A 57671-nucleotide genomic window follows, 5' to 3' on the forward strand; every position below is an offset into this window, starting at 1 on the left:
ATTAATTAACAATAATAATTCTTTTAATTTTTCTTTAATTACATGATGATAATCTTGTCCATAGGCATATTTAGAGATCTTATATGCTTCATTATTTTGGACTTCTTCTGGAAAATAATTATATGATAATGATATTACGGATTTTGCTCCATCCACTAACAAACGCGGATCTAAACGTTTATCGAAATGATTTTCCATGTATCTCATTTCTCCATGATTGTTACTATGTAACCATTCTTCTAAACGAGGAGCTTCGTCTTCTAAAAAATCGGCTTTAGCAATACCACAAGCTAAAAAACCTAATCGTTTTGCTTGTTCTTTTATAAATTTAGAATACTGCTGTCTTTGATTCAAACTACATATATTTATTAGTGCAAAATTAACAAAAGTTTTATTTTATCATTTTATTCACTTTGGTTTAACAAATAATTACAGACCTTTGTCCGTTAGTATATAAAATCAACCTTTTTAATTATGAAAAAGATTTATAAAATAGCATTAGGAATTATAATAGTATTCTTTATTATTCTTGTAAGTATTCCTTTATTATTTCAGGACAAGATAATTGGTTTGGTAAAACAAACTGTTAATAATAATGTGAATGCTCAAGTTGATTTTAGTGATGCAAACTTGAGTTTAATTAGAAATTTTCCAAACATATCAGTTCAGTTATCAAATACCACTGTTATTAATAATAAACCTTTTGAAGGTGATACCTTATTATATGCAAATGATATTCGTTTAAACTTAAGATTAACTGAACTTTTTAAAAGCAGCACTGATCAACTAAACATAAAATCGTTTTCTATTGATAACGCAATGGTTAATGTTTTAATTGATAAAAATGGTAATGCTAATTACGATATTTCAAAACCTACGGAAGTAAAACAAGAAACAGATGCTGAAACAGCTAGTTCTTCTGACTTTGGACTTTCAATAGATTCTTATAAAATATCTAATTCTACTATTAAATATAAAGATGAAAAGGGAAAAATGCACCTTTCATTAAATGATTTTAATCATTCAGGAAGTGGTGATTTTTCTCAATCAAATTCAGAATTAGATACTAAAACATCTACATTAGTTTCTTTTGGAATGGATGGCACGTCTTATGCAAAAAATCAAAAAATACAATTGGATGCCATTTTAGGAATGGATTTAATCAATCAGAAATTTTCATTCTTAAAAAATGAGGCGAAACTTAATAATTTACCTTTAATTTTCGATGGTTATGTTAAAGTAAACAAGACAAATCAAGAGGTTGATATTAATTTTAAAACACCTTCATCTGACTTTAAAAATTTTTTAGGTTTAATCCCAGAAGTTTACACAAAAAACATTGCTAATGTTACAACTTCTGGTAACTTTAGTGTAAACGGTAAGGTTAATGGAATTATTGATGATAATACAATTCCTAAATTAGATATTACTCTTAAATCAGAAAATGCATCTTTTAAATATCCTGATTTACCAAAAAGTGTAAGAAATATTAATATAGATGCTCAAATAAAAAATACAACAGGAAAGACGCAAAATACTTTTGTAAACATAGCAGGTTTGTCTTTTAAAATTGATGAAGATACTTTTTCTGGTAAAGGGAATGTTTATAACCTAACTACAAATCCATTAATAAATGCTACTTTAAATGGAACTTTAAATTTAGCAAACATAAACAAAGCGTATCCTGTTGATTTAGAAAATGAATTAAGTGGAATTTTAAAAGCTAACTTACATACTAAATTTGATGTAAAAGCTATTGAAAAAAACAACTTAAATAGAATAAAAAACAATGGTCATATTGAAGTTAGCGATTTTGTTTTTTCTTCTAAAGACATTGTAAACTCAATTAATATAAAAAACACCAAAATTGATTTCACTCCTACCACAGTTTCTTTAACAAAATTTGATGCAAACACTGGTAAAAGTGATATAAATGCTACTGGTAAAATTCAGAACTTATTAGGTTTTTTACTTTCAGACAAAAAACTACAAGGCACATTTAAAGTAAATTCAAATTCTTTTTATGTAAGTGATTTTATGCAAGAAAACACTGGTTCTACAGAAAAGAAAGAAGATACTACACAAGAAGAAAAACCAACAGAATCTTTAAAAATCCCTGCTTTTTTAGATTGTAGAATTTTAGCTGATGCAAAAACTGTTTATTACGATAATTTGAAATTGCAAAATGTAAAAGGAACTTTATTATTAAAAGACGAAAAAGCTACGTTACAAAATGTAAATGCTGGCATTTTCAATGGTAAAATTGCTTTGAATGGTGAAGTTAATACAAAACCAAAGCAACCTACTTTTGACGTAAAATTAGGAATTAAATCGTTTGACATTTCTCAATCATTTAATAGTTTAGACTTACTACAATCGTTAAGTCCAATTGCTGGTGCAATGAATGGTAAATTAAATTCAGACATTAACTTATCTGGGAATTTAAACAAAGATTTCACTCCAAATTTAACTTCTATTTCAGGTAAAGCTTTAGCTGAATTATTAACAACAAAGATTAATCCAGAAAAGACAAAAGCTTTAAGTTTATTAAATGATAAATTATCTTTTATCGATTTAACCAAATTAGACTTAACTGATATAAAAACACATTTATCTTTTAAAAATGGACAAGTACAAGTATCTCCTTTTAAATTAAAATATAAAGACATTGGTATTAATATTGGAGGAAGTCACGGTTTTGATCAGAACATGAATTATAATGTAACTTTTGATGTACCTGCTAAATATTTAGGAAGCGAAGTTCAAAGATTATTATCAAAACTTAGTGCAAAAGATCAAAATATTACAGTTCCTGTTACGGCAAATCTTACTGGAAACATGTCAAGTCCATCAATAAAAACAGATTTATCTTCTTCAGTTTCGAAACTAAGTCAAAAATTAGTTCAACAACAAAAAGACAATCTTATAAATAATACTTTAGGTAATTTATTAGGTAACAAAAAGAAGGATTCTACGAACAAGTCAAGTAGTAAAACTGACAAGACTGTTAAGAAAGTAACCGATGTTTTAGGTGGATTATTTGGGAAGAAAAAAAAGAAAAAAGGGGGTAATTAAAAACTCAGGCAACTCTTTATAAACTATTTGAGTCTATAACTTTAGTAATTCTTTGTCAATTATTTAACAGCTTATAAACATAAATCGAAATTTGCATCCTATATGTTTGTTTTAAATTTCAATAAAACCCAACTATGAAAAAAACAATTACGCTACTGTTTTTAATACTTACTACTGTATCTTTTTCTCAAATTAGAGGAAAAGTAACCAGTACTAATAACACTCCTTTATCCTTTGTTAGTGTTTATTTAGAAAACTCTATTACTGGAACAACTACTAACGATAATGGTGATTATGAATTAACAATAAGAAAAAAAGGAGAATACACTATAGTTTATCAAATCTTAGGGTATAAAACAATAAAAAAGAAAGTTACTATAACAACTTTTCCATTTACTTTAAGCGTTCAACTTTCTGAAGAAGAGGTTGCTTTAGATGAAGTTTTAGTTTCTTCTAAAGAAAACCCTGCTAATAAAATTATTAGAAATGCTATTGCTAGCAAAGGAAAGAATACCGATAAGTTTGGACAATACAAAGCTGATTTTTATTCTCGTGGTTTATTCAAAGTAAAAAATCTACCAAAGAAATTCTTAGGTCAAGAAATTGGCGACATGGGAGGAGGGTTAGACTCTACAAGAAGTGGAATTGTATATTTATCTGAAACTATTTCTAAGATTTCTTTTCAAAAAAAACCAAAAAACTTTAAAGAACATATTATTGCTTCAAAAGTATCGGGTAGTGATAACGGCATTAGCTTTAACCAAGCTGAAGAGGTTAATTTTAATTTTTACGAAAACTCTTTTAATTTAGCAGAAGCTCAAATGGTTTCTCCTATTGCAAATGGCGCTTTTGGTTACTATAACTATAAATTAGCTGGAACTTTTTATGATAAGAACGGTAAATTAATTAGTAAAATCCAATTACTTCCTAAAAGAAAAAACGACCGTGTTTTTAGTGGTTATATTTATATTGTTGAAGATGACTGGGCTATTTATGGTGCCGATGTAGTTGTTACTGGAGCACAAGTTAGCATACCTATGATAGATTCTTTAAAAATTAAACAAAACTATAATTATTCTACTAAGAATGAAGCTTGGGTCCCTGTTACACAAACTATAGATTTTAAAGCTGGTATGTTTGGTTTAAATTTTAACGGACGCTTCTCTGCTGCTTATTCTAACTATAACTTTGAACCTAATTTTACTAATAAATATTTTGGAAGTGAAATTTTGTCTTTTGCAGAAAACGCTACAGAAAAAGATACTCTTTATTGGAATAAAATTCGTCCAGTAACTTTAACCAATGAAGAAGTTTCTGATTATAAATTAAAAGATAGTATTAAAACCAAACGTAAGTCAAAAAAATATTTAGACTCAGTAGATACCAAGCAAAACAAGTTTAAAATCTTAGATATTCTTTCTGGTTATTCTTATAACAACACCTATAAAAAATGGGGTGTAAGTTTTTCTTCTCCTATTGAAGATATAAGTTTTAACACAGTTCAAGGATGGAACACCTCTGTTGGTATTAACTATTATAAAACCTTAAATAAAAAAGGGAAGCACTATGGCTTTGGCACTAACTTTAATTATGGTATTTCTGATAAAAAAATAAGACCTACTGGTTATTTTTATTATAAATGGAACAATACAACCAGACCTATTTTAAATATTTCAGGTGGTAATACAACTGTTCAATTTAATGCTAAGAAACCTATATCTAAATTTTGGAACACTATTAGTTCTGTATTGTTTGAAAGAAACTACATGAAAATTTATGAAAAAGACTTTGCTAAAGTTTCTTATTCACAAGAAGTAATTAATGGTTTACATATGTCTTCTTCATTAGAATATGCTAATAGAAAACCATTATTTAATACTACTGATTATGTAATGTTTCCTAAAAGCAATGTAGATTATACATCTAACAACCCACAAGATCCAACAAATTTCACTTCTTCATTTACTCCACATAAAATGTGGTCGTTTACACTTGGAGCAAACATTCAGTTTGGTCAAAAATTTTTATCATATCCTAACGGAAAATACAATGTAAGTAGCGGAAAATATCCTTCTTTATTTATTGGGTATAAAAAGAATTTTGGATCTGAAAATTCTGAATGGAATTCAGATGTTATTTATTCGCAATTAAACCAACGAATATCTTTAGGCAACTGGGGAGAATTTAAATACAAAGCCAAAGGAGGCGTCTTTTTAGAGAAGAAAGATATTCCTTTTATAGATTATGCTCATTTTAACGGAAATCGTCTGTTAATAGCTCCTAAAGACAATTATTTAGATAATTTTTATATGCTACCATATTACCAATTAAGTACAAATGATAAATATGGTGAATTACATGGAGAATATAATTTTAAAGGCGCTTTATTAAGTAAAGTTCCACTTCTAAATAAGCTTAATTTTCATTTAGTAACTGGTGCAAAAGGATTATTCACTGGAGGCAACAAACCGTACTCTGAATATTCAATTGGCTTAGATAATATTGGATTTGGTAAGTGGCGTTTTTTACGCGTAGATTTTGCTCGATCTAACTTTAATGGACGTCATGAAAATAGAGTAGTATTCGGAATTAAATTGTAATTTCGTAATATGAATATTAATGTATTACTTTTTGGTATTGCAACTGATTTAACAGGAAGTTCTTCTTTACAGATAGAACTTCCTGTTAACTGTTCAGTAGCTAATTTTAAAGAACTTCTTATAACAAAGAATGAGTCATTAAAAGAAATGAGCACATATGCTGTAGCTATTAATGAAAGCTATGCTTCTGATGAAACTATTATAAAAGATAATGATGTAATTGCGATTATACCTCCTGTTAGTGGGGGGTAATATTAATACATAAATTATATTCTTGTAAACTTACTATTCGCTTTTAAGATACTTCCCTACAAAGAAAGTTCCGAAAGGTAAAATTGATAATAAACATACAATTCCGAAAGTTTTTCCTTTCCAATTCAACTCATACTTTAACATAATTGCCATAATAATGTATACTACAAATAGTAAACCATGTGGCATTCCCAGCATTTTAACATACTCAGGATTATCTTGTAAATACTTAATTGGTGTGGCTATAAAAAGTAATAAAATGTATGATATCCCTTCTAATAAACTTACAATTTTGAATAAATTAATCATGTTTCTTCTTTTAAAAACTTGTTGTTAATGATACTGAAAAATTACGTCCTGGTGCAGAAACACCAGAAGCAAATTCTTTATAATGAATATCAAATAAATTAGTAATTTGTGTTTGAATTGAAATATTCGAATTCAATTGATATTTTCCAAAAACGCCTACAGTCATCCAAGCTGGAGTCCCATAATATTTATCGACAGCTAAAGTAGCATTTTCATCTACAATTGGAGTTTGTGTATGATTATCTATGCCTTCTTCAATATTATAATCATCAATACTTTTTTTAGCATTAAAAACAAGATTTGCTCCGCCTTCAAAATTAAAGTTTGAATAATTTATTTCAAACCTACCAAATAATGGTGGAATTGAAGATAATGGCAAGTTAGTATCATATGCTCTTCCTTTAGTATAGGTTAAAGAACCAGAAGTATTCCAGTTTTTAAACAATTTTCCTTGATAACTTAAAGTTGCTCCAGTAACATAAGCTTGTCCTTTATTTACATTTGCTACAATATTACCATCTTCTCCATCATAGCTTATTGTTTTATCTCCAGGGATTAATTCAAAAGCTTCTCTATAAATATAGTTATTTAGTAATGTATAATAAATGTTAGCACCTATTCTAAACTTTTTATTATTAAAATATTTTTGCGCTCCAATTTCAGCATTATAAGCATGTTCTGGTCTTAAATTGACATTAGGCACAGTAACATTTCCATTCTTTTCACCTACTTTACCTACATCATCAATATTTGGAGATCTAAAACCTGATGATAGCACCGTATTTAACTGCCATGTTTTTGTTGGTTTATATACATAACCTATAGTTGCAGTTAAAGCTGTATTATTTAAACCAATATCATTATTTGGCAATACTATAAATTCCTCACTATTCCACTTAGCTTGTAATTTCGTATTGGTTAATCTAATTCCAGTATTTAGTGTAGAGTTACTTGTTATGTCCTGTCTATAATCAACATATACTGCCGAACTAAAATAACTACTTCCTCCATCTGGGTATCTAGATTGCACAGGGAAAGTTCCATTAAACCCAATAACTTTATTATTATTTACCCTTAACGTTTTTCCAAATGAATTAGATTGAACATCGTTATAAGCAACTTCAAATCCATAGCCTAAATTTCTTTTTTTAGCTAGAGAAATAGAAAAGTCTCCATTTAAACTAAATACATCTACATCTTCTTCTCTATAGGTTCTATCTAAACTTCCAAATTTTCGTTGGATACGGCTTTCTTTTATATTTTGATATGCTAAGGTTACAACTCCATTATTTAACCATTTTTTCTTCGGATTAATTTCTAATTGTGAAGACGCTAAAAATCTAGTTTGTGGACCATAATACCATTCTGAAAATTTAAGATTTCCATTTTTTAATTCGGTTAATTTATCAAAACGAGGAACATCTGAAGACGTTGAATATTGAATATTAAATTTTAAATCAGTATTTCTAGATAATGGAACATAAAACTTCTGCAACACATCTGTTTGACTAAAGCCTGTGTTTCTTTGAAGATTTGGGTCGTTATTTACTGTTGGATTCTCATTATAGTTTCCATTCATATTGTCTGAATAAAAAAACACTTTACCCCAGTCATCAAATCCATGTGAACGATTTTTCCCCATTTTTAAATCACCAAATGTACTATGTGTTATACTTGTTAAAGAAGCCCATTTTTTAAACTGCAACTCAACAGATAGTGCATTAGTAACTTCGTTATTTACCGAACTGTATCTTAAAAAAGCATCGCCTTTAATTTCATTTTTATCAGAAATTTTTGGCGTTTTTGTATAATAATGAATTACACCTCCTAAAGCGTCGGATCCATAAATTACAGATGATGGACCAAATACTACCTCAGTTTTCTCCAATAAATTAGGACTTACCGTAATTGAATTTTGCAAATGTCCTTTACGATAAATGGCATTGTTCATTCTAACTCCATCTACTACCAATAAAACACGGTTACTTTCCATACCTCTTAATACCGGACTTCCTCCTCCAAACTGTGACTTTTGAACTTTAATTCCTGGTACACTTGCTAATAAATCTGCTGAAGTTTGTGGTGATACTTTTTTAATTTCTCTTGAAGAAATTACAGCAATTTGTTCTGCTATTCTATTGGCTTTTTCTTTGCTTTTAAAAACAGAAACTACCACTTCATCTAATTGTTCAGACTGTTTTGATAAAAACACCTGATAATCATTCTTTTCTAAATTTGATTTTTTTGCTTGAAATTCTGCATAAACGACATGCGACAAAATAAGCACTTCATTATTTTCAAACTCTGTAATATTTACTTTTCCATCAATATTACTAATTGCCGATTTTGTTTTATTTTCATTAAATACTGCTACCCCTTCAATTGGCTTACCTGTTCCGGCATCAATTACAGTAAGGTTTTGAGAAAAAACTGATCCAATTATCAGTAAAAAAAATACAGTTATAATTTGCTTCATATATCAACTAAACACCGTTTCTAAAACGTCTAAAGATTTAGGTTTTTTAAACCCCTCCAAATGTAATTCAAAATATTGAATTATCATTCTCAGTATCACCTGTCTTTCGTTTTTATTGTACGAAATTGAATCTATTGCATCAAAATTTATGCCTAACAGTCTTTTAAAAAGAATTAATTCTTTTCCTGAGATTATTAACTTTTCATAAGTTGAATCTGTAAAACTCCCTTCTAATAAGCTAAATCCTAATTTATTAGACTCAGTTAAGTCTGGGTAAAAACCTAAATACCTCGATAAATTCAGCACAAAAAGCAAGTGAAAATTAGCTATATTATCATGAGTATCTAACCAAATAAGCCCCGTTTCTATATATTTATAGAGTATTTCATTTTTTTCTTCTTCTTGAATAATATTAGACAGCACTTCTGATAAAAACATTACTATAGTTTGTTTAACTACTGATTTGTAGATATTCTCATACGAATGAATTACATGAGCTTCTTTTATAGAGTTTAAAGAATTCTTATTATTATGATTTGCTGTAAGTTCTAATTGCGTTAAGGGCTGAAAATAAGCTGGCTTTAATTTTCCTCGTTTAGAACTTAAAATTCCACGAATCATATAAGACCGTACTCCTTCTTCTAAAGTAAAACATTTTATAATTAAACTTGTATCACCATATTTAAGAGTACTTAAAACAATGGCTTTTGTAGTAATCATTGCCATTAATTAACAATTTTAATAATTGATTTTTAAAACCTTTATCAAAGATATTTAATATTAATAACAAAAATGATACTTTCGTACAAATTTGATTCAACTTCTTATGACTTTTGAAATAGAAAGAAAATTCCTAGTAACTTCCGACAATTACAAACAACAAGCTTATAAAAAGAGCTATATAAAACAGGGCTTTTTAAATTCAAAAAAAGAACGTGTTGTAAGAGTTCGAATTAAAAACGACACAGGGTTTTTAACTATAAAAGGAGCTTCTAATAAAAGTGGCACCACTCGATTTGAATGGGAGAAAGAAATTACTAAAATTGAAGCTGAAAATTTATTAGAACTATGTGAGGAAGGTATTATTGAAAAATATCGATATTTAGTAAAAGTAAACGAACATGTGTTTGAAGTTGATGAATTTTTAGGAGATAATAAAGGGCTACTAATTGCTGAAGTGGAACTTAAAAATGAAAACGAAAGTTTTACTAAACCCGAATGGCTAGGAAATGAAGTTACAGGGATTGTAAAATACTACAATTCTAACCTTAGTAAAAAGCCTTTTTGTAAGTGGTAATAAGTACGTGATTTTAACCTTTAAACTATATTTTAAATGTAAAAAAATATGGTTAAGAAATGACTAAAACTTCCCAAGAGTACAAACACATGAAAAATAGCGTGGTTGTATTTTATTTTTCCAATTGAATAAAATAATGCTCCTACAGTATAAAAAACACCTCCAGCCATTAAATAGAACAAGCCTTCTGATGATAAATTATTCATTAGTGGTTTAATTAAAAAAACTACTTGCCACCCCATTATTAAGTATAATGCTGTTGATAATTTATCAAACTTCCCAGTAAAAAACAGTTTTAGAACAACTCCAGTTAACGCAAATAGCCAAACAAAAATAAACAAGTACCAACCTGTTTCATCTGGTAAAACTATCAAACAAAAAGGAGTGTAACTTCCTGCAATTAAGACATAAATAGCTGCATGATCAAAAATATTTAGTCTTCTTCTTAATTTAGGTGCTTTTGCAGCATGATAAAAAGTAGACGCTGCGTATAATACTATTAGACTTAATCCATAAATAATAAAACTAGATATTTTCCAAAAACCACTATATGCTATGGATTTGGATATTAAAAATGGAAATACAACAAAACTTAATAACAACCCAAAACCATGAGTTAAAACATTTAGTTTCTCTTCTATTTCGCTATAACGGTGATTTAAATTCTCGCTCATTATTAGGTCTATTTGTATCTTTCATATACAACTCATCATCAATTAATTCATTGTACATAACATCAAAAGTTCTTTTCTTAAGATTGTCTTTATTTTCCATTGTAAGTCCTTCTGTATTAATAAACTCACATTGCTTAACTCTAAAAGTACCTGGAGCGCCTTTAAAAAAATCCCACGAAAACAATCGTTTACAATCTAAATATAATTGGGGTACTATTGGTATTTGGTGCTCTATTGCTAAACTAAAAGCCCCATTTTTAAATGGTGCCAACGTTATATTTTCTGTTGGTACCATTCCTTCTGGAAAAATTGCAATACTCGTTCCGTTTTTAAGTCTTCGTTTTGCTTGCTCATACACTCGTTTTCTACTATCGGCATCACTTCTGTCAACCATAATAACCACTTTTTTGTAGAAAAATCCAAAAATTGGGATCTTTACCAATTCTTTTTTTCCCACAAATACAATTGGGTTTTTACTCATAGCACACATTACCCATCCATCTAATAATGATGCATGATTAGCACAAAACATATAACTCTGATTCCTTTTAATTTCTTGCTCTCTATCAATTTTCAATCGAAAACCCATTCCATAAATTAAAATGAACGACCAAGCCCTAATTAATTTCCAAAATGTTGGGTAATACTTTTCACTTGAAGTTAAAATTAGTAAAAAAGGCGACATTATAACCACCGAAACTAAAATCAATACATAAAACCATAAGCGCCAAATTAATCGAAAAGGAAATAGTAAATATTTAATCATAACTGCGAATGTAGTAATTTCTTTTGTTTGATGATTTTTAAGCTTATTTTTGCTCGTATTATTAAATAACTACAAAAACATTTCAAGAAGAAATATGTCAAGAGTTTTAACTGGAGTACAAAGTACAGGAACCCCACATTTAGGGAATTTATTAGGAGCTATTTTACCTGCCATTGAAATGGCTAATGATCCTAAAAATGAATCGTTTTTATTTATTGCTGATATGCATTCTTTAACTCAAATTAAAGATGGTAAGCAATTACGTGAAAACACCTACAGTACTGCAGCTACTTGGCTTGCTTGTGGAATTGATATTTCTAAAACTGTTTTTTACCGTCAAAGCGATATTCCTGAGGTTACCGAATTAACTTGGTATTTAAGTTGTTATTTTCCATACCAACGTTTAACCTTAGCACATAGTTTTAAGGATAAAGCTGATAGGTTATCTGATGTTAATTCTGGATTGTTTTCTTACCCAATGTTAATGGCTGCTGATATTTTATTATACGATGCTGAAGTGGTGCCTGTTGGTAAAGATCAATTACAACATTTAGAAATGACACGTGATGTTGCTAGTAGAGTTAATAATGTAATTGGTGACACATTAATTTTACCTCAAGCAAAAATTGACGAACACACTAAATTGGTTCCAGGAACTGATGGTGAAAAGATGAGTAAATCTAGAAATAATTTTATCGATATCTTTTTACCAGAAAAGAAATTACGTAAACAAATTATGGGTATTCAAACTGATAGTTTAGCACTAGAAGACCCTAAAAATCCTGATACCGATAATGTTTTTGCTTTATACAAATTATTAGCTTCTGATGAGCAAATTGCTGAGATGCGTGCAAATTACGAAGGTGGTAACTACGGATATGGTCATGCTAAACAAGCTCTATACGAACTAATTCTTGAAAAGTTTTCAGATGTTCGTGCTAAGTACAATCATTATATGGAAAATCGTAATGAAATTGATGAAGCTTTAGCCATTGGAGCAGAAAAAGCTCGTGTAATTGCTAAAGATGTTTTAAAAAGAGTTCGAACTAAAGTTGGATATTAAAAACAGTAATTATGAGATATTTTTTTATTTTAAGTAGTCTAGTATTATTTTTTTCTTGTGCAGAGCAAAAAGAAAAAACATTTATAACGGAAGCTTCTTGCGGCCAATGTCAGTTTGGAATAAAAAGCCAAAAGGGATGTGATTTAGCTATTAAGGTTGATGATAAAGCTTATTTTGTTGATGGTGCAAAAATTGATGATTTTGGTGATGCTCACGATGAAAAAATTGGCTTGTGTAACGTTATTAGAAAAGTTGAAGTTGCAGGAAAAGTTGAAAATGATAGATTTATAGCGACTTCTTTTAAAGTAGTTGAATAACTTTATATAAAGATAGTAAAAACAAAAAACCGAAGTAATATGCTTCGGTTTTTTACTTTTATATGATATTTCAAAATCTAAGGTGCTGGATTCGGAATAACCGTGTGCACTGCTTCAATTTCTGCTAAAATCTCTTTACTTAAGTCAATATTAATAGAATTGATATTCTCTTTTAATTGACTCATTTTTGTTGCTCCAATAATATTACTTGTTACAAAAGGCAATTGATTAATATATGCCAACGATAATTCTGAAAGCGTTAATCCATGCTTTATTGCTATTTTCTGATATTCTTCTACTGCTTTTAAAGATCCATCAGACATATAGCGCGCTATAAAACGTGGGAACAATGTTCCTCTAGCTCCTTCAGGTGTTTGTCCGTTTAAATATTTACCAGACAATACTCCTTGCGCTAATGGTGAATATGCTAATAGTCCAATATCTTCTCTCATAGATACCTCAGACATTCCATACTCGTAGCCTCTATGAATTAATGAATATGAATTTTGAATCGTGACCATTCTAGGTAAACCTTTTTGCTCTGCTGTTTGTAAGTATTTCATGGTTCCCCATGGAGTTTCATTTGACAATCCTATCTGCTTTAATTTCCCTTGCTTAATCAAGTCGTTTAAAGTTTCTATTATTTCTAAATGATTCTCTGCTTCTTTAGTTGCTGTTTGGTATGGGTAATCACGAACTCCAAAACAATTTACTCCTCTTGATGGCCAATGTAATTGATATAAGTCGATATAATCGGTTTGTAAGCGTTGTAAACTACCTTCAACTGCCTCTGTGATGTTTTTCTTGGTAAAACCTCCTGAGCGTATGTGTTTTGTATAATCTCCACCTCCAGCTATTTTAGATGCCAAGACTACTTTATCACGATTTCCTGTTTTTTTAAACCAAGACCCTATAATTTTTTCTGTTGCTCCGTAGGTTTCTGGTGTTGCTGGTACTGAATATAATTCTGCAGTATCAAAAAAGTTTACTCCTTGTTCTAAAGCATAATCCATTTGCTCATGTCCATCAGCTTCAGTATTCTGGTTTCCCCAAGTCATTGTTCCTAAACATATTTTAGAAACTTTTATATCAGTATTTGGTAGTTTTGTGTATTTCATAATCTATTTATAACTGTTATACTTTATAACTTCCGCCCTTTTATTTATTTTCTCTGTAATTTTTTTTAAAGCCACCATTTTATTAGCTTTTATTGAATATCCTTTACTTCCAATATCACTACTATATAAAATAATTGTATCGCTTTTTTCACCCCAGCCTAAAGCCCATTTATTGAAATCTCCAGCTCTTGAGTTAATACTATCTAATAAATTAGAATTTTTATCATATAAATAAATCATTACATAAGCATAATTTTCATCCTCTTTATTTGTTCTATTGACTTTTGCCTTAATTTTATATTTTAAAGATGGAGAATTAAAATATTCTCCATCATAATCTGAAAAACAGGATACGAAAAATACTAAAAAACCACTTAATAACAATTTACTCTTCACAAAAAACTAATTTAAAACAGCCTCAATTCCTGGTAAAGTTTGCCCTTCAAGCATTTCTAACATAGCGCCTCCGCCAGTAGAAACATAACTTACTTTCTCTCCAAAACCAAATTGCTTAACTGCAGCTACAGAATCTCCTCCTCCCACTAAAGAGAATGCTCCATTTTCTGTTGCGTTGGCAATCGCATTTCCAAGCGCTATTGTTCCTGTTGCAAATTTTTCCATTTCAAAAACACCTAATGGTCCGTTCCATAAGATAGTTTTAGATTTTGCGATTACTTCTGCAAATTTCTCTGATGTTTTAGGTCCACAATCAAGTCCCATCCAACCATCAGGAATTTTAGATGTATCAACTATTTGAGTATTTGCATCATTTGAAAAAGCGTCAGCAATTACTGCATCTACTGGTAAATGTATTTCAGTATTATTTGCTTTTGCCTTTTCTAAAATTTCTAAAGCTAAAGCTAACTTATCCTCTTCTACTAGTGAGTTACCTATAGTTCCTCCTAAGGCTTTTATAAAAGTAAATGTCATTCCTCCACCAACTATAATATGGTCTACTTTTTCAATAATATTTTCAATCACACCTATTTTAGACGACACTTTTGCACCTCCTAAAATTGCTGTTACTGGTTTTTCCGAATTGTTTAAAACCTTATCTATACTTTCAATTTCGGTTGCTAACAAATTTCCGAAACATTTATTTTCTGGAAAAAATTGTGCTATTACTGCGGTAGAAGCATGTGCTCTATGTGCTGTACCAAAAGCATCGTTTACATAAACATCTCCTAGTTTTGATAACTGTTCTGCAAAAGTTACATTTCCTGCTTTTTCTTCTGAATAAAAACGTAAATTTTCTAATAATAAAATTTCTCCGTTTTTTAAATTGGTAACAGCTTCTGTTACTTTATCTCCAACACAATCATCAATAAATTTAACTTGTACTCCTATTACTTCAATAACCTTATCTACAATATGACGTAACGAAAATTTATCTTCCTTTCCTTTTGGCCTACCTAAATGCGACATTAATACGCAACTACCTCCATCTTCTAAAACCTTTATAATTGTTTGTTTTGCTGCCTGTATTCTTGTATCGTCTGTTACTTGAAAAGTATCATTTAAAGGAACATTAAAGTCTACTCTAATTAATGCTTTCTTATTTTCGAAATTAAAATCGTTAAGTGTTTTCATTACTTAAATTTAGTTGATTGTTATTTTTAAAAATTGTCTCTTCTTTTTTCTTTGACCGTATAAAATTAACTCATTATCTGAAACTTGTTCTATATATCTGCAATTAAAAGGTGCTTCTTCTTCTTTATTTGATAATAATGTTTTATAAATAAAGTTTCCATCAGCATCAAATTTAACAATATATAAATTGGTATTCTTTTTTGTTGCTTTCCATAAAAAACTTTCTCTAAATTTTATTCTTCCTCCAGACAATTCTCCCATTTTTTTATGGGCATTCAAAATTAAATACTCATTATTATCATATTGAGCTGTACCAAAAGACATTAATGGATTTGAAAAATAGCCTGATGTTTGTGCTTTATTAATATTCCTTGCCCATAAAAGGTCACCTTCATCATTCAGTTTTAATGTAATTATATCATCAAAATTATATGATATTCTAGTATACCCTCCATATTGATTATGAACGTATGTTGTTGTTATAAAAAACTCTTCTGCAGTAATAATCATACCTCCTTCTTCTGGATATGAAACATTTTTAAATCTAATGTTTCTTAACTCTTTTTCCTTTGACTTACCATATTTATCCGTTAGGAACTGTTCTGTAAACGGAGAGAATTTTGAATTTTCTATTTTAATATCTTCTGGATTTATTATAAAAGAGCACACTCCTTTAAATCTGTATTCATTTTTATTTGAATAAAATCCGATGCAACTTATTTTATTTTCTGGAGTAAAGTCTAATTCTAAAGTAGCTACAAAATGATCTTCTACCGAAAGTTTTGTTGATATTACATTACTTTTTGTAATTTTAAATAATTCATAATGATAATTCCCACCTTTTTTCTTTTTCTTTTTTTTCTTTGGATATACTTTTCCTAAAACAGATACTTCTCCTTCATCAGATACTTTAACTTCCTGAAGTTTGAATCGTTTATCCTTATAAGGCAATTCAAACTCTTTTTCCCATAGTTTATTAAAGTCTTCATCGAAAACCTTTATACTGTGATGTTCATTTTTTTTATCTGAAGAATCTATATTAAATACATTGTATTTTCCTGATTTTGAAAAAGACATGTTCCCTTCGAAATCTTTATCTATTTTAGACCCTGAAAAAATAGATCCAAAAAAAGATGGATATCTATCGGTAGTAACTTCAAAAATTTTTCTTTTCGTAAATTCAAGCTTCTCTTTTTTTGAAGTATATAAATAAGCTTCGATCTTTTTTTCTTTTCTATTCTTATAATACTCAATAAAACCTAAAGTATTACCATTTAAAAAACCTCCAGAAATCTTATGTCTCTTTTCTATTTTGTGTTCAAAAGAGTTTATTTGTTTAAAATCATTATCAAAAACATCTATATAAAAATACTTTTCATTTTCTGAAGTTCTTATAATATATAGTGTATTTGATTCATCTTTAAAAATAGTTCTTAAGACATTCGATTTTTTTTCTTTTAGCACTTTACTTTTAAATAACGTAACATCTATTGAGCTTTCTTGTGCCTTTATTTTTGAAACAAAAAAGGTTATAAAAAATAAAAAGAGTATTTTTTTCATAGCAATAATATTTTAATAATTTTAAGTTGCCGAAAATACTATATTTTAGCAATACATTTAATCTTATTCTGCTCAATATGGAAAACTCTTCTATAAAAATAGCTTCTGAAAAACTAAATTTACAAGAATGTTACGATTTTGTAACGCATCCTTCTTGTGGTGGTATTGCTGTTTTTGTTGGTACTGTTCGAAACGCTACTAAAAATAAAAATGTTACTCAATTAGATTTTTCTACTTACAAACCTATGGCTATTAAAGAAATGCAGAAGATTGCTGATTTAGCTTTGGATAAATTTCCTATTAAAAAGATTGCAGTTCACCACGCTGAAGGTTTGTTACAAATAGAAGATATTCCGGTTATTATTACAGTTTCTTCTCCTCATAGAAAAGCTGCTTTTGATGCTTGTCAATTTGCAATTGACACCTTAAAGGAAACGGTTCCTATTTGGAAAAAAGAATATTTTGAAGATGGTGAAGTTTGGGTAAACGCACATCCTTAATTCTTTTTTATGATACATTACAAAACAACTACTACAAATGAAGAATTAGAACAAATTCTATATTTACAAGCTAATAACTTACCTCAAAACTTAACTCCTATTGAAAAAAAAGAGCAAGGTTTTGTAACTGTTCATCATACTTTTAGTCTTTTAAAAAAAATGCATAATATACACCCTCATATTATTGCCAAAGACAAGGAGAAAGTTATTGGATATGCATTGTCTATGTCTAAAATATTTAGAAATGAGATCCCTGTTTTAGTTCCTATGTTTAATGAAATTGACAAATTTTTTAAGAAAGAAAAAATATATATTTTAATGGGGCAAGTTTGTATTGATAAAAATTACAGAGGCAAAGGTGTTTTTAGAGGTTTATATAATGAAATGAAAACAGTTTTTTCAAACAGTTATGAATGTATTATTACTGAAATAGATTCAGCCAACACACGTTCTTTAAATGCTCATAAAGCAATTGGATTTAAAGAATTATTAACTTACCAAGCTAACAACCAAGACTGGATTGTTGTTTTTATGGATATTTAATACGGTAAATCTGCCGGCTCAATAAAACTAACATCTTTACTGTACATTTCTTTTAAAACCTCTTTAATTTCGGTCATAAACTCTTCTAGTTTTTCTTGCGTAACTTGATTATCTGGTGTTCTATAATTTGATGAGAAATTCATTTTTAAAAACCCACTTTTTAAGTTTTTAAACGATATTATTCCAGCTTCTATATCTTTTGAAAAATCAAATACTGTATTTTGAGTATATAAAAAAGCATACAACATAACTTGTATTGCTTTATGATATTTTAATTCTCGGATTGTATCAAAATCAATAACTTTCAAGTTTGTTGAATTTACCATCCCTGTTTTATAGTCAATAATTCTGATTACACCATTTAGTTCATCAATTCTATCTACTTGTCCGTGAATTTTTACAGGAAAATCAATTCCTTCTATAGCTATTTCTGCTGCTAAGTTTTGCTCTGTTGCTATAACTTTTAATTGATTGTCTTTATCTTTTAACAGCTGTTTTTCTTGTGCTAAAAAATTTTCAACAAAACGATTCGCTACTTCAAAAACCAATCTGTTCTTTCCTGTTTTTATATCTCCATTTTTAAAATGTTTTGAAAAGTAGAATATAATTAATTCTTTTGTTTTCTTCTGCATTTGTTGCACATCTTCAACTGATAAAAACTTATTGATATAAGGTTTATATAATTCTTCTAAAGTATCGTGTACTACAGTACCCATTGTATTTGCAGCAATAGTTTCTTCAACATTTTCAAACTCGTTAATTTTTAAAATTTTCTGTTTATAAAATGCTATTGGATTGTACAAATAATTTGTTAATGCCGATGGTGATATTCCTTTTTTTGCTAACTCTCTTAATCTTTCTAAAGCTTTATCATCTTTTTTTATCTCTTTTAATTTTATAGGAGATGTTACAACTTTAGGGCTCACAATTTTTTCAGTAATGTCATCTCTCATCATTTCTAATTGTGTTACAAAACGACTTTTTTCTCCACTACCAAACACATCGTGTTCTGTATTGTATAATATAAAAATATTTTTTGCTCTTTGTAATAATCTAAAAAAGTGATATGAAAAAAGCGCATCTTTTTCTTTATATGTTGGTAATCCGAATGCTATTTTTACATCAAAAGGAATAAATGTATTCTGTTGACTACTGGCTGGTAACACTCCTTCATTTACCGACGTTATTATTACATTTTCAAAATCTAACACACGTGTTTCTAAAACCCCCATAAGTTGTAACCCTTGTAATGGCTCCCCTTGAAATGATAAACTTTCTGACTGTATTAACTGTTTAAAAAACTGATGTAATGTTTTTAAATCTTGTACATAATTAAACTCATTATGTAAATTTTGTAATTGTGTAAACGCTGTGTAAAATCGAAACAAGTATTCTTTTTCTAAATCATTTGCTGAATCCTTTAGCTCATTAATTAAATCTAATATTCTTGCTAAAAAATCACTTATAGTAGTTAATGGTTTGAAAACACCACTTATAACTTCTCTTATTTCAATTTTTAATGAAAGAAGAAATTCGTTGATTTTTTCTTCATTTATAAATGTATTGTTTTCTTTTACTACAGTTTCTGATATAACATCTGCTATATTTCTAGCTTTTTCTATTTGTAATAACCTATATATTGTTGGGTCTTTTATTAATCGGATAACATCTTTATGATAAAATAAACCTTCTTGTTTCTTTTGTAATTTTTCTTGATTGATAAATAATTGAAAAACAGCGAAAATTAAACTCGTAGTAGGAATATCTTTTAAGGGATATCCCATAGTTATATTTACAGCATCAACATTTTTAGGTAATGAATTTAAAGTTATAGGAAGTAAGGTTTCATCAGCCAATACTAATGCTGTGTTATTATGACTAGATAATTTTGATAGAATTTCTCCTGTATACTTTATCTGTGTAATATTTTTTGAAGCTCCTATTACTTGAATATTCTTAGGCTCTGAAAAATATTCTTTAACTGTTTGTATTGGGTTTTTCTCATAGTATTTCCAATTGTTTTTATACTTCCTAAGAAAACTACCTGCTTGGTGATTACTTTTATAAAACGTCTTTTCTACATCCCAAAATACTTCTGTACTTTCATTCGTTAGAAACTCTTGAAATATAAATTCTTCAGCACTATTCAAAGCATTAAAACCTATAAAAACATATTTTTTATCTTTATTTCTATGAACATAATCAGCTACTTTTTTTGTTGCTTCTCTATATAAAACTCCTTGATATCCTATTTTATTCTCCGTTAAAAACGAATAAAGAGACCCGTATAACTTCTCTAACTCTTCCATAAAAGAAAAGTGATCTTTCATTAATTCTGTTTCTTTGAATTCTCCTTTTACCGACCATTTTTTTAAACGATGTATATCTCTCAAGTACACAAAAATATCACGAGGATTAATTAAATGTTGATCTATTTCATTAAAATCTTGCAATACCGTAAACGCCCATGAAGAAAACTTATCAAACGTATCTGGATCTTTCTCTATTTCTTTATAAATTGTATAAAAATGAAATAGTAATTGTACACTGTCTGCTTTTTTAATTTCTGAAATTTCTTCAACAAAATCGCCAATATTAATAACTCGCGGTAAAAAACCTGCTAGAATTTTATTCTTAAACTCTTCTTTTACGAATACTCCTGCTCTTTGAGATGGTAGTATAAATACAACATTTTCAAACGTTTTTGTAGTTTGTGAAATGGTATCTAAAGTTTCTGAAATAAAAGATTGCATAGTTTAATTTTGGTGTAAGCAAAGTACAATTTTTATCTTATTTTTGGTATTATAATACTTTCAATTTTCAGGAATGGAACCAATGAATAAACTTAAAATAGCCCTCATACAATCTGACCTTGTATGGGAAAATCCAATTGAAAACAGAAATCGTTTTCAAAAGAAAATAGTGGAGGTCTCTAATGATATTGATTTAGTTATTCTCCCTGAAATGTTTACTACTGGTTTTTCCATGGCTCCTAAAAATATTGCTGAGACTATGGACGGAGCAACCATAAACTGGATGCTAGATTTAGCAAAAAAGAAAAACTGTGCTATTACTGGAAGCATTATTATTACCGAAAATAATAAATACTACAATAGGTTACTTTTTGTACATCCAACTGGAAAAATTGATTTTTATGATAAGAAACACACGTTTACACTCGCTGGTGAACATGAAGTGTATACCGCTGGAAATAAAAAGAATATTATTGATTATAAAGGGTGGAAAATATGTCCTCTAATTTGTTACGATTTGCGTTTTCCTGTATGGGCTAGAAATACTGAAAACTATGATTTATTATTATATGTAGCTAGTTGGCCTAAGCCTCGTATTGAAGCTTGGGATACTCTCTTAAAAGCTCGTGCTATTGAAAACATGAGTTATACCGTTGGTGTAAATAGAGTAGGAGTGGATGCTAATAACTATGAGTATAATGGAAACACTGTTGCTTATGACATGTTAGGAAATTGCTTAGCTAAAAATAATAATACTGAAGAAGTTTCTCTAATTATTGAAATAGATAAAGAAGCGCAAAATAAGATTCGAAATAAATTTCGTTTTTTAGAAGATAAAGATAAGTTCGAATTTCAATAATAAATAAACACCCATAATATAATCCTCAAATCATAAAGGGAATTATAATTATTAATAATATATTTGTTATGCTATATAAAAATGAATTGCTAATCTATAACAACTATATTTTATGAAAAAAACAATTGCTTTATTCAGCACTCTATTGTGTTGTCTTTCTCTTTTTTCTCAAGGAGATGATTATTACGGAGATAATAGTACTAATAATCTATATCAAACCACAGAATTATTAACCAACCCTACAGTACAAGCGCCTAATGTTGCTGCTTTTCAAAAAGTAAATTTTGTTCCTGTAAGTAATTATACAGGTAGGGCAAATGTGTCTATTCCAGTTTTCACTATAAAATCTGGTAATATTTCAATACCCATTTCTTTATCTTATAACTCAAGTGGAGTTAAGGTAAATGACATTCCATCTAGTGTTGGTAGTAATTGGTCTTTAAATGCTGGAGGAGTTATTTCTAAAGTTGTTAAAGGAATAGAAGATTTTAAATCTCCGGGAGGGTGTTTCCCTTTTGATTTTGGTTATTATTTTAGCGACCCTGGTTATTTATATCCTATAGGCAGAAGTTTAATTGGTTATTGTTCTAATGCTTCTTTATGGGGAGAAGGTGATGTTTATCCTGATGAATTTATTGTAAATGCTCCTGGTTTAAACACTACTTATACTCATGGGAAATTAGACACTAATAATGACAATATTTCTGATGTATTAGAACTTACCGGACAACAAAATAAAATCACAGAAATTCAAGGAGAATTTGATGCTGGGAAATATAATGTTAGTTTAAAAAAAACAGGATCTAACGATCATGAATATATAGATGGTGCATTTAATTCAAATAAACTATTATATGGTATAAAAAATATTTCTATTGTATCTACTAACGGACTTCTGTACGATTTTAATCATAAAGATATTTCTCAATATACCTATAGCGAACAAGCTCGTAATACATCAGGAGGTGGAGTTGCTTATAAACCTATTAACATAATTAGTCAAAGAAAGGTAGAATCATATCACTTATCAAAAATAAAAGATTTAAAGTCTAATAAAGAAGTGGTTTTTGAATACGAAACATATAATAGAGGAAGTTATGACCCTATAGACAATGCCTATTTTTATACTGGATCAACTACTCAGTTTTACATGGATGCTATTGTAAAAGCGAAATCAACAAAATACCCTAAAATTAATCGTTTAACTAAAATTAATTACGACAAAGGTAGTGTAGAGTTTATTTATGGACTAAACAGGCAAGATCTTTTAGAAGAAAAAGCTTTAACTCAAATAATTATAAAAGATATTAATGGTCTTGTTATAAAGAAAATAAATTTAGAATATAGTTATATGCAAAATAGTGCGTATGCAAGTTCTCCTCAAAATAAACGATTAAAATTAGATAAAGTACAAAGTTCAAATGCAAATAATGAAGTATTACCTGGATATACAATGTCTTATAATACAACCTCTTTACCTCCAAGAGGGGTTTGGGGTAAGGATTTTTTAGGGTATCATAATGGTAGTTATACTACATCTTTATCAGATCCAAAACCTATAGTATATTTTTACCCAGATAAAGGAATACATTCTTTTTTACCTTCTTCAAAAGGGTCTGGATATTATTTATTAAATGGTCAATACTCTTTAGCTTCAAATTTAGCATACGCAAAAGCTGGAGTTCTTGAGAAAATTCAATACCCAACAGGAGGATTTTCTGAATTTGAACATGAATTAAATCAATTTAAAATTGAAAATACTGCAATATCTGGTGGTGGTTTACGTATAAAAACGCAAAAAATAATTGACGAGTTAGGAAATGAACAAATTCTTGATTATGAGTATAAAGAAACAGACAACACTTCTTCTGGAGCTATGGTTTCCATGCCTAATTTTATTGATTTCAGAGTAAACAATGTATACTCTGGTAACTTATCTCCTTCTTCTACATTAAGCTATTTATCGTTTAAAACATTTAGGACCGCAAAAACTCAAGCTGAGTTTACAAATAATTCATTTGTTGGCTATTCTCGAGTTCTTGTAAAGAATAGAATTAATAATGGATATACAGAATATAATTATTCTTCTCCTAAAGATTTCCCTAATATAATGCATCAAAGTTCTCCTTTGTTAAACACAAAAGCTTATGTTGCTAAAAGAAATGGAATGAGAACAGGTACATTTAGCAAAGAAGTATATAGAGGGAAATTAAAGTCTTCAAAGGTTTATAACAATACAGGTTTAAAACTTAAAGAAACAATTAATAGCTACACTTATAAAAAATTTGAAGAATATACATTTTCTGACGTTATTAGACTTTGTGGAACAAGTCAATGTTATTCAAAAGAAGATTATAACGGAGCTGCATTATCTTTTACCCACAAAATTCTTTCAGAACGCTACCTATTAACATCATCAATTAATACGGACTATTTAGATGGAGGTAATACATCAGTAACCAAAGAAACTGTTTATGATCCAACTTACCCTTTAGTAAAAGAAAATACGATTACAGATGCTACAAAAGAGGTTATAAATAAGTTTTACTATCCACATGATTCGCAAGTAAATGGACAACCTAACATGAGTACTTTACGAGCACAAAACCGTTATTCAGAAATGATTCAGCAAGAATCTTATCATGATGGACAAAAAATATTTACTGAACGAATTAACTATCATAATTTTGGTAATAACTTGTATTTACCAAACAAAATATACACCGCAAAAGGAACTCAAAATTTAGAAGAAGGTGCTATTATAGACAAAAGAGATAGTTATGGTAATATTTTACAATTTCACAATAAAGATGGTATTTATACCTCTTTTATATATGGATATGGAAACACTTCTTTACTTGCAAAAATTGAAAATGAAAAGTACGATATCGCTATTTCAAAAATACCTATCACTGTAACTGCTTTGCAAAATTTAGATAACCAAAGTGATGAAAATACTTTAATCGGTTATTTTAATACAATGCGAACAGCGTTACCCAATGCTAGAATTTCATCGTACACTTATATCCCATCAGTTGGCGTAAGTACTATTACTGATAACAGAGGAAAAAACATGAGTTATGTATATGATAACCACCATCGTTTAAGTCTTATAAAAGATACTGATGGAAATATTATAAAACGTTATTATTATAATTATAAAAACCAATAATGCTATGAAAAATATTTTTGGATTTATTTTTTCGTTTTTCATTTTTAATATGTTTGGACAAATTTCCAATACTATTATTAAAGAAAACAACTATATAGTAGAAGGTAATGAGGAGTTAATTGCCAAAACTGCAATAATTTTAAAACCTACTACTTGGATAAAACAAGGAAGTACTTTTACTGCTAAAATAAATAGTGGTGCATATTTACTTCCAATATTAGACACCAATAAAAACTATATTTATACGCAAGTATTTCAAGAAGCAACTACTACTGGAAACATCTCATTAGCTGAAAGTATTATTGAAGATGTCTCTTATTTTGATGGCTTAGGAAGAAAAACTCAAAGTAGAGCTATTGGCCAAAGTCCTTTAGGTAAAGATATTGTAACACATTATGAATATGACGCTTTGGGTAGGCAAACTAAAAACTATTTACCTTATGTGTCTTCACAAAATAATGGCTTATTTGAAGCAAATGGGCAAACAAAAACCATTGCCTATTATAATACGGTTAAATACCAAAACACCACCAATCCTTATTCAGAAAAAGCATTTGACGGATCACCTTTAAATAGGGTTCTAGAAACGGGTGCACCTGGAGCTTCATGGGTGGTTAAAGCAAATAATGACACTGATCATACTGTAAAAATGAGCTATGCAGTAAATACAGCCACAGATGCTTTACATAAAATACGTTGGTATAAAGTAAGTTTAGATGTAAATTACACTCCTAGTTTAAGCAATCCTAGTCCTTATTATTACCCTTTAAATAGTTTGTATAAAACTATTGTAAAAAATGAAAACTGGACTCCAACTTCGGGTAAAGTACATACTACAGAAGAGTTTACAAATAAATTTGGGCAAACCATATTAAAACGTACTTATGCCAAAAATGGTAGTACAATTATACCTCATGACACCTATTACGTATATGATATATATAATAACTTATCTTATATTATTCCTCCACTTACAAAAACTTCTGACGGTATAAATACTACTGAATTAAATGAGTTGTGTTTTCAATATAAATACGATAAATACAACCGTTTAATAGAAAAGAAAATACCAGGTAAAGGTTGGGAATATATAGTTTATGATATAGCTGACAGGCCTATTTTAACACAAGATGCTTTACAAAGAGCAAAAACAACCAAAGAATGGTTATTTACCAAATACGATGCTTTAGGCAGGGTAGTATATTCTGGAGTGTATAAAAACAATAGCTCTAGGGCTACTTTGCAAGCTGCAGCAAATACTCATAGTGTAAAACACGAAAAAAAAGGTAAAGGAGGGTTTTATTACTATACAAACCTGGCTTATCCTACAGGAATAACTAGTAATAATATATATATTATAAATTATTATGACGATTATGGTTTTGATAGAAATGGACTTAATATACCTGCAATAGTATACGGAAAAGCTACTACCACTAACCTAAAAAGTTTAGCTACAGGTGGAAAAATAAGAATATTAGATGCTGATAATAATCCTACAAATTACTGGGTAACATCAATTATAGGATATGACGAAAAAGTTAATCCTATTTATAATGCTAGTAAAAATAGTTTTTTAGGAACCACAGACATCAGTCAAACAAAATTAGATTTTGTAGGTAAAGTATTAGAAAGTTCTAGTAATCATGACTCAAATACTTCGGTAGACATCATTGATAAATTCACCTATGACCACGTAGGTAGATTATTAACTCAAAAACAACAAATTAACACTCAAGCAGAAGAATTAATTGTTAAGAATAGTTACGATGAATTAGGTGTTTTAGAGAATAAAAAAGTTGGAAATACAGAAGCTACTTCATTACAAACTATAGATTATAAATATAATATTAGAGGATGGTTAACTAATATAAATGACGTAGATAATATTGGTAATGATCTTTTTACTTTTAAACTTAATTATAACACAAAAGATATAACTCCTACAAATGAGTTTACCAGCGTATACAATGGAAATATATCTGAAACTATATGGAGAACTAAAAGTGATAACAAAAAAAGAGGCTATCAATATAAATATGATGGCTTAAGTAGACTTTTAGGTGCAAATTATAGAGAAAATAACGATTTAGCTTCTGGTAGTGGTAAATTTGAAACAAATTATGGCTATGATAAAAATGGAAATCTAAGTACCTTAAATAGAAAAGGAAGCGACGGTCAATTTATTGATGATTTAGACTACAGTAATCAATACAACAAACTTGATGAATTGGAAGATAATTCTGGAAGTACAGAAGGAGTACAAGCTGCACAAGTTACCTATGGTTATGATGTTAATGGGAATTTAACTTCAGATTCTGCTAAAGACATTACCAATATAGAATACAATCATTTAAATTTACCAACGAAAATACATTTTGGAAATAGTCAAAGAATTGAATATATTTATACTGCATCTGGTATTAAACTGCAAAAAAACAAAATTGATGGTACTCCAACTACAACTAAGTATGCAGGTAGTTTTATCTATGTAAATAATGTATTAAAACATTTTAGCCAACGAGAAGGTTATGTTGAAAAAAATGGAAGTTCTTTTACATATGTGTATCAGTATACAGATCATTTAGGAAATATCCGATTAAATTATACCAATACAGGAAGTAGAACAGCTCCTAGTTTACAAATAAGAGAAGAAAATCACTACTATCCCTTTGGGATGAAACATAAAGGGTATGGCCCTAGTATTACCGGAGTACAAAACAATTATAAGTACAATGGTAAAGAATACCAAGACGATGTAATAAATGGTAAACGATTAGATTGGTACGACTATGAAGCACGTAATTATGATGCCACTATAGGACGTTTTTTTAATGTTGATCCATTGGCAGACAGCCCTATGCAAGCAGATAAATCTCCCTATGCCTATACATGGAACAATCCTATAAACCTTACCGATCCTGATGGAATGCACCCTGACTGGAATGACAATATGTTTTCTTCAGTTACCATTGATGGTGTGTCAGGAGGCGGCTCTATCACTTTAGGAGCAGGAGGAGCAAACCAAAGAAGTAAGAAAAGTTCTAAAAATATTCATGTGGCTAGATATGCTGATGGTACTGTAAAAGTAATTTCTAATGCAGAATATAACGATTTCGTTAATGATGGAGGTAAAGTTGAAAGTAGTAAGGAATTTATTGGAAAAGCAATGGATAATTTTAATGCCGCAATGGATCAATTAATAGGAAGTATGAATCAAATATTTGATCAAAAATCTTTTAATAAAGCACTTTCGAAATTTGGTAATGAAAGTTTATATAAAAAATATGCTTATAATACATATAAAGGCATAGATATTGGTTCTTTGGTAAAGAAAATTAAAGATAAGTTTTTACCCTATGGTATGCTTTCAGGGGATTTTTATGCAACAGCTGATTTAAGTAAGTATGATATGAGCTATAAGCTTAATAGCGGTAATTTTAAAAAGGGGGGAGGAGCAGTTTATGTACACATAAACCCTAAAATTACAATTCTGAAATTAAGGCAAGATGGAAATATAGGTGACCCAAAAAAAATAAACTATTATGATCCTCACACAAATACAGGAATTATATCGAAATATCCATATGCAATTCATTTTGTAGGAGCTACTTTATCATGGAAAACAAGTGAAGCTAGACAAAAGTATTTAAACTACTGGAATAATAAAAGCCAAGAAAAATTAAACTGGTTAAAGAAAAATTATAAATAATGAGAAATAATTTAATTTTAATAAGTGTATTTTTAATTTTTTCTTGTCAAAAAAAGAGTGAGTATAAGGTTTTTGATGGGTTCTATTTTAATAAGAATAAAATGGAATTTTATCAATTCAAATATAATATTATAACTAAATATAATTTTTTAGATTCATCTATAACAAAATATAATTTTAAAATAAAAAATAAGAACTTACAAATAGATGGAGTATCATACTCTTTTGATAATTTTAAGGGAGATTCTACATATATTCATAATTTTGAACGAAAAAACAAGAATTTAACATTACAAAAATTTAAATACAAGAATTTAAACTTAGAAGAACTCAATGGTTCAGAATGGAAAGCAATAAATAAAGACTCATTAAAATTATCTTCATATATTAAAATTGATGGGCAAAAAGGGATACTAAATTTTTTTAAACACAAAGGAGATAAAGGTGCTATAATGACTTCTAATATTAATTATGCAAGTAAAGTATTCGACAAATTCCATACATATAATGGAACTTATTTTTGTGCTTTGGTAAATATTAATAAAGAAAAAAAAACTATGCATATGATATGTGGACAAGCTAATAAGGCCTCTCTGTATACTTATACAAGGATTAATACCACTAAAATAAATAATGAATTACAAGGGAAATGGAAAAAAGTAAACGATTCTATTTTTCAAAATAAATTAACTAAATATAATTATGAAAAATTGATAGAACCTTTTTTTAAAAATGAAAATAAAAAAAATGATTCTTTAAAAAAGCTTATTGATTATTCAAATATTGAATTTACTCATGATGGATATTTAATAAGAAGAATTTCAAATACTAATGATAGTATTCTTATAAAAAGAAAAGTCAGTTATAACAATCTAACTAATTATTTATTTACAAATGACTTAATATTTATAGAAGATGAAGGCACATTAATCGAGCAAAATCAATATTTTAAGATATTAAAGCTAACTAAAGATACTTTAAAAATCAAAATATCTAACCCTAATTTTTTATACATTTATACAAGAAAGTAGTATAAAAAATCAGCTATTCCAGGACATAATCTTGAAAAAAAAACTAAAACCCGCAATATTTTTAACATTGTGGGTTTTATTTAGTATTTTTAAGATGGAATCATCCATTTAAAATTAAATTTGGTGTCAGGAACCACAATACGCTCTGTAATTCTGTACATCCTGTCTGGTAATTTCATTAAATAGTCTCTTGCTTTTTCTGCTTCGGGAGTTAAATTGGTAATCTTATCAATTTCCCAAGCTGTATTTAATTTCTTTAAAATATCAACATAGTCAAAACCGGTGTATACACCTACTCTTTGCGCTACAGTTGAAAAATCGTCAAACAAACTTCCTTTCTCTCCAAAAGACTCTCTTAAATGCATTGCAGGCATTACTATTTTATGCTTCATCATGTGTTGAAACGCCAACATCATTTCACTGGGATCTATTTTAAATATTTCTCTAACAAAATCAGTATACGCAATATGATGACGCATTTCATCTCCTGCTATAATTTTAGACATTTTTGCCAAAGCTTTATGCCCTTTCTTTTTTGCTATCTTAGCCACATTATTATGTGATATATACGTAGCTAGTTCCTGGAAACTTGTATATATGAAGTTCTTATATGGGTCTGTTGCTGTACCTATATCAAAACCATCTGCTATTAAATGCTGTGTAGATATTTCTACTTCTCGCATATTTACTCTTCCAGAAAGGTATAAATATTTGTTTAATACATCTCCATGACGATTCTCTTCTGCTGTCCAAGCACGAATCCATTTTGCCCAACCATTATCAGGTTGTTGAGTTACACCATCTAAATCTAATAACCATGATTCATAGGTTGGTAAAGCTTCTTCGGTAATTGTATCTCCTACTAATACTACCCAAAAATCATCATCTAATTCTTTCGACAGCTCTCTAATTTCCTCAACTTCACTAATAAAAGTATCTTTTTGTGAATTCGGTAAAAAATCAGTTGGTTGCCATATTTTTTCTACGGGTATTAAGAATTTGTCTACAAAACTGTCAATATTTTTTTCCAGCGTTTGCATTACTTCCTTTCGAATGTTTTGTAATGACATAATTATATTTAATTAAATTTTTATAAGGGGTTATTGAATTGACTCTTTTATTGTTGTTTCAACATTAGTCATCAACTCATTAAACGGTAAACTATCTATTTTTATTGGTTTATGTGTTTTAATCTTAATTGGGCTACCAAGTCCTAATGGAAATTTACCATATTTAAACACTTTCCAAGAGTTGTTAATTGTTAACGGCACAATATACGCTTCTGGATTGTATTTTGTAATCATTTTAAGTCCGTTTATAGAAAATGATTTAGGTTTACCTGTTCTACTTCTTGTTCCTTCTGGAAATATAGCGGCTGACCATTTGTTTTTATTTATCTTTTTTGAGAAATTACCCAATTCTGTTAAAGCTTGTCTTGAATCTTTTCTATCAATTAAAGCTGCCCCTCCATGTCTTAAGTTAAAAGAAATACTAGGAATTCCTTTTCCTAATTCCTTTTTTGATACAAATTTTGGGTAGTGCTTTCTAAAATACCAAATAATTGGCGGTATATCAAAAGTACTCTGATGATTTGCTACAAATATTAATGTTGTATTTTCTGGCAAATCTTGGTTGTTTTCTACTTTAACTCGAATTCCTAATATTAAAAGTGATTTAATTAAAAACCAATTCATGACATCCACTACATTTTGATGTCCATTTTGACCAAATAATTTTAGTCCAATCCACTGTAAAGGATGAAAGATTAATAATAAAGAAAAAAACACCAATCCAAATATTGATGATAGAATATAACTTAAAAATTTCATTATTTTATTTTTAATAATCAGCAAAAATAAAAAATCCCGCGAAAGCGGGACTATATATCTGAATTAAAACCAATTATTCCATGGAATTCTTGATAATATTATTACTAATGCTAAGCCATAAAAGATAACAAAAGTTTTAAATTTTGCTTCGCTCTTTACTTGTTTCTTATGTTTAGACCATCCAATTGTAATTAAAACAATTGCAATAATCATCATTATTGGGTGCTCTAAAGCTAACAAACGAGCTCCAGAATCCTTCATAACTTCTCCTCCATTACTTTTTAAGGCTTTAAACCAAGGAGACATAAAATACCACCCTAGACCTATTAATAACTGAATATGAGCCGTTATTAAGGTAAATAGACCTAAACGGAATTCTTTATGGGTGAATTCTTTTTTTTGTACTAATCCAATAATAGCATTTACAACCGTATAAACTAATACTGCTAATACTATGTACGCCCAATAAGAGTGCAATGTTTTCATCATATTTTCTATATTTCTCTTAAATGATGCAATTCAAGAATTACATCATAATTTGTTAGTTTTTGTTGCTTGCAAAGTTACTGTTTTTTACGCATAAAAAAACCACCTCAATTGAGGTGGTTTTATATTTATACTTCTTAAATATTAGAAGTTATATCTAACAGCCATGTTCCAAGTAGTTCCGAAACCGAAAAATACTTTATTTGCTGTGTTAACACCAGAATATGTAGTATCATTACCTCTATCTCCTACGAAGTAGTTAGTTGCTGATTCTGAAATATACTCTTGGTCAAATAAGTTATTGATATTTAATCTAAAGTTTAAAGATTGTCCTTTTTCTTCATTAAATTTCCATTTGTAAGAAAATCCTAAATCAGATACTGAGTAACCTGGTAATTGTAATGATCCTTTGTGATTAGGGTCTGCAAAATCTTCTGCATTAATTCTAGCAAATAATCTATCAACAAAACGTTGGTTATAATCAATTTTAAAGTTTTCTGTAGCTTTAACTTCGATACCCATACGAGCTGTAAACTGAGCAGCATCTCCAACCTTTACATCATTTAAATATAAATCAATAGTTCCAATTGCATTTTGATTTTGATCAAAAGCAGTACCAGAAACATTTCCTTTATACTTCCAGTCTCCAACAGAAACTGTTCCTAAAAACTTAACTGACTCATTTACATCATAAGTAAAATCTAACTCTCCACCAACGTGTACTTGTTCAATTCCTCTTAAATCTGCTCTTCCGTTTACACCTGCAAATCTACTTGAAACAGATAAAAATCTATCTTTCCATTGCGTTCTATATAAGTTTACGTTTGCTTTGAAACGTTCAGTTTTATAACCGTATCCTAATTCAAGTCCAATAACTTTTTCATTTCTAGGATTTGGATTGATATCATTTCTAAAGTTTAAGAAAATTCCATCGAAACGAGGTTGTTTAGAATAGTAACCTGCATTACCAAATACATTATGATTTTCGTTAATGTTCCAGTTTAAACCTCCTTTAATGTTTCCTCCAATAATATTTTGCCAATCAGTTTCTTGAGCTGGGTCAGAATCTAAATAGTTAAAATAATCAATTCTTTTAAATCCTTGTTGAGATACCGATCCTTGAACGAATGCAGAAATATCATCATTTTTATATTCTAACTGAGCAAATGCTCCTAACCAACGTACTTTACCGTCATTATAGTAATTAATTTTTTGCTCATCATCTGAACTTCTAAATACATTCCATAAACTACCGATATCAGAACTATTTGTTTGAGAAACAACATTAAGAGGATTATTAATGTTATCGTTATCACGATATCCATCTGCTCCTAATAAATCGTCAACTCTTCTGTAGTGAATTCCTTTGTAAGAACGTAAATCAATACCAAAATCTAACGATAAGTTTTCGTTTAATTCTGTATTAAAGTTTGATAAGATTCCAAACCAGTTATGAGAATTTACTGAAGCTCTACGAATTGCTCCGTTTCTTCTTTCTAATCCTGCAGGTATTGAAGATGAACTTAACTCATCATCATTTACAATGTAAGTTCCAGTTGTTGGATCAATTGTATTTCCGTAAGAAAAACCATTTGAAAAGTTAGTAACAGTTCCTGAGTTTGCTGCAAATATTTTATCAAACATTACTTGTCCATTTGATGGATCTCTAAATGCTTTATCACTTGCAAACTTACCTCCTAAACGACCAATATCTCCAGTTCCACCACCACGTCCAAATGATGCATATGCTGATGTAGATAATGATGAATTTTCATTAATATCCCAATTCCAGTTAAAAGAAATTACTGGTTTATGGTAAAAGTTTTTTCTCCAGTTAAACTCTTGACCATTTAAATAACCATGGTTGTAGTTATATTTCTTTCCATATTGTAAGTAATCTCCTAATGTTGCCATATTGAAGAAACTTGTTGTTCTTTGATTGTGAGTTTGTGGTGCTCCAGTCATCATGAATTGAAAATCATGATCTCCTTTATCCCATCCTAATCCGATAAAATAGTTATATCCTTCGAATTCAGTTCCATTTACATAACCATCACCTGAAGTTCTGCTTAATAAAAAAGATGCAGCAAAACCGTTTTCGTTCTTACCTGTTGAGTAAGTTGCTAATGTTTTAAGGTAATTATCATTACCATAAGATGCTAAAACTGAACCACCTTCTTTTTTATCAGTTGTTTTAGTAATAATATTAATTGTTCCTCCAACTGAAGAAATTGCTAATTTAGAAGACCCTAAACCACGTTGAACTTGCATTGCTGTTGTTACATCAGAAATACCAGCCCAGTTAGACCAATAAACAGCTCCATTTTCCATATCATTAACAGGGACTCCATTAATTAATACTGCAATATTTTCTTGAGAAAATCCACGTATATTAATTCTAGAGTCTCCGTAACCACCACCAGATTTAGTAGCATATACAGAAGGTGTATTGTTTAAAATTTCAGGAAATTCTTGAGATCCTAATTTTTCTTGTATTTCTGCAGCTTTAATTGTAGATGAAGCTACTGGAGTTTGTCTATCTTTAGCTACATCAATTAATCCAGTAACAATAATTTCTCCTAAAACATTAGAAGGTTCTAACTCAATAGTTCCTAAATTAGTACTTGCTGAAGAATAAGCAACTTCCTTACTATTGTATCCTACAAAAGATACAGTTACTGCTCCAGAATTTGATGTAGCGCTTAACATAAACTTTCCATCGAAATCTGTTGCTGTTCCATTTGTAGTTCCTTTAACTACAACACTAGCTCCTGGTAATGGTTCACCCATTTCGTCGACCACGACACCAGTAAGTTTAGTTTGTCCTAAAACTGTAGCCGTTACAAAGAACAAAGCTACAAGTAAAACATTTTTAAATTTTCTCATTGTTTAATCTAATTGTTATTAAATGCAGGGGCAAAGGTCTTGCTTTTATGCCTTGCCAATATTAACTTAATGTTAAGTTTTTTAACATTGACTTAACAAAACACTCAGCAGAGTAAGATAAAAATTGGCTTTTTTTTTAGTTTTTTAGCATTTTTTTAGCAAGTTCTTTACCTAATTCAACCCCAAACTGATCAAATGAGTAAATATTCCACACTATACCTTGTGTAAATATTTTATGTTCATAAGTTGAAATTAACATTCCTAAAGTTTTCGGCGTCAATTTTTTAAACAAAAGTGAGTTACTTGGTCTATTCCCTTTAAACACCTTATAAGGAAGTAATTGACTTATTTGGTCTAACTTATTTTCAGTTTTTAACTCTAAATGAACCTCTTCTTTTGTTTTTCCATAAGCTAGAGCATCCATCTGCGCATAATAATTAGCCATTAACTTCTTATGATGATCTGTTAAACCATATAACGACGTTTCATATCCAATAAAATCGGTTGGAATTAATTTAGTTCCTTGATGTACCAATTGCATGAACGCATGTTGCATATTTGTCCCTGTACTTCCCCATACTATAGTTCCTGTCTGATAATTTACTTCTTCTCCATTTCTATCTACTCCTTTCCCATTACTTTCCATAATAGCTTGCTGTAAATATGCTGGAAGCTTAGATAAATATTGACTATACGGAAGTACTGCTTCTGTTTCACTTCCAAAAAAGTTATTGTACCAAATACTTAACAATGCTAAAATTATTGGAATATTTTTATCAAAATCTGCTGTTTTAAAATGTACATCCATTTCTTCAGCTCCATCTAATAGCTCTTTAAAATTATCATACCCTACTGATAAGCTAATTGATAAACCTACTGCCGACCATAATGAAAATCTTCCTCCTACCCAATTCCACATTGGAAAAACATTTTTCTTATCTATACCAAAACTATTTACTGCTTCTAAATTAGTTGACACAGCAACAAAATGCTTTGTTATATCAAAAACTGTAGCTGATTTTAAAAACCAATCTCTTATAGTATTCGCATTTGTTAATGTTTCTTGGGTAGTAAACGTTTTTGATACTATTACAAATAATGTAGTCTCTGGATCTAGTTCTTTTAATATTTCTGAAACATGATCTCCATCTATATTAGATACAAAGTGAGTATTTAATTTGTTTTTATAATACTGTAATGCCTCCACTACCATATCTGGACCAAGATCTGAACCTCCAATACCTATATTAACAATATCTGTAATTGATTTTCCTGTATACCCTTTCCATTTACCTGAAATAACTTTATTACTAAAGCTCTTTATTTTTCTTAAAGCTGTTTGTATTTTAGGTTTTATGTCTTTATCATCTATGAGAATAGGTTCTTCTGAATTACTTCTCAAAGCTGTATGTAATACTGCTCTACCTTCTGTTTCATTTATTTTTTCTCCTGAAAAACATTTTTCTATAGCTTCTTGTAACCCTACTTCTTTTGCTAAAGAAACTAATAAATTAATTGTTTCTTCTGTTATATGATTTTTTGAATAATCAACTTCTAAATCTTTATAACAAACAGAAAAGTTTTTCTTTCTATTCTTATCTTTTAAAAACAATTCTTTTAAAGTATTGCTTTTTGTTTCGTTAAAATGTTCGGTTAGTTTTTTCCAAGACTCTGTTTGAGTTGGATTTATATTTGGTAAAGGCATAATTGATTTAATGTTTTTCTATAACTTCTATTTTCCCTGCTAGCGCAGGTTGTTTTTTCTCTTCAACTAATATGGGTTTCTTTTCTGGGAAACGTATTGTATCTAATTGCTTTTTTAATGGCTTTATAAACTCAAAATAAGCAGGTTTAATTTTTGGATCTAAAGGTTCTGCTGAAGGAAGTTTTTGTCTAAATGGATCTACTTGTTTTCCATATTTCCAAAATCGATAACAAACATGTGGGCCACTCGTATTTCCTGTCATTCCTACCCAACCAATAATATCACCTTGTTTTACATAGTCTCCAACTCTAACTTTTCGTCGTTTCATATGCAAATACTGTGTAGTATATGTACTATTATGTTTAACTTTTACATAGTTTCCATTTCCACCTCTCCTAGCTGACTCTACAACTGTTCCACTAGCTGTAGTCATAATTGGCGTACCATATGCTGCAGCAAAATCAGTTCCTCTATGAGCACGAACCCTACCATATAGCGCTATTTTTCTTCTTAAATTATATCGTGATGATATTCTATATTGGAATTTTATTGGTGATTTTAAAAAAGCACGACGTAGCATATTTCCTTTTTCATCATAAAACTCGGGAATTCCTTTTATAGAGTCTGCTACAAATTTATAGGCGTGTAAATCTTCTCCTTTATGATTAAAAACAGCTGCCTTTATTTCTCCATACCCAACAAACGTTGTGTCATTAATAAATCGTTCTTCGTAGATTAATTTAAATTTATCTCCTTTCTGTAATCTATAAAAATCTAAAGTCCAGGCATAAATATCTGCTACTGTATTTGTTAATGTAGGGCTTAAACCTAAACTATCCATAGTTACCGATAAGTTTGAATAAATTTCTCCTGCTATTTCTTTTTCAACAACTTTTACTTTTTTCTTAAACTTATAAGCTGATATTATTGAGTCTTTAAAGTCTACAATAGTTGCATTTACCTTATTATGCTTATAAATAAAAACTTTTGCTTTTTGGAGTGAGTCTTTTGATGTTAATATAGTATATGCCTTTCCTGATCGTATTCTTCTTACATCAAAAGTATCTTTTATTTTAGTTGCTATTTGATTAATTTTCGGGTACATTACATGGTGCCTATCCATTATAATCCCAAAACTCTCACCATTTTTTATAGTGTCGTTAATTACATTATAATTATCTAGGTTAAAGCCAAATGCGTAAACTGGTTTTGGTTTTTCAATTTTAACAACTGTTGGTATGGGTATTTTTTTTTCCTCTTTACATGATAAAAAAAATAAAAAAACAAGAAATGGGAGAATGTATTTTTTCAAAAAAAGTTATTTTAAAATTGAGTTTGTGCGCAAAAGTACAAATAAAAACTTTTGCTTTTAACACTTTAACAATATCTAAACATCTTATAACTCTCTATTAATCAACTACTATTTCAAATGGATTTGCCAATCCTTTATAGGCTTCCAATTCAGCACGAAGAGACCCTACTGATAATGATGCCTTCATTTTTATAGGTATTTTATTGTCATCAGCAGTAATCCAAACAGTTACACTTTCTTGTGCTTTAAAAACTCTTCCTGCTTGCACCATTGGTTGAAATTTTTGGGTTCTAACTTTACCAAACTTTGTTTTCAACATTTCATACCCCAAAAATCGCAGTTTAAAAGGATAGCTTTTATCATCAAAAAACATATCTACTTTAATTTCTTCTCCCATTTTCATTTCTTTAGTATTATAACTTCTTAAGAAATAAAAAGTAGAAATCATATCTTGAGGTCCTTTTACAGAAATAATACTGTCTTTTTGCTTTATAAAATCTTGAACATACGCTGTATTATTATCCTGATTAAAAGTTATTTGACGATTCTTTTTATAACCTCCTTCATCTATTTTTCTTTTAAATAAATATGGCTTGCCTGTTTTTTTATCAAAATACGATTGATAATCATCATCTACTTTAAAAAACCATTTAATCATCCCTGTAGTCCAACCTTTTCCTGTAGCATGCAATACTTTTTTACCGTTTAAATCTTCTTCTTTTAATGACAATGTTGCGTTACCAGCTTTTAAAAAACCACTATAACTCATTTTAAATTTAAGCCATTCTCCATCTTTAAACACTTCAGTTTTTTCTTGACCAAAAGTTACTATGCTAAAAAACAATAAGGAAATAAAAAATATCTTTTTCTTCATGATGTTCAAACTTATGAAAAATGATAGACAATTACCATTCCAAAATAAAAAAAGCTGCTTGATTTTAACATTCAAGCAACTTTTTATTATAGTTAAGGATTAAAATGTTCCCCAATTTTTTAGTTCTTCTTCACTCCATAAATACGGAAAAAATATTCTACGTTGATATTTAGGATGCATGTACTTACGCCAATTACTTCCTCCAGTCGCTTCTAAATCTTTATCTCCTCCTCCTAAATATTTACCTGCAGCATTGTAATGTGCCATTACCCATTTTACATTTACTGTATAATCATAATGACGCATTGCTTTAACTAACTCTTCATTATTTTGAACACCTTCTGGTAATTCCTGAAATTTCTTAGACAAGTTACAATCATTATAATCTTCCATAAAATCAATAAAATCACCCATATACTTTTTTTCAAAAAGTTTTAACAAGGTGGTTTTTTGACCTGTTGTATAATTTTTTCCTGCAGCTTGCCAATACAAATGTTCGAAAGCATTTTTAAAAGAAGAACTTCTATCAATTGTTTCTCTATAACGAGCGTCTATTAAATTAATAAGTTCTGTTGAAGCAAATTCTATTTTACGGTATTGTGCACTTTGAAAACCACTTGCTGGTGCTAATGTATTACGGAATTTCAAATACTGTTCTACATCCATTCCATCCTGCATAACTGTAAAGGAATTGCATAGCATATCGAAATACCTACTAATACGCATTAAGTGTTTTGAAAATTTCTCTGCAGTAATTGCTTCTTCTGAAAGTGAAATTTGATTTATCTCCCACAATATCATTTTAAACAACAACTCATTTACTTGATGATACATAATAAACACCATCTCATCTGGTTGCGTTGTTCTAGGTATTTGCAAACCTAATAATGCATCTGTTTGAATATAATCCCAATATGTTATTGGTGTACTATGAAGCAAACCCTCTAACATTGTTTCTACTGGAACACCTAATTTATCGTACTTTTCCTCTATTGCTTTTAAAAGCTCTTCTCTATTCATTCTATATTTTATATAAACATTATTATTATAAATCATTAACCATTTTCACAAGCAAGAATACTTATGAAAATGGTGATTTAATGTTTCTATAATTTTTCACTCGGACTATAACGTTCCTCTTTTCAATTGCTCTCTTTCAATTGATTCGAATAAAGCTTTAAAGTTACCTGCTCCAAAACCTCGAGCTCCCATTCGTTGAATTATCTCAAAAAACAAGGTTGGTCTATCTTCTACTGGTTTTGTGAAAATTTGTAATAAATATCCTTCTTCATCAGCATCAATCATAATAGATAGTTCTTGTAATTTAGAAATATCTTCTTTCATCATATCCATATGTTCTCCTAAACGTTCAGGAATCATATCGTAATACGATTGTGGTGGTGGTGGTAAAAACTCAACTCCGTTAGCTTTTAATTGAGATACTGTTTTTATAATATCATCAGTCGCTACTGCAATATGTTGCACACCTTCTCCTTCATAAAAATCAAGATATTCTTCAATTTGAGAACGTTTTGCCGCTTTTGCTGGTTCGTTTATTGGAAATTTAATTCTACCATTTCCATTAGACATTACCTTACTCATTAATGCTGAATATTCTGTATGTATTTGCTTATCATCAAACGATAAAAAGTTTACAAATCCCATTACATCTTCATACCATTTTACCCATTTATTCATTTGGCCCCAACCTACATTACCAACCATATGATCTATGTATTTTAAACCTGCACTTGGTGGATTATAGTCTGTTTTCCATTCTTGAAATCCTGGTAAAAACACTCCGTTATAATTTTTACGCTCCACAAACATATGTACTGTTTCTCCATATGTATAGATCCCTGCTCGTACCACTTCTCCATGCTCGTCTGACTCTACTGTAGGTTCCATATATGATTTTGCTCCACGCTTTGTAGTTTCTTCATATGCTTTACGGGCATCTTCTACCCATAACGCAACTACTTTTACTCCATCTCCATGTTGAACTATATGGTCGTTTATAGGCGACTTACTATTTAAAGGCGTAGTTAAAATTAATTTGATTTTATCTTGTGTTAACACATAACTCACAGAATCTTTAGATCCTGTTTCTAATCCTCTATATGCGTACGATTGAAAACCAAATGCTGTTTTATAAAAATGAGCAGATTGTTTTGCATTACCTACATAAAACTCTACATAATCTGTTCCTAAAAGCGGTAAAAAATCTTGCGCTCCTTCAAATATTTTTTCTAAACCGTAGTTTACTGATTTAACTTCTTTTGCCATCTTTTTTGATGTTTATATTTTTTCCTGAAAAACAGGTATGTTTTTAATTTATTCTAACCAAGATTTATAATAATCTTCATCTGCAATTTTCATTGCCTCTTCTGTTACCATTAACGGTTTAAATGTATCAACCATTACTGCTAACTCTTCAGTTTCTTTTTTTCCGATACTTCTTTCTGCAGCTCCTGGGTGTGGTCCGTGAGGAATACCTGCTGGATGCAATGATATATGACCTGCTTCAATATCGTTTCTACTCATAAAATCACCATCTACATAATACAATACCTCATCAGCATCTATATTACTATGGTTATAGGGTGCTGGAATTGCATCTGGGTGATAATCATATAATCGAGGAACAAATGAACAAATTACAAATGCATTTGTTTCAAATGTTTGATGAATTGGAGGTGGTAAATGAATACGACCTGTTATTGGTTCAAAATCGTGAATTGACAATGCATACGGGTAATTAAACCCATCGTAACCAACCACATCAAAAGGATGTGTTGCATATACCATTTCGAAAATTTCATCTTTCTTTTTTACTTTTATAATGAAATCTCCTTTCTCGTTATTAGTTTCTAATTCGTATGGACGACGGATATCACGTTCACAATATGGAGAATGCTCTAATAATTGTCCGAACCAGTTTCTGTATTGCTTTGGTGTATAAATTGGTGAATGAGATTCAACAATAAATAAACGATTATCTTCTGTATCAAAATCGATTTTATAAATTATTCCACGTGGAATAATTAAATAATCTCCATATTTAAAATCTAAATTACCATAAATGGTTCTTAATTTACCCGTTCCTTTATGAATGAAAATCATTTCATCAGAATCAGTATTTTTATAAAAATAATCAGTGGTAGATTTTTTGGGTGCTGCTAAAGCAATATGACAATCAGAGTTTGTTAAAACAATTTTTCTACTTTCTAAAAAATCATCTTGAGGAGTTACTTGAAATCCTTTTAACCTATATGATTGAATATTATTTTCTTTAGCTATTTTTGGAGCAACACTATATTTTCTTTTTATTTCTTTTACTTGTGTTGGTCTTTGTTCATGGTAAGAGTTGGTTGACATTCCGTCAAAACCAACAGTTCCAAACAATTGTTCGTAATATAAACTTCCATCTTCTTTACGAAATTGCGTGTGTCGTTTTGGTGGGATTTCCCCTAATTTATGATAAAATGGCATTACTTTATTTTTTAATGAATTAATATAGGCTTCAACTAAGAAAACACTACTACTATTTATTATTCTTTAAAATAATTATTAAGCAACTATTCTGGATTACGCTTTATCATATATTTTAAATGCGCTAAAAGATCTTCCCAATGCATTTTCATTAGTTTTTGTTGTGTGTTTACAAATATACCAAATTTAAAAACACATTATATCTTCTTAGAATTCAAAAAAGTAACATACTTTATTTAAAATTAATCTAAATAAACTTTGTTATTAGTTTTTTCATAAATATATTTGCGCTGTTTTTCTAATTAATTTAATTAAATCTAAATAAAAACAATGAAAACAATTATAACATCCATACTATTTTTTATAGTTGTGGTAAGTTCAGTTGCTCAAAATAATATTATCAATGGAAAAGTTGTTGATAATAATAATGAGCCTATAATAGGGGTAAACCTATCTATAAAAAACTCAAAAATTGGTACTCAGACAGACATGGATGGGAATTTTACGATTAAAGATGTTCCTAATGGTGATCAAACTATAGTTGCTTCTTTTATCGGTTTTAAAACCAAAACATTAACTGTTTCTGTGCCTTCTAATTCTATAAACATTACTTTATTTGAAGGAAATGAATTATTACAAGAAGTAGTTGTAGATACTAATAGAAAAAATAAATTTTCTCGTAAAAAATCTGCTTATGTAGCTAAATTACCTTTAAAAAACATTGAAAACTCTCAGGTTTATAGTACAGTTACCAATCAATTATTAGTTTCTCAATCGGTAACTAGTTTTGAAGATGCTTTAAAAAACACTACTGGTGTTGAAAAATTATGGTCTTCTACTGGTAGAAGTGGAGATGGTGCAGGTTACTATTCTATTAGAGGTTTCTCTGTACAACCTAAATTAGTAAATGGTGTTCCTGGTATTACTAACGGATTTATTAATCCTGATAATGTTGAAAGAATAGAAGTAGTAAAAGGTCCTTCTGCTACTTTATTTGGAAGTACTGTAACTTCTTATGGAGGATTAATTAATGTTGTTACCAAAAAGCCTTATAGAGGTACTGGAGGAAACATTACTGTTGGTGCTGGTTCTTTTGGATTTAAAAAATTAACTCTTGATGTTAATACTAATGTTGAAGACAACGAGGATATTTCTTTAAGGTTGAATGCAGGTTACCAAACTGAAGATAGTTTTCAGGATGCTGGATTTAGAAAAGCTTTATTCTTAGCCCCTTCTATTTCGTATAAAGTTAACAACAGATTAACGTTGAATTTTAATTACGAATTATCATCTACTGACCAAACAAATCAAACATTTTTATTTTTAAACAGAGGTGCTCCACTAACTTTTAAAAATTTAACAGAATTGAATTACGATAGAAACAAATCATTAACCAACAATGATGTTTCTATTAAAAATCCAACTCAGAATTATAGAGGTGAAATTGCTTATAAGATTACTGACAATTGGTCTTCGCAAACAATTATAGCTGGTGGTAATGCAAAATCTGAAGGTTATTATACTTATTTGTATAATCTACAAGCTAATTTATTTGGTTTATATGCTCAAAATACTGACGCAGAAACTAACACATTAGCTCTACAACAAAACTTTACTGGTGACATAAAAATTGGTGATGTTAGAAATAGAATTGTAGTTGGTGTTGATTATTTAAAATCGCAAATTATTGATAAAAGTTCTGGTTTTAGAGGTATACATGTAGTTAATCCTCAAGGACAAGTAATTCCAGTTCCAGCTGCTTTTGGTTTTGCTAACTTACCTATAAATAAAGCAAATATTGATGCTGTATTAGCTAATGTTCCTAGATCAAATTCAGATTTAAATCAGAATGTTTTAAGTGGATACATCTCTGATGTTGTAAATATATTACCAGAATTATCTGTAATGGCTGGAGTTCGTTATGATAGATTCCAATATAAAGGAGATGCTAATGATAGTACTGATGATGATAAAGCATATACAAAATCTACTTTTTCTCCAAAATTTGGTGTTGTTTATCAGCCAATTTTAAATGAATTATCTGTTTTTGCAAACTATCAAAATGGTTTTACTAATGTAAACCCAGAAAGAGTACCAATTGATTTAACGAATCCAGCTGCTGGAACAAAAATTCAGTCGTATGATTTAGAACAAGCAAATCAATTAGAATTTGGTGTAAAATCTAATTTATTTAACAACAAGCTTGAGGCTACATTAAGTTACTATGACATTACTGTTAAAGATAAAGTAATGGGCTTTGGTGCAAGCAAACAACAAGACGGAACTGTTAAAAGTAAAGGTTTTGAATTAGAATTAAACGCTAACCCTATTGATGGATTAAACCTACGTGGTGGTTTTAGTTATAATGATGCTACAGTAACTAAATCTGCTTCTAGACCTGATTTAATTGGAAAACGTTTAGCTGAAGCTGGACCAGAAACTTCTTATAATTTTTGGGCTGACTATAAATTCTTAGATGGAATGGCTAAGAACTTTGGTGTAGGTTTTGGATTTAATGGAGCTAGCGATTATAACACTATGGTTGGTTATCCTACAGCTGGAGACTTTATACTTCCTTCTTATACTATTTTTAATGCTTCTGTATACTACGAACATGATAAATTTAGAGTGAGTGTAAAAGCAAACAACTTAACTGACAAAGAATATTATAAAGGTTGGAGTACAGTAACTCCTCAAGCACCAAGAGCTTTCTTAGGTACTTTTACGTATAAATTTTAAGCTAACTCTTTGTGTAGTATAAATTAATCTATTTAAATAAATGCTTCAGAACTCTTGGCCACTTTTTGGCTGAGGGTTTTGCAATTAAAAAAAATAAAAGATGATCAGTATTTTAATAGCAATAATGTTTTTAGGTTGCTACCTACTTTACAATACTTCACAAAAAACAATTATTGTTTCTAATAACACTTTAGTAAAGAAGTTTCGTAATAATGAACAACTATCAAAAACTATTGGTCTAGGATTTTTATTAATTACGTTAGTTTTTGCTAGTATTAACTTCGGTGTCTTTTCTGGAATATTATTTTGGTTGGTTGCTTTAACCTTAATAATGAGCTTACTAATAATCTTAAGTCCCTTAAGAATAATAAACTATAAGTTTCTAATTGCATTGTTAATAGTGCTGTTACTAATCGAATTTATTTTATAATATGCCTGCAAATCCAAAACACTTAACAACTTCTCCATGGCAACAGTTTGCTAAAATATCTTCTGGAATTCTTGGAGGCTATATGGTAACTGCATTATTTCATATGTGTTTAGCTCTTTGGTTACCATATTCAAGAGAAGTTTTAATAACATCTATTTATACTCATTTTATAGTTTGGTGTGTTCTACTAATCATCCCTTTTCTTTTTAAAAATGGGTGGAAAGCATGGGGGATATATATTCTTATTTCAATAATCCTTTATATCATATTCTATTTTGGTAATCAACAAAATCCTTTTGTATAATGAGTAAAAGAAATTACAATGTATTTTTCAATACACATACAGTAAGTGGTATTGTTATTAGCGTAGCTTTATATGTTATCTTTTTTGCTGGTGCTTTTGCTTTATTTAAAGATGAAATTGAAGTATGGGAGGATGGAAAACATTCTAAAAATATTGCTAGAGAACAAATAGATTATGACTTTTTATTAAAAAAGCTTTCAGAAAACTATCATTTAACTAGTAGAGATATTCGTTTTTACTTAGGTCATAAAGATGATAACATTTATGTCTTAACCTCACCAGCAAAAGATACGTTAAACGTTCCTGTTGAAGCAAAATATCAGAATTATCAATCAATAAATATTCATACTGGTGAGACTACTTCTTATGCTGAAAAATATGGATTAGGAGAGTTTTTATACCGACTGCATTTCTTTACTCAAATACCAATTATAGGAATATACTTAGCTGGGTTTATTTCTTTCTTTTTTTTATTTGCTATTGTCACAGGTGTTATAGTTCATTGGAAAAAAATTGTTTCTAACTTTTATCAGTTTAATCCAAAAACAGCTTTAAAACGTGTTTGGACTGATGCTCATACTGCATTAGGTGTTATAGGCTTGCCTTTTCAATTTATGTTTGCTATTACTGGAGCCTACTTTTGCCTAAGTATTCTTGTTTTAATTCCTGCTAACTTTTTATATAAAGGAGATCAGAATAAATTGATGGAAGACTTACGACCCGACCGTAAAGTATATGAATGGATTAAAAAAACTGATAAGGAACTGCCTAGTGTAAATGATTTTGTTGAAAAAAACACAAAACTTTGGAATGATTTTAATCCTGAATATGTACATATAAAAAACTATGGAGGCTCTAATATGAAATACCTCCTTTTAGGTTCTTTAGTATCTAAAGAACGATTACTAAGTTCTGGAAATATTTTATACGATTTTGAAACAGGAAAAACTACCATTAATAGGAATCCAAATGAACCCAGATATACTGATGATATCCAATTATCCATGACCCGTTTACATTTTGGAAACTATGGGGGGATTGCTATTAAAATAGTTTATTTCATTTTAGCTTTAATTACCTGTTTTGTAATTATTACTGGAGTTTTAATATGGATTGAAGCTCGTAATAAAAAAAGCATGAGTTTACGACAACGATTGTATACTGCTAAAGTTGGGCATATTTATATGGCAATTTGCTTGTCTTTATTTCCTGTTATTGCTTTATTCTTTTTAGTAGTTAAAATTTTACCTCAAGAATACCTAACCCAAAAAATGTCAATTTTAAATAATTGGTTCTTTATTGTTTGGCTTATTTGTATTCTCTTCTTTAGGTTTAAAAGAAATAACTATTTCACTAATAAAGTTACTTTATTAGCTGGAGCCATTTTAGGTTTCTTAATACCTATTTCTAGTGGAATTAAATCCAATAACTGGATTTGGAATACTTATAAAAACAATCAATTTGACATTTTAACTATTGATTTATTATGGCTTGTTTTAGCCGCTACTGCACTTTTTATATACTTTAAAATAAAACCATCTATACAAGAACAAAGTGCTTTTAATAAACATAAAATTGACTATAAAAACATTAAATCTTTAAAACAAGAAGAGAAAAATAAATTACAACAAATAAAACCAGAAATTATGGAAAACACTACTGTTACACATCAAGGTTCTTTATCTATAAGAACAAAAATTATTATTCTTTGGATATTCTTAGCTATAGGCTGGATTATACATCATATGTATGGATTATTTAATATTTATTATAACGAAACTTTAATGATGAAAGGTGCTACTGGAGAAGCTCCTCTAATTCATCATATATACCGTATTTTATTTGAAGGTATGTGCTTATTATTTGGATTGTTTACTCTAGAAATATCTAAAAAATGGTTTAAAATAACTTCTTTGGTTTGGGCTAGTATTGCCGCTTTATATAATCTTTATCATTTCTTTGAAGCGATTATGCACGAATCTAGTAATGTTTCAGAAATCTTCATGCTAACTCTAGTTGCAATTGCAAGTACATTTTTAGTTATTAATATTTATAAGTGGATTAAAGGTTAAGTCTATTAATTTTATATAGGCTTATATCTATTTCCTTTATCCCCCGTATATGGAGATTGTTATAGCCAACAACAAAACATCGCAGTTAAAAAAAATACTGCGACTACAAACAAAAAGTATAGACTGTGGTATAAAAACTACGGTCTATACTATTGATCCTACTTATGGTCAAGGATTTGTAACAAGTTACTATTTTGAAGGCTTATTAATTAATATAATTAATGCTAAATTTAAAGAAGATTTTCTTTTTACCTCAAAACAAAACTTAAATGCTTTAGAACTTTCTGTTTTAATAGAAGGAGAGAAAATTATTCGTGTTTCTAATTTTAAGAGCGATCTTGTTCTTGAAAAAAATGAAAGTTATCTCTTATACGATAATAGTGAAAGCAAAAAAATAATTTTTTATAAAGATAAACCTCTCAAAGAAGTAAAAATTAGAATGTATGATGATTTCATACAAAAGCATAAAATGCAACCGTTGTTATCTAATGACAAAGTACTTAGTTTAAAAAAAATAAATAAAAATTTTACACAACAGTTAACTTCTAAAATGGAAGAAGTTGTTACTGAAATACTCATTAATTCACAAAAAGGTTTATTAAAACGTATTTTCTTAGAATCTAAAACTTTAGAATTATTACATCTACAATTAAGTTTTCGAACTAAAAGAATGTATAATTCTGATAGTATTTTGAAGAAAATATACAAAGTAGAAACTATACTTCAAACCAATTTACATGAGCAAATATCCATACAACAACTTGCTCGTAGAGTACTATTAAATCAGAATGTTTTAAAAAACGAGTTTAAAAAGTTATTTGGAGAAACAATTTTTAATTATACCAAAAACCTAAGAATGAGTAAAGCTAAAAATTTGCTTATTCATACACAAAAACCTATTTATGAAATAGCAGATATGGTAGGGTATAAAAACCCTACTCATTTTACTGCAGCATTTAAAAAGAATGAGAAAAAAACCCCAAAAGAATTCCGTAAAAATTATATGCATAACTCAAAAAGCTAAGACTTAAACTCATATTTTAATTTTCTTAATTGAGCGTTAATAATTATTTCCATTCGACGTAAACTTTCACTCTCTAGATTCATACATGCATCTACCCACATGTTTGTAATATCTCCTAGTTCGTTTTTTTGTAATGGAAAAACTCTTTTTATGCATTTATAATGATTGTATTTAAAACTGAAACTTGATTTTTTTAGGTAATTTACTACGGCTGTTATTCCTGAGTCTTTGCTGAAAATATTATCCACCAACCCCATTTTTTCTACTTCTTTAGCTTCGTATACATTTCCAGTATTTAAAACTTCAATAGCAGTCTTTATATTTAATTTTCTGCATAAAAAACTATAAGCTCCCATACCTGGAAAAAGGTGAAACTTGTTTTCTGGCAAACAAAATTTTGCTGATTCATGTGAAAGTATAACATCGTGTGCCATTGCACATTCAAAACCACCTCCATATGCATTCCCTTCAACCAATGCAATACTTAAAACAGGTAAATCAAATGTGTTATATATATTATAAATAGCATCTATACATAAATTAGCATACTCTTCTAGTGCTTCTTTATTTTGTGTTTTTATACTCTTTAAAAAATAAGGTAAATCGCCTCCCATATTATATACTTCATTATGTGTTGACGCTGATACAATGTACTTTAATGGATATCCATTATCTGCAAACATCATTTTTAAGTCTTTAGTTAAATCTTTAAACTCATGTAATGTATCTATTGAAAAGTTCGGTACTCCTTCAGATTTAATACTCCAAAGAACTAACTCATGCTCTGGGTAATAGTTTACTTTAAAATTTTCATATTGTTTTATCATTGCTTTATTTTTTTAAGACACATCTGTTTTACACCTTTCTAACCAAGCCTCATCCCTATAAGCTTTTGCTTTTTTCCCTCCATCAATATGATTCCATCCTGGAGGCATAAAAAGGTATTTTAGTTTATCAGAAAAAGTAGGTGCCTTTTTAACGTCCTTCCATAGTTCTTTCCACATTAAGAATTGTACATCTGAAAAACTTTCACTATTCAACGTATCGTGCATAATTCCGTAAGAAATTTTTTCATTATCTAATTCTTTCTGAAAAGTTTTAAAAACACGATCCCAAATACTAAATGTTTCTCCATAATTTCTATCTAAATAAATATGATTTTTGGCATGGTGTACTCTATGAACTGAAGGAGTTATTAATATTTTATCTAACCATTTTTGTTTCCCTATAACCTTTTCATTTACATGCGTTAGGGTTGCATATAAACGCGCTACAGGTTCAATTATAAAAATCATCAATGGATGGAATCCTAAAAGAGGCAACCAGATAAAATTAAAAGGTGTAAAAAACACATCAAATATTGATCCTCTTGCGACTACAGTTAAATTCATATCTTCTGCTGTATGATGTACTCCATGAATACACCATAAAACTCGAACTTTATGTCCTAAATAGTGAATAAAGAACACTGTGAAATCGTATAGAAAATAAGCTATAACCCATACGTACCACTGAAATCCTAAATTAAATAACTTGTACTCATATAGTAAAAACATGGTACCTACAATGAATACTTTTGATAGTAAAAAGTAAGGGATACTTTGTACTAAATAAGACACTATACTAACTACTCCTTCTTTTTTTCTTTCAACAAAATTTGTTAAAATAAGTATACCCCATTCAACTAACATTAATACGAGTACTATTACACTCATATGCTCTAACTGACCTACTAAATTTTCTATAGATGATAAATCCATATTCATAAATTATTTTTTATAAAAATTACTTTTCAAAAAAGTACATATTTGTAATACTGCTCCTTTTGAAGCTTCTGTTTCTCGTAAAGCATTAAGCACCACAAAATCATGAATTGTTCCACCATATCTTGTGGAAATAACTGGTACCTCAGCCATTCTAAGTTTTTTAGCATATGCTTCTCCTTCATCTCTTAGCACATCATATTCTGCTGTGATTAAAAGTGTTTTAGGTAAATTTTTAAGCTCTTCTAAAGGTGCTCTTAAAGGTGCTACTGTTGAAAGTAAATGAGTTTCCTTTTTGGGCGCATATACTTCCCAAAACCATTTCATAGTATCTCTTGTTAAATAGTGCCCTTTAGAAAATTGTTCGTATGACTTTGTATTTAAACTGGTATTTGTAACTGGATATAATAATATTTGTCCTAGAAGGTTAGGTTCATTTCTTTGTTTTGCTATCATAGCAACTACTGTTGCCATATTTCCACCTGCGCTATCTCCACCAACGATAATTCTATTTGGATCTAACCCATATTTTTTTCCGTTTTTTGAAACAAATAAAGTTGCTAAATAACCTTCTTCATTAGCTATGGGATATTTTACTTCTGGTGCTCTTGAATATTCAACAAAAACTATTGCTACTTTAGCCTTTAGTACAATATCTCTCATTAAACGCTTGTGAGTCTCAAAGCTATTAAACACCCAACCTCCTCCATGAAAATATATCAGCGTAGGAAGTAATTCCTTTGACTTTTTTGGTTTTACTATTACAACTTTTACTTCTTTATTCTTTTCTTTAAAAGTTGCCTTGGTAAAACTTACTTTATTATACGTTAATGTTGAATCTTTTTGCATATGCTCCATAGCATTTCTACCAATATCTAATGATAGCTCTTGTAATGGAGGTCCATCATAAGAATGGACTGCTTCTAAAAATTGTTGAACTTTTGGATCCAATCCATAACTTCCTGCTAATTTTACTTGTGCTATAGCTTTAAATTGTAGTAAAACAATAATAATAACAAATAACTTTCTCATACTATACAGCTTGTTGTATTACTCTTGTTTTTTTACTTTTTTTAGAAATAACATATTGGTTAAATAGATACAATAATGTAAATGTTCCTATATTAATTCCTAACATAATAAGTAACACTACAGGTTCATTATATGCTGAAAAATCAATAAAGACTAATAGCCAATAAATTAAAACCCACTGTATCATATAAAAAGTAGTAACATTTTTACTACAGTAAAAGAATAGTTTACTTATATAATTATTTTTAGGCAAAGCTTTTTCTATTAGATAATACACCCAAAAAAGCACTAAAATGCACCCCATTAGACCCATACTTCCTCCAGGGCCTAAATGATAATAATCTCCAAAATGATATTCGTAATTATAATCGCATAATAGCTTCCCTATCACTAAAAAAACTAAACCTAAATACAGCATCGGTCTAAATAAAGATTTATCTGCATTTTCTGGATTATCTTGGTAACTTAACCCTAAGTATAGTCCCATTAGAATAAAAGAAAGCCAAGGAAATAAAGGAAAGTATACATCGAAATTATTACCCCAAATTAAATTTAAAATGTAATCTACACCTGGAATCCCTAACTGTATACCACTTACAATTTTTGACAGCCACATTATGGCTAATACTATAAATATTAGTATGCTTTTATTTTTTATTAAAAATTTAAAGGATAAACCGATTAAAAACAAGGATATTCCTACCAATTGAAACATATCTCCTTTTAAGAAATAATTTAGCAAACCACTAAAATTACTCAATTCGAGTCCACTTGCCTTAACGAAACTTTCTGGGAAACCTCCAAAAAACAAAACTGGTATAATAAACCTTAAGAAATTTAAAATATAACCTAAAGCAATAATTAGTAGTGCTTTTTTTAATATTCCTTTTTTATTAGAATTTCTCGAGAATGCGAATGAAATTCCCATTACAATAAGAAAAACGGGAGATCCTCTTTCTAATAACTGACCTATACTTCCTGTAATTGTATTTTCCCAAGTATCCATACTTGAAAAAATCATCATAACATGTACAGGAATCATCATAAGAACACTAAAACCTCTTACAAAGTCTACTGCTCTTACTCTATTTTGTGTTTTCATTTGATGCTTTTTATATTTTGTTATTCCAACTTAATTTCTTCGATAATGGTTTTCTTTTTCTTCTAACTTGTGGAGCATTTTCTTTTACATACCCCATAAAAAAGATACCTAAAAACTGCTCATCCTTTTCTAAGTTTACATATTCTTTTCCATATTCCATAGTCGCTAGAGAAGAATCCCAATAACTTCCTAAATCTAAAGTTGTACAGCTTAACCACATGTTTTGTACTGCACATGAAATAGCTGCTAATTCTTCCCATTCAGGTAATTTAGCTTTCTTATTTGGTGTAAAAACTATTCCTATTAAAGTTGCATTTTTAGCATAGGTTTTAGTAGCTTCATAACGCTCGTTAGAAAATTGTTTCTCGGTATACAACTCTCTATAATAAGATGCCATAAATTGACTTAAGTCTAGTTGATGCTTTCCTTCTAACACTACAAAACGCCATGGCTGTGTTGCTAAATGTGTTGGTGCCCATAATGCATTCGTAACCACACTTTCAATCGTTTTTTCATCTATCTTTTTATCTGAATAATCATACGCGTAGGTACTTTTACGCGTATGTATAACTTTTGTAAGCTCTTCGAAATTCATCTTAAAAAGTTTCTATCGCTTTATTTATTTCTGCTACTTCTTTTTTAAATTGAGAAAGTGGATTTATTAAGGTTCCTTCTAACTTTAAGCTTTCTATAGGGTCTGCTAAGCTTAGCATTTGTTTCGTGTTTCCTAACTGTAATCGATTTAAACAACAACGATCAAACTCGTTTACAAACAAATCATAACGTTCATACTTTTCTGAAAATTCTAGATGTTGTTCTTGATATTCATACACACAATCTGCCACTAATTGCCAAAAATTATGTTCAGAAAAATTCACATAAGTATCTAATTGTTGCCCCATAAAACGGAAAAAACAGTCAAAAACATCTGTAAATATTGATAATACTTTCATCGTATCTGATGTCTTGGTAAAAAGTCTATCCGCATGCTCTGGCAAGTGCATTGTTTCGTTAAAAACAATTACTTCTTCTGTTATATCTTTCATTAAAACATGCACTGGAGTATTTTCTTCTAATACCATAATCAGATTTTCTCCGTGTGGCATAAACACAAATTCGTATTTATAAAAACAATGTAATAATGGAACCAAATATGCTTTTAGGTATCGTTGCACCCATGTTGTTACTCCATACGGTGAAGCTTCAATTAATGATGCTAATAACGAATTATCTTTATAATCTACATGTAGTAAAGCTGCCATAGTAAATACACGTTGATTTGAAGCTATTTTAGAAAATGGACTTTCTCTCCACAATGCTGATAACATTTTATTGTGTGAATTTGTTTTTCCTAATACCTCATAATAATGATTATGATATCCTACAGTAGCCACTTCTCCTAACATCGTAAATCCATTCTCATTCAAGTATGAATCTTCTGCCAATAAATTTGTTATCCATGTGGTAATATGTGGAGTACTTTGCATATAATATGGAGATAGACCGCGCATAAATCCCATATTTAAAATAGACAAAGCAGTCTTAGTATATAACTTTTCTGGATGTGAAGCATTAAACAACGTTCTAATAGATTGTTGTGCTGAAAATTTATCATCGCTTTCTCCAACTAAAATGATGTTTTTTTGAGCGATATCTGCTCCAAAAACTGCAACTATTTTATTTTTCCATTGCCAAGGATGTACTGGTATAAAAATGTAATCTTCTAAAGCTACTTCTTGCTCTTTTAAAACTTCTTTAAATGAAGTAATTTTTGCCTCTCCTAATTCATCCTGTAATAATTGTTCATAGGCAAACCCTTCTACAGCTGTATAGGTTGCATATTTTTTATGCCCTGCAATCCATAATATTTGGAAAGGATGGTTACTTTCTGGGGCATAGGTATGGAAATCATCTATATTAAAACCTATTCGACCATTATTAGCTACAAAACAAGGATGCCCTTCTGTCATTCCATGTTCTATTTCTTGAAAACTTTTTTCAGCTAATTCTTTTGCTGAAAATTCTTCATTTACATATTTATAAGCTGCTCCTGAAAGTGTGCTTGTTATTTCTTCTAAATAGGTTCCTAAAAACTCATCAGGAATACCTAAAGTAGTTTTAAATTCGGTAATAAAATGAAGCGCATCTAAAAATACTTTTTCAGAAATATTATTGGTTTTTATAATACTATTAGCATCCACGAACCAATGATCTAACAAATACTTCTTAGCCTTAAACTGATAGTTAAATTCTTTAGTATCTGATTGTATTTGATATACATTCCATCCATCTTCTTCTCTAAGATATTCAGGAATTAGAATAAGCTCATGTGAAAACTCACTTATTGCTTTTTTTATAAGTTGGCGATTTACAAATTCCCAAACTTGAGGTTGCAAATGTGCTATGTTATTTTTCATTCTTTTCTAGTTGGTTTAATGCTTTCTTGTACATTTCTTCCGTACAAAAAGCCAACGCTGCTTTTTTATACGATAGCTCTATTTCTTTTTGATAAACAAAACCTGCTTTCTTATTTAACTTGTGGATTTTTTCATTGTTTACATCTGGTTCAACAACTACTCTTTCTACTTCTGGTAAATTGAAAAAATAATCAATAATCGTTGAAAACACATGCCAAGTAAATTGAGGGATTCTTTTTTCTATTGGAGCAACTAGTACGTGCATTCCATAATCACTTTCTTGTACATCGTAATGTTTTGCTATGATATCTTCTGATGCTTTGTAACGTTCCATTAAAAACACAGGAACGTTGTTTAACATTCCTATGTAAGTATGATGATTTGGATTTTCTTCAATCTCTTGATATTCGGCACGTACTTCTTCTAAAGATTTATCTAACATTCCCCAATATTTCGCATACGATTGTGTTACCCATGTATGCAACATTGGTGTATCTAAATCTACTTGAAATGGACGAATACTTATTACTCCCAACCCAGCAATTTTTTTGCTAAATACTTCTTGATTCGTTTGTACCATGATTAAACTTCTTGAACTTTAAATGCTGCTATTGGATTTTGTAATTTCCCTGCAAATTGCAACAAGGCTACTGGGTCATCTAAATCAATCATTTGTTTATGATTATTTAACTGTAACCTGTTTAAACATGATAATTTGAAATCTTCTGCAAATAAATCGTATTGTTCAAACTTTGCTGCTAGTTGTGGGAATTTTGCTTGATATTCTTGAATATTTTCTGCCACTAATTCCCAAAAACGATTTTCACTATAATCTGCGTGCTCTTCTAAAATAGGTCCTAAAAAACGGAAGAACCCATCAAACATATCAGTAAAAATTGATAGTAGTTTTACGTCTTCTGGCACTGGAGCATACATTCTCTTTAAATGCTCTGGCAATTCAACTTCTGGATTTAAAATACAAGCTTCCTCTGTAATATCTTTTAATAATGCATACACAGGAATATTATCTTCTAATACCATAATTAAGTTTTCTCCATGTGGCATAAACACTAAATCGTAGTAATAAAAACAATGTAACATTGGACTTAAATATGCCTGTAAATATTTACGTAACCAATTATCAATTGAAATTCCTGAATCTTTTATAATTTCTGGTAATAACGCATTTCCATGGTGGTCTACATGAAGTAATGCTGCCATAGTTAAAGGCTTCTGGTTTTCTTTAACTACTGAATAAGGACTTTCTCTCCATAAAGAAGCTAACATTTTGTTATAATCGTTATGAGGTCCAAACTCATCAAAATAAGGATTCACATAACTTACTGAACCTATTTCGCTAAGCATTCTAAATCCATTTTCTTGGATATAGCTATCATTGTATAATAAATCTTCTAACCAAACTGCCATTTTAGGTGCTGTACCTAAGTAATATAAAGGCAATCCTCTCATGAATCCCATATTTAAAATAGACAATGCCGATTTTGTATAGAATTTCTGTGGATTGGTAATATTGAATAATGTTCTAATAGATTGCTGTGCTAAGTACTGATCTGGTCCGTATCCTAAACAAATTAAATCTCCTTTTGCTACTTCTGGAGAAAAGATATTTGCTAGCTTGTTAAACCATTGCCAAGGATGAATTGGTAAGAATAAATAATCTTCTGCTTTATATCCTTTTTCTTCTATGGTTTTATTGAATTGCGCAATCGTATCAGCATCTAATTCTTGCTGTATTAATGTTTCGTATGGAAGTGATTCTATTGCTGAAAAAACTGCTTTCGACTTATGCCCTGCCATCCATAGTAAAGAAAATGAGTTTCCTGCTTCTGGTGCATATGAACGATAATCGCTACTATCAAAACCTATTCTTCCGTTGTTCGCTACAAAACCAGGATGTCCTTCGGTCATAGATTGTTCAATCGTTTGAAAATCGGCCGTTGCTAACTCTTTTGCTATTGGATTACCTTTGGTTATTTTAAATGCACTTCCGTATAATGTACTTATGATTTCTTCTAAATATACAGGCATCTTCTCATCAGCAATGCCCAATACTTTTCTAAACTCTTTTATAAAACAGATAGCATCAATTTCTGTAATAACTTCTTTTACATACTTTTTTATTGATTTTTCATCAATCATAAAATGATTTAATGCCATTGGTTTTGCATTAAATTCATATCGTATCTCTAAAGAATCTGTATAAACTTTGTAGTGTTTATATCCATTACTTAATTCTTCAATTATTTCTGGTTTTATTAATAACTCATGTGAAAATTCACATAAAGCTTTCTTTACTAATAATATATTGGCTTGCTTCCAAACCCTTGGTTGTATATGTTGAGTTGATTGCTGTGGAGATACCACATTATCTAAGGTGTTCATGGCACTTCTTTTTAATGGTGAAAAAGATTGAATTTGTTGTTCGTAATTGGTTTTTGTTAAAAATGCTAATTGAGCTGTTTTATTAGGTAGCTCAATTACATTAGCCAATTGAAATCCTATTCTTTGGCATAGTG

46 protein-coding genes (2 of these 46 running past the window's edge) are annotated in these 57671 nt (G+C 29.4%); 17 read left to right on the forward strand and 29 right to left on the reverse strand.

Annotation, left to right across the window (positions count from 1 at the left end):
- A protein-coding gene (gene queG, locus Q0881_RS00505; RefSeq protein ID WP_299155937.1) for a tRNA epoxyqueuosine(34) reductase QueG crosses the window boundary here: on the reverse strand, positions 1-354 show its beginning. 573 nt of this gene lie to the left of the window's left edge; only the first 354 of its 927 coding nucleotides appear in the window; its start codon is at positions 352-354; its stop codon lies beyond the left edge, outside the window.
- Positions 355-474: 120 nt separating this feature from the next.
- Here queG and Q0881_RS00510 point away from each other — a divergent pair, with 120 nt between their 5' ends.
- The 3 genes from Q0881_RS00510 (at position 475) to Q0881_RS00520 (ending at position 5927) form a co-directional block, all read left to right on the forward strand.
- Positions 475-3075: an AsmA-like C-terminal region-containing protein gene (locus tag Q0881_RS00510; protein WP_299155939.1), complete on the forward strand. Its 2601-nt coding sequence runs from the start codon at positions 475-477 to the stop codon at positions 3073-3075.
- Positions 3076-3209: 134 nt separating this feature from the next.
- Positions 3210-5675, forward strand: coding sequence for a DUF5686 and carboxypeptidase regulatory-like domain-containing protein (locus Q0881_RS00515; RefSeq protein ID WP_299155941.1), 2466 nt, complete (start codon positions 3210-3212; stop codon positions 5673-5675).
- 9 nt (positions 5676-5684) lie between these two features.
- Positions 5685-5927, forward strand: coding sequence for a MoaD/ThiS family protein (locus Q0881_RS00520; RefSeq protein WP_299155943.1), 243 nt, complete (start codon positions 5685-5687; stop codon positions 5925-5927).
- Positions 5928-5960: 33 nt separating this feature from the next.
- Here the strand turns inward: Q0881_RS00520 and Q0881_RS00525 are convergent, their stop codons facing one another.
- From Q0881_RS00525 to recO, 3 genes are read right to left on the reverse strand one after another with little or no spacing between them, the layout of a single operon-like run.
- The gene (locus Q0881_RS00525; protein WP_299155945.1) at positions 5961-6236 is read right to left on the reverse strand and encodes a DUF3817 domain-containing protein; all 276 of its coding nucleotides are present in this window, start codon (positions 6234-6236) and stop codon (positions 5961-5963) included.
- Positions 6237-6246: 10 nt separating this feature from the next.
- Positions 6247-8712 (reverse strand): TonB-dependent receptor, encoded by a 2466-nt coding sequence (locus Q0881_RS00530; RefSeq protein WP_299155946.1) that lies wholly within the window; start codon positions 8710-8712, stop codon positions 6247-6249.
- 3 nt (positions 8713-8715) lie between these two features.
- Entirely contained in the window at positions 8716-9438 is a 723-nt protein-coding gene (gene recO / locus Q0881_RS00535; RefSeq protein ID WP_299155948.1) for a DNA repair protein RecO, read from the reverse strand.
- A 100-nt stretch (positions 9439-9538) separates the two neighbouring features.
- On the opposite strand from recO, the gene Q0881_RS00540 reads away from it, so the two are divergent.
- Positions 9539-10009 (forward strand): CYTH domain-containing protein, encoded by a 471-nt coding sequence (locus tag Q0881_RS00540; protein ID WP_299155950.1) that lies wholly within the window; start codon positions 9539-9541, stop codon positions 10007-10009.
- Between the two features lie 32 nt (positions 10010-10041).
- Here the strand turns inward: Q0881_RS00540 and Q0881_RS00545 are convergent, their stop codons facing one another.
- Positions 10042-10683 (reverse strand): hemolysin III family protein, encoded by a 642-nt coding sequence (locus tag Q0881_RS00545; RefSeq protein ID WP_299155952.1) that lies wholly within the window; start codon positions 10681-10683, stop codon positions 10042-10044.
- The gene (locus Q0881_RS00550; protein WP_366139551.1) at positions 10655-11449 is read right to left on the reverse strand and encodes a lysophospholipid acyltransferase family protein; all 795 of its coding nucleotides are present in this window, start codon (positions 11447-11449) and stop codon (positions 10655-10657) included. Before Q0881_RS00550 ends, Q0881_RS00545 begins: the two co-directional genes overlap by 29 nt.
- A 94-nt stretch (positions 11450-11543) precedes the next feature.
- Here Q0881_RS00550 and trpS point away from each other — a divergent pair, with 94 nt between their 5' ends.
- Entirely contained in the window at positions 11544-12512 is a 969-nt protein-coding gene (gene trpS, locus Q0881_RS00555) for a tryptophan--tRNA ligase (RefSeq protein WP_299155954.1), read from the forward strand.
- An 11-nt stretch (positions 12513-12523) separates the two neighbouring features.
- Positions 12524-12829: a DUF6370 family protein gene (locus Q0881_RS00560; protein WP_299155956.1), complete on the forward strand. Its 306-nt coding sequence runs from the start codon at positions 12524-12526 to the stop codon at positions 12827-12829.
- Positions 12830-12906: 77 nt separating this feature from the next.
- On the opposite strand, the gene Q0881_RS00565 is transcribed toward Q0881_RS00560, so the two are convergent.
- From Q0881_RS00565 to Q0881_RS00580, 4 genes are read right to left on the reverse strand one after another with little or no spacing between them, the layout of a single operon-like run.
- Positions 12907-13947 carry an NADP(H)-dependent aldo-keto reductase gene (locus Q0881_RS00565; protein WP_299155958.1) on the reverse strand — a complete coding sequence of 347 codons (1041 nt, stop codon included), beginning with the start codon at positions 13945-13947 and terminating at the stop codon, positions 12907-12909.
- Between the two features lie 3 nt (positions 13948-13950).
- A complete protein-coding gene (locus Q0881_RS00570) occupies positions 13951-14343 on the reverse strand; it encodes a hypothetical protein (RefSeq protein WP_299155959.1) in 393 nt (130 codons plus the stop codon).
- A gap of 6 nt (positions 14344-14349) precedes the next feature.
- Entirely contained in the window at positions 14350-15537 is a 1188-nt protein-coding gene (locus tag Q0881_RS00575) for a phosphoglycerate kinase (protein ID WP_299155961.1), read from the reverse strand.
- A 9-nt stretch (positions 15538-15546) separates the two neighbouring features.
- Entirely contained in the window at positions 15547-17097 is a 1551-nt protein-coding gene (locus Q0881_RS00580; protein WP_299155963.1) for a hypothetical protein, read from the reverse strand.
- 77 nt (positions 17098-17174) lie between these two features.
- On the opposite strand from Q0881_RS00580, the gene Q0881_RS00585 reads away from it, so the two are divergent.
- Both Q0881_RS00585 and Q0881_RS00590 read left to right on the forward strand, forming a co-directional pair.
- Positions 17175-17597 carry a molybdenum cofactor biosynthesis protein MoaE gene (locus Q0881_RS00585; RefSeq protein WP_299155965.1) on the forward strand — a complete coding sequence of 141 codons (423 nt, stop codon included), beginning with the start codon at positions 17175-17177 and terminating at the stop codon, positions 17595-17597.
- A gap of 9 nt (positions 17598-17606) precedes the next feature.
- The gene (locus tag Q0881_RS00590) at positions 17607-18140 is read left to right on the forward strand and encodes a GNAT family N-acetyltransferase (RefSeq protein ID WP_299155967.1); all 534 of its coding nucleotides are present in this window, start codon (positions 17607-17609) and stop codon (positions 18138-18140) included.
- Here Q0881_RS00590 and Q0881_RS00595 read toward each other — a convergent pair.
- A complete protein-coding gene (locus Q0881_RS00595; protein ID WP_299155969.1) occupies positions 18137-20893 on the reverse strand; it encodes a PD-(D/E)XK nuclease family protein in 2757 nt (918 codons plus the stop codon). The two genes, Q0881_RS00590 and Q0881_RS00595, sit on opposite strands and share 4 nt — an antisense overlap.
- A gap of 82 nt (positions 20894-20975) precedes the next feature.
- Here Q0881_RS00595 and Q0881_RS00600 point away from each other — a divergent pair, with 82 nt between their 5' ends.
- From Q0881_RS00600 to Q0881_RS00615, 4 genes are all read left to right on the forward strand, one after another.
- A complete protein-coding gene (locus Q0881_RS00600) occupies positions 20976-21752 on the forward strand; it encodes an amidohydrolase (RefSeq protein ID WP_299155971.1) in 777 nt (258 codons plus the stop codon).
- Between the two features lie 112 nt (positions 21753-21864).
- Positions 21865-24924 carry a hypothetical protein gene (locus Q0881_RS00605; RefSeq protein WP_299155973.1) on the forward strand — a complete coding sequence of 1020 codons (3060 nt, stop codon included), beginning with the start codon at positions 21865-21867 and terminating at the stop codon, positions 24922-24924.
- Positions 24925-24928: 4 nt separating this feature from the next.
- Positions 24929-28636 (forward strand): DUF6443 domain-containing protein, encoded by a 3708-nt coding sequence (locus Q0881_RS00610; protein ID WP_299155975.1) that lies wholly within the window; start codon positions 24929-24931, stop codon positions 28634-28636.
- A complete protein-coding gene (locus Q0881_RS00615) occupies positions 28636-29667 on the forward strand; it encodes a hypothetical protein (RefSeq protein WP_299155977.1) in 1032 nt (343 codons plus the stop codon). The genes Q0881_RS00610 and Q0881_RS00615 overlap by 1 nt, the downstream gene beginning before the upstream one ends.
- Before the next feature lie 89 nt (positions 29668-29756).
- Here Q0881_RS00615 and Q0881_RS00620 read toward each other — a convergent pair whose 3' ends face one another.
- From Q0881_RS00620 to Q0881_RS00665, 10 genes are all read right to left on the reverse strand, one after another.
- The gene (locus tag Q0881_RS00620; protein ID WP_299155978.1) at positions 29757-30737 is read right to left on the reverse strand and encodes an acyl-ACP desaturase; all 981 of its coding nucleotides are present in this window, start codon (positions 30735-30737) and stop codon (positions 29757-29759) included.
- 30 nt (positions 30738-30767) lie between these two features.
- Positions 30768-31496, reverse strand: a complete 729-nt coding sequence (locus tag Q0881_RS00625; protein ID WP_299155980.1) for a lysophospholipid acyltransferase family protein — start codon at positions 31494-31496, stop codon at positions 30768-30770.
- A 63-nt stretch (positions 31497-31559) separates the two neighbouring features.
- Entirely contained in the window at positions 31560-31982 is a 423-nt protein-coding gene (locus Q0881_RS00630; protein ID WP_299157004.1) for a hypothetical protein, read from the reverse strand.
- Between the two features lie 144 nt (positions 31983-32126).
- On the reverse strand, positions 32127-34868 hold the full coding sequence (locus tag Q0881_RS00635) for a carboxypeptidase-like regulatory domain-containing protein (protein WP_299155982.1): 2742 nt from the start codon (positions 34866-34868) through the stop codon (positions 32127-32129).
- 136 nt (positions 34869-35004) lie between these two features.
- Entirely contained in the window at positions 35005-36573 is a 1569-nt protein-coding gene (gene pgi / locus Q0881_RS00640) for a glucose-6-phosphate isomerase (protein ID WP_299155983.1), read from the reverse strand.
- Positions 36574-36580: 7 nt separating this feature from the next.
- Positions 36581-37885: a peptidoglycan DD-metalloendopeptidase family protein gene (locus tag Q0881_RS00645; protein ID WP_299155985.1), complete on the reverse strand. Its 1305-nt coding sequence runs from the start codon at positions 37883-37885 to the stop codon at positions 36581-36583.
- A 97-nt stretch (positions 37886-37982) separates the two neighbouring features.
- Positions 37983-38759 (reverse strand): DUF3108 domain-containing protein, encoded by a 777-nt coding sequence (locus Q0881_RS00650; protein ID WP_299155987.1) that lies wholly within the window; start codon positions 38757-38759, stop codon positions 37983-37985.
- A 99-nt stretch (positions 38760-38858) separates the two neighbouring features.
- Positions 38859-39779, reverse strand: a complete 921-nt coding sequence (locus tag Q0881_RS00655) for a tryptophan 2,3-dioxygenase family protein (RefSeq protein WP_299155989.1) — start codon at positions 39777-39779, stop codon at positions 38859-38861.
- 105 nt (positions 39780-39884) lie between these two features.
- The gene (gene hppD / locus Q0881_RS00660; protein ID WP_299155991.1) at positions 39885-41045 is read right to left on the reverse strand and encodes a 4-hydroxyphenylpyruvate dioxygenase; all 1161 of its coding nucleotides are present in this window, start codon (positions 41043-41045) and stop codon (positions 39885-39887) included.
- 48 nt (positions 41046-41093) lie between these two features.
- Positions 41094-42251 carry a homogentisate 1,2-dioxygenase gene (locus tag Q0881_RS00665; RefSeq protein ID WP_299155993.1) on the reverse strand — a complete coding sequence of 386 codons (1158 nt, stop codon included), beginning with the start codon at positions 42249-42251 and terminating at the stop codon, positions 41094-41096.
- Between the two features lie 330 nt (positions 42252-42581).
- Here Q0881_RS00665 and Q0881_RS00670 point away from each other — a divergent pair, with 330 nt between their 5' ends.
- The 5 genes from Q0881_RS00670 to Q0881_RS00690 all read left to right on the forward strand — a co-directional run bounded on the left by Q0881_RS00670 (position 42582) and on the right by Q0881_RS00690 (position 48820).
- Complete coding sequence (locus Q0881_RS00670; RefSeq protein ID WP_299155995.1) at positions 42582-44990, forward strand: TonB-dependent receptor; 2409 nt, start codon at positions 42582-42584, stop codon at positions 44988-44990.
- Between the two features lie 100 nt (positions 44991-45090).
- Complete coding sequence (locus tag Q0881_RS00675) at positions 45091-45420, forward strand: hypothetical protein (protein WP_299155996.1); 330 nt, start codon at positions 45091-45093, stop codon at positions 45418-45420.
- A 1-nt stretch (position 45421) separates the two neighbouring features.
- Positions 45422-45724: a hypothetical protein gene (locus Q0881_RS00680; protein WP_299155998.1), complete on the forward strand. Its 303-nt coding sequence runs from the start codon at positions 45422-45424 to the stop codon at positions 45722-45724.
- A complete protein-coding gene (locus tag Q0881_RS00685) occupies positions 45724-47796 on the forward strand; it encodes a PepSY-associated TM helix domain-containing protein (protein ID WP_299156000.1) in 2073 nt (690 codons plus the stop codon). Before Q0881_RS00680 ends, Q0881_RS00685 begins: the two co-directional genes overlap by 1 nt.
- A 49-nt stretch (positions 47797-47845) precedes the next feature.
- The gene (locus Q0881_RS00690) at positions 47846-48820 is read left to right on the forward strand and encodes an AraC family transcriptional regulator (protein WP_299156002.1); all 975 of its coding nucleotides are present in this window, start codon (positions 47846-47848) and stop codon (positions 48818-48820) included.
- Here Q0881_RS00690 and Q0881_RS00695 read toward each other — a convergent pair.
- The 8 genes in view from Q0881_RS00695 to Q0881_RS00730 are tightly spaced (at most 12 nt apart) and all read right to left on the reverse strand, a layout consistent with a single transcriptional unit that may run on beyond the window.
- A complete protein-coding gene (locus tag Q0881_RS00695) occupies positions 48817-49647 on the reverse strand; it encodes a crotonase/enoyl-CoA hydratase family protein (protein WP_299156004.1) in 831 nt (276 codons plus the stop codon). The genes Q0881_RS00690 and Q0881_RS00695 overlap by 4 nt on opposite strands.
- A 12-nt stretch (positions 49648-49659) precedes the next feature.
- A complete protein-coding gene (locus Q0881_RS00700) occupies positions 49660-50586 on the reverse strand; it encodes a sterol desaturase family protein (protein WP_299156006.1) in 927 nt (308 codons plus the stop codon).
- 3 nt (positions 50587-50589) lie between these two features.
- Positions 50590-51615 carry an alpha/beta hydrolase gene (locus Q0881_RS00705; protein WP_299156008.1) on the reverse strand — a complete coding sequence of 342 codons (1026 nt, stop codon included), beginning with the start codon at positions 51613-51615 and terminating at the stop codon, positions 50590-50592.
- A gap of 1 nt (position 51616) precedes the next feature.
- Positions 51617-52717 (reverse strand): heparan-alpha-glucosaminide N-acetyltransferase domain-containing protein, encoded by a 1101-nt coding sequence (locus Q0881_RS00710; protein ID WP_299156010.1) that lies wholly within the window; start codon positions 52715-52717, stop codon positions 51617-51619.
- 10 nt (positions 52718-52727) lie between these two features.
- Positions 52728-53312 (reverse strand): nitroreductase, encoded by a 585-nt coding sequence (locus Q0881_RS00715; RefSeq protein WP_299156012.1) that lies wholly within the window; start codon positions 53310-53312, stop codon positions 52728-52730.
- A 1-nt stretch (position 53313) separates the two neighbouring features.
- The gene (locus Q0881_RS00720; protein WP_299156014.1) at positions 53314-55134 is read right to left on the reverse strand and encodes an IucA/IucC family siderophore biosynthesis protein; all 1821 of its coding nucleotides are present in this window, start codon (positions 55132-55134) and stop codon (positions 53314-53316) included.
- Positions 55124-55714, reverse strand: a complete 591-nt coding sequence (locus Q0881_RS00725) for a GNAT family N-acetyltransferase (RefSeq protein ID WP_299156017.1) — start codon at positions 55712-55714, stop codon at positions 55124-55126. The genes Q0881_RS00720 and Q0881_RS00725 overlap by 11 nt, the downstream gene beginning before the upstream one ends.
- Positions 55715-55716: 2 nt before the next feature.
- Positions 55717-57671, reverse strand: partial view of a GNAT family N-acetyltransferase gene (locus tag Q0881_RS00730; RefSeq protein WP_299156019.1) — the 3' portion only. The gene runs 463 nt beyond the window's last position; only the last 1955 of its 2418 coding nucleotides appear in the window; its start codon lies off the right edge, out of view — the gene reads right to left on this strand; its stop codon occupies positions 55717-55719.

The organism is uncultured Tenacibaculum sp. (genome assembly GCF_947494125.1).
Lineage (GTDB): Bacteria > Bacteroidota > Bacteroidia > Flavobacteriales > Flavobacteriaceae > Polaribacter.

Excerpts from the sequence above, each read along its gene's own strand:
- Q0881_RS00560 (WP_299155956.1), top strand. The coding sequence starts at position 12,524 with ATGAGATATTTTTTTATTTTAAGTAGTCTAGTATTATTTTTTTCTTGT.
- Q0881_RS00720 (WP_299156014.1), bottom strand. The coding sequence starts at position 55,134 with ATGAAAAATAACATAGCACATTTGCAACCTCAAGTTTGGGAATTTGTA.
- Q0881_RS00635 (WP_299155982.1), bottom strand. The coding sequence starts at position 34,868 with ATGAGAAAATTTAAAAATGTTTTACTTGTAGCTTTGTTCTTTGTAACG.
- Q0881_RS00590 (WP_299155967.1), top strand. The coding sequence starts at position 17,607 with ATGATACATTACAAAACAACTACTACAAATGAAGAATTAGAACAAATT.
- Q0881_RS00650 (WP_299155987.1), bottom strand. The coding sequence starts at position 38,759 with ATGAAGAAAAAGATATTTTTTATTTCCTTATTGTTTTTTAGCATAGTA.
- Q0881_RS00580 (WP_299155963.1), bottom strand. The coding sequence starts at position 17,097 with ATGAAAAAAATACTCTTTTTATTTTTTATAACCTTTTTTGTTTCAAAA.
- Q0881_RS00675 (WP_299155996.1), top strand. The coding sequence starts at position 45,091 with ATGATCAGTATTTTAATAGCAATAATGTTTTTAGGTTGCTACCTACTT.
- Q0881_RS00690 (WP_299156002.1), top strand. The coding sequence starts at position 47,846 with ATGGAGATTGTTATAGCCAACAACAAAACATCGCAGTTAAAAAAAATA.
- Q0881_RS00585 (WP_299155965.1), top strand. The coding sequence starts at position 17,175 with ATGGAAAACTCTTCTATAAAAATAGCTTCTGAAAAACTAAATTTACAA.
- Q0881_RS00525 (WP_299155945.1), bottom strand. The coding sequence starts at position 6,236 with ATGATTAATTTATTCAAAATTGTAAGTTTATTAGAAGGGATATCATAC.
- Q0881_RS00705 (WP_299156008.1), bottom strand. The coding sequence starts at position 51,615 with ATGAGAAAGTTATTTGTTATTATTATTGTTTTACTACAATTTAAAGCT.
- pgi (WP_299155983.1), bottom strand. The coding sequence starts at position 36,573 with ATGCCTTTACCAAATATAAATCCAACTCAAACAGAGTCTTGGAAAAAA.
- Q0881_RS00545 (WP_299155952.1), bottom strand. The coding sequence starts at position 10,683 with ATGAGCGAGAATTTAAATCACCGTTATAGCGAAATAGAAGAGAAACTA.
- Q0881_RS00655 (WP_299155989.1), bottom strand. The coding sequence starts at position 39,779 with ATGAATAGAGAAGAGCTTTTAAAAGCAATAGAGGAAAAGTACGATAAA.
- Q0881_RS00680 (WP_299155998.1), top strand. The coding sequence starts at position 45,422 with ATGCCTGCAAATCCAAAACACTTAACAACTTCTCCATGGCAACAGTTT.
- Q0881_RS00715 (WP_299156012.1), bottom strand. The coding sequence starts at position 53,312 with ATGAATTTCGAAGAGCTTACAAAAGTTATACATACGCGTAAAAGTACC.
- Q0881_RS00595 (WP_299155969.1), bottom strand. The coding sequence starts at position 20,893 with ATGCAATCTTTTATTTCAGAAACTTTAGATACCATTTCACAAACTACA.
- Q0881_RS00605 (WP_299155973.1), top strand. The coding sequence starts at position 21,865 with ATGAAAAAAACAATTGCTTTATTCAGCACTCTATTGTGTTGTCTTTCT.
- Q0881_RS00575 (WP_299155961.1), bottom strand. The coding sequence starts at position 15,537 with ATGAAAACACTTAACGATTTTAATTTCGAAAATAAGAAAGCATTAATT.
- Q0881_RS00600 (WP_299155971.1), top strand. The coding sequence starts at position 20,976 with ATGAATAAACTTAAAATAGCCCTCATACAATCTGACCTTGTATGGGAA.
- Q0881_RS00515 (WP_299155941.1), top strand. The coding sequence starts at position 3,210 with ATGAAAAAAACAATTACGCTACTGTTTTTAATACTTACTACTGTATCT.
- Q0881_RS00670 (WP_299155995.1), top strand. The coding sequence starts at position 42,582 with ATGAAAACAATTATAACATCCATACTATTTTTTATAGTTGTGGTAAGT.
- Q0881_RS00700 (WP_299156006.1), bottom strand. The coding sequence starts at position 50,586 with ATGAATATGGATTTATCATCTATAGAAAATTTAGTAGGTCAGTTAGAG.
- Q0881_RS00685 (WP_299156000.1), top strand. The coding sequence starts at position 45,724 with ATGAGTAAAAGAAATTACAATGTATTTTTCAATACACATACAGTAAGT.
- Q0881_RS00630 (WP_299157004.1), bottom strand. The coding sequence starts at position 31,982 with ATGAAAACATTGCACTCTTATTGGGCGTACATAGTATTAGCAGTATTA.
- Q0881_RS00510 (WP_299155939.1), top strand. The coding sequence starts at position 475 with ATGAAAAAGATTTATAAAATAGCATTAGGAATTATAATAGTATTCTTT.
- Q0881_RS00695 (WP_299156004.1), bottom strand. The coding sequence starts at position 49,647 with ATGATAAAACAATATGAAAATTTTAAAGTAAACTATTACCCAGAGCAT.
- recO (WP_299155948.1), bottom strand. The coding sequence starts at position 9,438 with ATGGCAATGATTACTACAAAAGCCATTGTTTTAAGTACTCTTAAATAT.
- Q0881_RS00610 (WP_299155975.1), top strand. The coding sequence starts at position 24,929 with ATGAAAAATATTTTTGGATTTATTTTTTCGTTTTTCATTTTTAATATG.
- Q0881_RS00615 (WP_299155977.1), top strand. The coding sequence starts at position 28,636 with ATGAGAAATAATTTAATTTTAATAAGTGTATTTTTAATTTTTTCTTGT.
- Q0881_RS00710 (WP_299156010.1), bottom strand. The coding sequence starts at position 52,717 with ATGAAAACACAAAATAGAGTAAGAGCAGTAGACTTTGTAAGAGGTTTT.
- Q0881_RS00520 (WP_299155943.1), top strand. The coding sequence starts at position 5,685 with ATGAATATTAATGTATTACTTTTTGGTATTGCAACTGATTTAACAGGA.
- Q0881_RS00725 (WP_299156017.1), bottom strand. The coding sequence starts at position 55,714 with ATGGTACAAACGAATCAAGAAGTATTTAGCAAAAAAATTGCTGGGTTG.
- Q0881_RS00625 (WP_299155980.1), bottom strand. The coding sequence starts at position 31,496 with ATGAAATTTTTAAGTTATATTCTATCATCAATATTTGGATTGGTGTTT.
- Q0881_RS00540 (WP_299155950.1), top strand. The coding sequence starts at position 9,539 with ATGACTTTTGAAATAGAAAGAAAATTCCTAGTAACTTCCGACAATTAC.
- Q0881_RS00620 (WP_299155978.1), bottom strand. The coding sequence starts at position 30,737 with ATGTCATTACAAAACATTCGAAAGGAAGTAATGCAAACGCTGGAAAAA.
- Q0881_RS00550 (WP_366139551.1), bottom strand. The coding sequence starts at position 11,449 with ATGATTAAATATTTACTATTTCCTTTTCGATTAATTTGGCGCTTATGG.
- Q0881_RS00565 (WP_299155958.1), bottom strand. The coding sequence starts at position 13,947 with ATGAAATACACAAAACTACCAAATACTGATATAAAAGTTTCTAAAATA.
- Q0881_RS00530 (WP_299155946.1), bottom strand. The coding sequence starts at position 8,712 with ATGAAGCAAATTATAACTGTATTTTTTTTACTGATAATTGGATCAGTT.
- trpS (WP_299155954.1), top strand. The coding sequence starts at position 11,544 with ATGTCAAGAGTTTTAACTGGAGTACAAAGTACAGGAACCCCACATTTA.
- hppD (WP_299155991.1), bottom strand. The coding sequence starts at position 41,045 with ATGGCAAAAGAAGTTAAATCAGTAAACTACGGTTTAGAAAAAATATTT.
- Q0881_RS00665 (WP_299155993.1), bottom strand. The coding sequence starts at position 42,251 with ATGCCATTTTATCATAAATTAGGGGAAATCCCACCAAAACGACACACG.